This window comes from Amphritea sp. 1_MG-2023 (assembly GCF_030547545.1).
Classification (GTDB): Bacteria; Pseudomonadota; Gammaproteobacteria; order Pseudomonadales; family Balneatricaceae; genus Amphritea.
On record NZ_JAUOQE010000010.1, the window covers coordinates 1 to 56,594 of the forward strand.

Below are 56,594 nucleotides of genomic sequence, written 5' to 3' on the forward strand. Positions count from 1 at the left end.
CTCACGCCGATTGCTTTGGTTTGCCGTTCAATCGCGACGAGGGCGTCGCTCGCTACAGCAGGGTATGAGGTCAAAGGGTTGTTGATGGCATGAACGTGTTTATGTGGGCGACGTAGCATGCCCTTTGGGCACCTCACGCATATTGCTTTGGTTTGCCGTTCAATCGCGACAAGGTTGGGTAGGTATTCTATTCACACCACCGGTGTGATTCACAGCTGTATGGGGGAGCGCCGATCATCCGAAGTATTGTTTATTGATAAAAAAACACACTCAAGGTGCGCTTTTTGTTGACAATGAATGTTTATACGCGTGTGACTTTGTAGACCGCGCTCAGTGCTTTTAGCTTACGCATTACCTTCGCAAGATGTACCCTGTTTTTGACTGTTAGGTCGATATGCACGGTGCTTAATGCATCATCTGTTTCGGTGATATCGATTTTTAAGACATTAGCGCTGATGCCGGCTGCCGTTGTTGCGAGGGTGGCGATGAGTCCACGTTCGGGTTCAACTTTAAGATCAAGGTTGACAATAAATTCATCATCGATGCTATTGGACCATTCTAGATAGATACATTTTTCTGCATCATCTTTCATGAAGGCAATATTGCGACAATCGGTACGGTGGATCACTAGGCCTCGTCCGGTACTAATGTGTCCGGTGATGCTATCTCCCGGAATCGGCCCGCAGCAGCGCGCGTAGTGGAGTACCATGCCTTCTGTACCGCGGATTGCTAGAGGGTGTTTATCTCCCTCTGATAGCTCCTGAGGCTCAGATTCCTGTAGCTCTGCAGGGCGTAGTCGACGTGCAACAACATAAGCCATGCGATTGCCCATACCAATATCTTCAAGCAGCTCGTCGAGTGATTTTAATTCGGCTTCTTTTAAGAGGGTGGCTAGGGCTATGGGATCAATATCTTCAATATTCGATCCGTAATTGGATAGGAATTGGGTCAACAAGCGTCGGCCAAGTTCGATGGATTCGCCACGATGCTGAATTTTAATGAAGTGTCTTATGGCTGAACGGGCTTTTCCTGTGATGACAAAGTTTAACCATGCCATATTTGGCTGCGCGCTGGGCGTGGTTATAATCTCAACTGTTTGACCGCTGTGTAGCGGTTGAGATAACGGTGCTAAGTGGCGGTTTATTCTGCATGATACACAGGAATTACCAATATCTGTATGTACCGCATAGGCGAAGTCGACGGCGGTTGCGCCTTGAGGGAGTTCGAAAATACGGCCTTTAGGTGAAAAGACATAGACTTCGTCAGGGAACAGGTCGGTCTTAACGGTTTCGATGAATTCCATCGAGTTACCCGCCCGTTTTTGCATTTCAAGCAGTCCTTGAACCCACTTACGTGCTCGATTATAGCCATCGATCGCCGAACTTGAATCACCATAAATTTTGTAATGGCTGTGTTCCGCGATGCCTTGACTGGCAACGGCATCCATCTCTTTTGTACGGATCTGTACTTCGATAGTAATATCTCGCGTACCAAATAAATCGCTATGCAGCGATTGATAACCGTTAGCTTTGGGGATGGCGACGTAATCTTTAAAACGCCCAGGAACGGGTTTGTATAAATTGTGTACGATGCCTAGTGCGCGGTAACAATCGTCTACCGACTCTGTCACGATTCTAAAAGCAAAGACATCCATGATTTCAGCAAAGGATTTACCCTTGGTTTTCATCTTGGTGTAAATGCTATACAGATGCTTTTCGCGACCCGAAACCGCTCCCGGAAGCCCTTCCTGTTTTAACCGGTTGCGTATCGCTTCTTCAATGGAGCTAATAACATACTTACGCTGGCCGCGGGCCTGTACGACAGCCCGGCGAATATATTTGGCACGCATGGGATAGTATGACTGAAAAGCGAGATCTTCGAGTTCGAGTTGTAAGTCTCTCATACCCAATCGGGCCGCGACGGGAGCGTAGATATCGAGTGTTTCTCGGGCAATGCGACGTTGTTTTTCTGGCGGCATCGCACCCAGTGTGCGCATGTTATGCAATCGGTCGGCAAGCTTTACCAGAATGACTCTGATATCGACCGCCATGGCCAAGACCATTTTTTGAAAGTTTTCTGCTTGAGCTTCAGCGCGCGTTTCAAATTCTAGATGTGTCAGTTTGCTGACACCATCGACTATATCGGTGACGACTTGACCAAATTGCTTTTCGAGACCATCTCGGGAGACATCGGTATCTTCGATAACATCATGGAGCATGGCGGCCATTAGGCTTTGATGATCCATATGCATGCCCGCGAGAATCGAGGCAACTGCAAGAGGGTGGGTGACGTAGGGTTCGCCACTTTTACGACGCTGCCCATCATGGGCTTGTTCAGCATAAAAATATGCACGCCTCACCAGCTTGATCTGTTGTAGATCAAGGTAGCCGGTCAGGCGGTCAGAAAGCGCATCAACAGTTGGCATCAATTACTCCTATGCCTCTAACGTAGCGGGTGATTGCCAGACTACATAAACAACAGAAACAATAGAGATGATGCCCTATTTAGGCGAATTGAAAAAGGATTAATCTTCTTCGCGTTCATCCAGGATGCTAACGTCGATATGTTGTCCGGCGATTTCGCGAAGAGCAACAACGGTTGGCTTATCGTTTTCCCATTCTACTTTAGGATCTTTTCCACCGGTAGCGATCTGACGAGCACGTTTAGACGCGATCATTACCAATTCAAAACGGTTGTCTACATTTTCCAGACAATCTTCAACAGTTACGCGTGCCATTTACGACCTCGGTTATATGATTCAGTCATTCAGATCAATTATAAGACCTGGTTAGGATAGCCGGTCAGTCTACCTTAGCTTCGCTATTCTGACAAGAGTTCGGCGAGCATGTCGGCATGCTTTTGTTGTTGTTGCTGCAATTTTAAACGCTGAGCGGTTAAAACGGACTGCAGTTCATGCAACGCCGTATCGAAGTTATCGTTGATAACGAGGAACTGATATTCGTGGTAATGGCTCATTTCGCTTATTGCTTCTGACATGCGGTGGTTAATCACCTCTTCAGAATCTGTTCCACGGCCGGTGAGTCGTTGACGTAAGTCAGCAGTTGACGGTGGCAAGATGAATAGGGAAGTGCACTCAGGCATCTGTTTACGTATCTGTTGAGCGCCCTGCCAGTCAATTTCGAGTATGACATCAATACCTTGCTGAAGTTGCTCTTCAACCCAGACGCGTGAGGTGCCATATTTATTGGTGAAAACATTGGCGTATTCGAGAAATTGTCCATTTTCAATCATCTCATCGAACATCGACATGGAGATAAAATTATAGTCATGTCCGTCTGTTTCGCCGGGACGTATTGTGCGAGTCGTATGGGATACCGACACGCGAACCTGTTTGTCTTGTGCCAGTAGTGCTTTAACTAGGCTCGTTTTGCCAGCGCCGGAGGGGGCTGAGATAACATACAGCGTACCTATCTGTGTCATTAGTTGTTTCACTTTTTCGGGCGGTTATATCGCCGTTGAACACGGCATAAATTTGTGGGCATTATAACGCCTTCGACGACGTTATAATAATCTCCGTGCGTTATTATTCGATTCGCAAAGGAGATGAGAGGGAGTTATTCGGTAAGAGAGAAACGGCGCTTAAGAGAGTGTCGCCAATGCGGATGCAGACCATCCACATTGGCTTTTTACTGAGCATGCCAACCGCTTAGTCTACTGCAAACCAGCACTGAGCAAACTCTTGATGCAGACGAGCAAAGCTTAGCTGTAACTCATTTAGATAGTCACTTAATGAGTTATCTAGCGCATGCTGATCTTCAGCGATGAGCTGCTGCAGTTTTTTTAGCTCGTCTATATCACAAGCTGGTAGTAGGCTCGTGGCGGCCATCATCTGTTCTGCGCAGAAACTGATGGAACGTGGAAAGTGTTTATCATGTAACAAAAAGTCACAGACTTTGGTGCCTTCGACAGTAACTCGCATGGTGCGTCGATAGTTCATGCTGCCGTCGCATGAGCGTAACACATTGCCCCAGATTATCTGTGATGGATCAATATCCTGCTCAATATCCGTTGTGTTTAATTGGGCGGTAATACCAGCATCGAGAATCCGACTTGCCATATCGGCGCGTTCTAGGTTGCGACCTAAGCGGATAAACTGCCACGCGGCATCTTTGCTCATATTGTCGGCTAACAAACCGTTGATCTGTTGACAGCCTTTAATCACAGTATCCAAAAAACCATGTCGATTGGTACGATTAATACCGTCACGGATATGCTCTGAGACATACATACACAGTTCGTTGATTAGCTCCCACAGCGGTAGCGGCAAAACATCTCGACTCGTGCGCACATTTTCACGGGCCATTTGTAGGCTGGAAGCCATTGAGTTGGGATTGGTACTGTCGGCGAGCAATAATTTAACGACGTTTTTTTCATCTTGAATGGTATAGCGGGCATTAAACACGTCTTCGGATGAGTTTATGACCACGAGGTTGAACCAGCTAATATTGATCGCACGAGGTAGATCAAACAGTAAATTGTCGTAAACACCGACCATGCGTGCAGTATTTTCGGCTCGTTCAATATAACGAGAGAACCAGTACATCCGTTCAGCAACTTTAGAGAGCATTAGTCTTTCTCCTCTACAATCCAGGTGTCCTTACTGCCACCACCTTGAGACGAGTTAACCACCAGTGAACCCTTTTTCATTGCAACCCGTGTTAGGCCGCCGGTAGTCACATACAGTTTTTTACCCTGCAATATGAAGGGACGCAGGTCGAGGTGGCGCGGTTCGGGTGTCGAGCCTATTAATGAGGGGGCTGTGGATAGGCTTAAGGTTGGTTGAGCAATATAGTTACGCGGTGATTTGGTTATCAACTCGGCAAACTGTTCCTGCTCTTTTTTGGTTGAATGAGGCCCGACGAGCATGCCATAACCGCCTGATTCGTTAGCCGGTTTGACGACTAATTTATCAAGGTTTTCCAATACATACTGACGCTGTTCAGGGTCTGAGCAGAGGAAGGTTTCGACATTAGGCAGTAAGGGTTCTTCTTTTAGATAGTAACGAATAATATCGGGCACATAGGCATAGACAACTTTATCATCGGCGACACCGGCACCGGGAGCATTCGCTAGCGCAACATTGCCTGCTTTCCAGGCGCGCATCAAGCCCGGCACGCCGAGCATGGAGTCTTCCCTGAAGGCTTCAGGGTCGAGAAACTCATCATCAATACGACGATAAATGACATCCACGCGTTCCAAACCGCTAATAGTTTTCATATAAACGCAGTCATCATCTTCGACGATAAGGTCACTGCCTTCTACCAGTTCGGCGCCCATTTGTTGGGCAAGAAACGCATGTTCAAAATAAGCCGAATTAAAGATGCCGGGGGTGAGTACGACAATTTCTGGTTGGGCAACTTCACGAGGGGAGAGGGAGGCAAGCATCTCGAACAGATGCGCGGGATAATTGTTGACCGGCAGAATCGAGTTTTCAGAGAAGAGTTCGGGTAACACTCGCTTGGTAATCTCTCTATTTTCGATCATATAAGAGACACCAGAAGGCACGCGAAGGTTATCTTCTAAAACATAGAACTGGCCATCCAAATCACGCACCAGATCGGTACCACAGATATTTGCCCACACACCATGAGGAGGCGTTACGCCAACGCATTCGGGGCGAAAGTTTTTAGACTTCAAGACGATTTCTGCAGGCACCACGCCGTCATTAATAATGTTTTGATCGTGATATAGATCGTTGATAAACATATTTAATGCTTTTAAGCGTTGTTTTAGACCTTTGGCCGTCTGTTCCCAATGGGAAGCCGAAATGGTGCGTGGGATGATATCAAAAGGCCACGCGCGATCAATATTTCCCTCTTCCGTGTAGACAGTGAAACTGACCCCCATTTCTTGAATGGTCGATTCCGCCATTTTTTTGCGTTTATTGATCTCAGCTGTACTCATTGAGCCAAGGTAGTTTACCAGCCGAGTCGCAGGTTCCCTTGGCGAGCGATCATCTGCGATTAGTTCATCATAAAAGTTGCCGGTGGAATACTCAGTCCAGTCGATACTCATGTAGATACCCTCGGTTCCATGAACCCTATTGCACTTTTCTTGTGCGGCCTAGAACGGCTATGTTAACCATGCCATATATCTGTGCAATATAGCATTAAAAATCATCTGAAATGGTTGAAAATCCTTTCTTTAATAGATTTTGCAATATATAGGCCATAAGTTTTTTTGGGGTTTATTCGCAAATTGAAATTAACATAATGTGTATGTCGACAGTATTAATCATAAGATTAAGGACGGCGGGATTGATAGTGAGGTTGTCAGGTGATCGGTGATGAGCAGCGCTCTGATCAGCGATGTGCATCGAATAGGCTTATTCACCCCGCGGAGGAATTACTCATTGGAGGGGGCGAGAACGGTGACAGATGCCCCCAGCTTTTATGCTGGGCTGTTTAAACTGCTTGATACAGTCAATTGCATCACCGCAATACATGGGGATAAGGACGACGCTTTATACTAACGGCTTGATGCCCACGAGTTGTACGACACTACATTCGCCACGGTGTAGCTCTCCTTCATTGATAGGTCTTAGGCACTCTCGCGAGACTAGCAGCTTCAGCTCAGCCAATTCTTGTTTTAGATGTTGTAGTGACATCAGCATATCGGGATTTTGAGGCCCACCGAAACCACTACAGCTGAGTTGCTGTGGGCTGAAAGCTTCAAGAATAAAGACCCCTCCTGGTTGCAAACCGGAGACCACTTTCTGGTGTATCTCGCGGCGCAAAGCCGAAGGGGTGTGGGCAAAAATTGATACAATTGCATTCCATTTGTTGGGTGCAATCTCAAGATGAGCCAAGTCACCAATATCATAACGAATGTGTGTGCCTGTTTTTAGCGCTAAGCTCATTGCTTTGTCGCGCCCCACAGGGGATAAATCGATGGCATGAACTTGATAACCTTTTTGCGCCAAGTATACGGCGTTGCGTCCCTCTCCTTCTGCTAGACAAAGAACGGAGCCTTGCGGTATTCGGTAGGCCTGCTCTGCTAGGAAGTCGTTGGGGGCAGTGCCATAGACAAAGTTTTCATTCTGGTAACGTTGATCCCACATAAGTGCCTCTTTAGTGTGTTAATAAAAATCCTCGGAGTTACGTCAAAGGCTGTCACAATACAGTCAAAACAAGGGTTATTATTCTGCGAACCGTTGTTATGTAACCTCTGTTTGTTCTCCCACCTGATGAATAAAGATGTCGACTTAACTGCCTGCCATCGACATCAATCAAGCGCCTTTATAGGCTATAAAATGATTTTACATTAGAATTATCTAATATAATATATGTATATAGTCGTGAAGTGGTTACGGTCGCGTTCGGCTACATTGACAGTGTTGATGACTGGGCTAGTTTGGCTCAAGCCAAGGATAAGGAGATGACAGATGTTAAAACGAGACCCTAATCAACCCTGGCATCCCAGCTATTGGTTGGCGGCGTTGGGTGCCGGTGGACTTTCTATTTCATTTTTCATGTATCTGATGTGGTTGGTACCTCATCCGGGTTTTTCGATGCCGACTTGGCAACACTTTGAACGCTTACTCACTGATATGACGCCATTACCCACAGGGGTTCGTCCGGTGGCCATGCTAGCGGCTCTGTTAATGGTGTTGCTGGCCTTAATGCATTTTGTGCTGTTGATCTGGAATATGCGAGAGTATCGCGCGGCCCGTAATACCGAAGCCTATCAGCGTTTACTGGGATCGCCGAGTGAAGTGCAGTTGATGGCTCAGCCGTTGACACTGGCGATGACAGTCAATGTCTGTTTTGCTCTCGGGGCACTCTGTGTGCCCGGTTTATGGTCCATTGTGGAATACCTTTTCCCACTAGCCCTATTAGCGTTTGCCGCTATCGGTGTCTGGTCGCTGAAGCTCTATGGTCACTATCTGAGCCGATTGTTGGTCAAAGGCGGTTATCGTCACGAAGAACATAATCATCTGTCTTCGCTGATGGCGGTGTTTACTTTTTCTATGCTATCTGTCGGCTTTGCCGCACCGGCAGCGATGTCGCATTCAGTATTAGTCGCGGCGTTGGCAGCCACACTTTCGATTCTTTTTCTGGTGATCGCGGTGGTCTCCGGTGTGTTGGTTTTGATATCCGGTCTGCAAGCGATGCTGCAGTATGGTTTACAGGCGCAAGCGACGCCGAGTATTTGGATGTTAATTCCGATTATGACACTGCTTGGTATCGAATGGGTACGGATGCAGCACGGCTTGAGTCATCACTTTGCTAAACCGGTCGAACAGGGGACATTATTTGTGGTTTTAACCGCTATTTACATGTTGCAGTTGAGTGTCATGTTGTTGGGATATCGTATGATGCAATTGAATGGTTATCTAAGCGATCATCTACTCGGCGAGCAGCGCCACCCCATTAGTTTTGGCCTTATCTGCCCCGGTGTAGCGGTGTTTGTGATGGGTATGTTTTGGTGGCACTTGGTGTGGGTACAGGGCGGCATCGTTATCCCATTTAGTCTTGTTTACTGGTTAGGCATTGGTGTTTTAGCGATCGTGCAGTTTTTGACGCTGGTGGCACTGTTACGTCTAAGTCATCGTTTACTTCGCCATAAGCCGGTTGACATTGCGTCAATGGAATAGTGCGCTGTGACTATGACAGCCATAGTTAAATTTAAACAAACAACAGCAGACAAACGTCGCAATTTTCTTTAATATTAGAGAATACTAATATTAAAGAAACAGGAGACCGGCCATGAGTGAAGTAAAAACCTCCCCATGTGTGCCTCAGGTAAAAGCCTTTTTTGATGAGCCAACAAACACCTTCAGTTATGTGGTGCAAGATCCTAGCTCTCAGGCCTGTGCCATTATTGATTCAGTATTAGATTTTGACTATGCCAGCGGCAGTACGGATGTCCGTTCGGCGGATGAAATTATTACCTATGTTCGTGATCATGACCTCACAGTTGAGTGGATTTTAGAAACCCATGTGCATGCTGATCACCTGTCGGCCGCCCCCTATCTGCATCAAGCGCTGGGCGGTAAGACCGGCATTGGGGCGCTCATTACGGTAGTACAGGATACGTTTGGTAAGGCATTTAACGTGGGCAGCGAATTTGCCCGTGACGGTAGTCAGTTTGATCGCCTTTTTGAAGAAGGAGAGCGTTTCAGTATTGGTAATTGTGAAGGCTATATACTGCATACGCCAGGACATACACCGGCCTGCTTGACCTATGTGATCGGTGATGCGGCGTTTGTTGGTGATACCTTGTTTATGCCGGATTACGGTACGGCTCGCTGTGATTTCCCCGGTGGTGATGCACGCACGCTATTTCGTTCGATTAACAAGGTGCTCAGCTTGCCGGCTGAAACTCGCATCTTCCTTTGTCATGATTATAAAGCGCCTAATAGAGAAGTTTATTGCCACGAAACCAGTGTGGCGGAGCAGCGACAGCACAATGTGCATGTTCATGAAGGCATTACTGAGGCTGAATTTGTCCGCATGCGCACAGAACGTGATGCTACGTTAGCCATGCCGACTCTGATTTTACCATCGGTACAGGTCAATATGCGCGCGGGCGAGATGCCGCCAGCTGAAGATAACGCTCAAGTATATCTGAAAATACCCATTAATTTATTTAACTAAACCTGAGGAAACTATGGACATTAAAGTACTGGAACCGGGCTTTTCCATCTGTCATGCAATCTACCCAAGTGATATAACTGAATTGAAAGCACAAGGCTTTCGCTCGCTTATCTGTCATCGTCAGCCGGGCGAAGCCGAAGACCATATCGACACGAATGAACTGCGCCAAGCAGCAGAAGCGGCGGGTATTGAATTGGTAGAGATTCCGGTGACAACGGGTGAATATACAGCGGAAGCGATTGAGGCCTTTGGTGTGGCGATTGAAACGCTGCCGACGCCTATTCTGGGTTTTTGTCGCAGTGGTCGTCGTGCGGTGTCACTCTGGATTCATAATCAACTACAGCAGGAAAGCTGTGATATAGGGTTATTGCTGCAGGCTGCCCATGCTGCCGGGCATGATTTACATGCCGAGAAGGATCGCTTTACTAAACGCTGATTTTGTAAGCTCCCAAGGGGGTTAAGTGAATATTAAAAAATATCTACCGATCCTGAAATGGTTGCCTAATTACCGTTTAGCAACCTTTAATCAGGATCTGTTGGCGGCGATGATTGTGACCGTGATGCTAGTGCCTCAGTCATTAGCCTACGCTATGCTGGCGGGTTTGCCGCCAGAAGTGGGGCTCTATGCCAGCATCGCCCCCTTATTGATCTATACCGTTTTTGGTACGAGCAGTGCGTTATCAGTCGGGCCAGTGGCCGTCATTGCGCTGATGACCATGACCACCGCTGGCAATATTGTGTCTCCCGAGGGGGAGGCCTACCTGACGACAGTTATTCTATTAACCTTTATGTCCGGCATTATGCTGACATTGATGGGCTTATTCAGGCTGGGATTTCTCACCAACTTTCTGAGTCATCCAGTGATTTCTGGTTTCATTACGGCCTCCGCTGTCATCATTGCTGTCAGTCAGTTTAAGCATCTGTTGGGTGTATCGGTGAGTGGTCATAGCCTCCCTGGATTGCTGGTGGCTTTGGCTCAGGCGCTACCTGAAATGAATCTGACGACGCTATTGATGGGTAGCGGGACGCTACTCTTTCTCTATGCAACTCGGCGCTGGTTGGGGCCGCTGTTGACTGGTCTAGGTGTTAGTCGAGCCATTGCCGGTAGCGTTGGACGTCTTGCGCCGATCTTAGCCGTCTTGGTTACGACTTGGTTGACGGCTCAATTTGCTTTGATTGAGCGAGGAGTGGCGATTGTGGGTGAAGTGCCCGCAGGCTTGCCGCCTTTAGCGCTACCATCTACTGATGTCAGTCTTTGGCAGCAGTTGTGGGTTGGGGCATTGTTAATCAGTATTGTTGGCTTTGTCGAGTCGGTGTCCGTAGGGCAGACATTAGCCGCGAAACGTCGCGAACGTATTGATCCGGATCAGGAGCTTATCGGCCTTGGCTGTGCCAACCTGGGGTCGGCAGTGAGTACAGGGATGCCAGTGACGGGTGGCTTTTCTCGTTCTGTGGTGAACTTTGATGCCGGCGCACGTACCCCTGCAGCTGGTGCATTGACCGCCTTAGGCATACTGGTGGTGATTCTCTGGTTAACCCCCCTGTTGCGGACATTGCCGATCGCTACATTGGCGGCTACCATCATTATTGCGGTACTGTCGCTGATCGATGTACATGCGATCAAGCATACGTGGCGTTATTCCAAGGCTGACTTTTCGGCAATGTTATTAACCGTTGTGATCACCCTGCTGCAAGGGGTCGAGGCGGGTATTCTTGCCGGTGTTGGTTTGTCACTCGCATTACATATTTATCGCACTAGCCGGCCACATACCGCCGTCGTGGGACGCGTTGCAGGCAGTGAACACTTTCGAAATATCGAACGGCATACGGTGGAAACGAGTGCTAACCTGTTGATTATGCGAGTCGATGAAAGCCTCTATTTTGCCAACGCCCGTTATCTGGAGGACCAAATACAGACACTGGTCAGTCAACGTCCTAAGCTTGAGCATCTGGTGATCAGCTGTCAGGCGGTTAATCTGATCGATGCATCCGCTTTGGATAGCTTAGAATCGATCAATCTACGCTTGATGGATACAGGCATTAAATTTCATCTAGCTGAAGTTAAAGGGCCGGTGATGGATCGTTTGGATAAGGTTGGATTTCCTCAACGACTTAGTGGTGAAATATTCATCAGTACCTTTGCCGCTTGGCAGCACCTGAAAGCGGCTAGCAAAAATCACCACGATGATTTAGAGGTATCCGAGATATGACGATCATCGTATAAGTTTTACCTATTAAGTGTATTGATAGGTTAAATTTCTTTTAGATATAAGCTTATATTATTATGTAATCAATGAAGAGCAAGTATGCTCATTACAGCAAGACAACAGGAGAAATGAAAGATGGCACTTCGAATCAATGACATTGTCCCCAATCTCGATTTGAAAACAGATCTAGGTGACTTCAAGTTGCATGATTTCATCGGCGATAGTTGGGCTATCCTGTTCAGTCACCCGAAAGACTTCACGCCCGTTTGTACAACAGAATTTGGTGCGGTAGCTCAACTGGCGGCTGAGTGGGAAAAACGCGGCACCAAAGTCATCGGCCTATCGGTTGACGGTGTTGATGAGCATGTTCAGTGGAAAGCCGATATCGAAAAATATTCCGGTGCACCAGCTAAATTCCCGATCATTGCTGATGATGACATGGCGGTTGCTAAGGCGTTGGATATGCTACCTGCCGATGCTTACCTGCCGGATGGCCGTACCGCGGCGGATTCTGCCAGTGTACGTGTGGTCTTTATCTTCAGCCCAGACAAAAAACTGCAACTGTCGATGACTTACCCTATGTCTGTCGGCCGTAATTTTGCCGAAGTATTGCGGGCGCTCGATGCGCTTCAAGCGACAGCTCAAGCGCCGATCGCAACCCCCGCCAACTGGCGTACAGGCGAAGATGTTATCGTTGGTCTGTCGCTCAATGATGACGAAGCCAAGGCTAAGTTCGGTGAGATCGATATAAAACTGCCTTACTTACGTACCACTAAACAACCATAATGATGGCTTGATCATCATGGTCAAATGATACGCCCTGTTCGCCGCTTCGGCTGGTGGACAGGGCGTTTTTTTATATACGTTTTTATATACATAGTCAGCTTGAGTGAATCATGTATATCTTGCAGCGGGTCACTTCATGTTATGAGTATCGGCGTGCATGAATCGAATGCAGTGATGCTGCATCCTTGTTTAAATCGCTAATGAGGTTAACAGACGATTAAATTTCTTATGCACCTCGGCATCCGTCAGTAAATGCCTCAGCAGGTTTTGATCCGACGCGTCTAAGTAGTGTTTTATCAGCAGTGTATCGGGTTCCGATGCGGCTTCGATATTGAAACCGGACAAATCATCTAGGCCAAGATACGCGACACGGTCACCAATACGTCCAGCCAAATAAAGTAACACGCTATCTTTTAGTTCATCATCCTTTAATGCTGATTGCTCGGGCAGTTTGAATAGCGGCAGCATGGCGTTAGTAATGCCGCTCGGTAGTGGGCTTTAATCAATAATCATCCCAATAAGGTGGTTCTCCAAAATAAGAGTCTAAAAAGTCGAGAAAGGCGCGAAGCTTTGGCGCTAGAAGTTTTCGATGAGGATAGACGGCGTATAAGCTCATCGTTTCCAGTTCAATGTTATTAAGCATCGTTTTGAGCTTGCCTTGCTTCAGTGCTTCTCCCACGATAAATGTTGGTTGCAGAATATAACCCTCACCAGCAATAGCGGCTGCCATCAATATCTCACCATTGTTTGCGCTCAAGCCTGATTGATTTGTATGCGAATTAGAACGCAATACCTTCATTAGTGGATTATCGGGGGCCGAGTAATCCATATAGCTGTAATGTAAAAAATGCGAGCGGCTCAATTCCTCTGGGTGGGACGGGGTTCCGTATTTTTCAATGTATGAAGGGGCTGCACAAAGTACGAGTTTTACAGGTGCTATTTTTTTTGCAATCAAAGATGAACTTTTTAAGTGTCCTATTCTCAGTGCGACATCAAACCCTTCTTCGATAACATCTACTTTACGATCACTCAATTCAAGGTTAACGCCGACTTCCGGGTACTCTTGTTTGAAATCCCGGATAAGTGGCGCAAGGTGTAATGTTGAAAAGGAGACTGGTGCACTTATTTGTAGAAGCCCTTTGGCAGTACTTTGAAGTCCACCAAAGTGGCTTTCCATATCATGAACACTCTCCAGAATGTGCATGGCATGCTGTAAGCACTGTTCACCTTCTTGGGTTAAGTGAACACGCCGAGTTGTTCGGTTAAATAGTCTGGCACCTAGTTGCTCTTCTAGCTGAGATACATATTTGCTCACTAGTTGATTCGAGGTCTCTAGTTTCTCAGCGGCTTTGGTAAAGCTACCTAGGTCTGCTACGGTGGCAAATGCTTTCATCATGTCTAAGCGGTCCATGGATAAACCCTATATTGCAAACATTACGTTGATAGTTATTCCATAATATCATTATTTATTAGTCAATATGTTGTTAGTAGTATAGATATCAACCTGATTGAGGCGGCCAGTTTTCACTTATGACTTAGAGAGGAAATTCACGATGAACAAGCAAACTATACACAACATATTGAAATCAGGTGCAGGCCTTGCAGCACTCGCTTTAAGAGTACCTGTTGGGGTTATCCTGGCTGCTCATGGTGCACAGAAATTATTTGGCTGGTTCGGTGGATATGGCCTTGAAGGTACTGGTCAGTGGATGGCAAGTATCGGATTAGAGCCAGGATATTTGATGGCCCTCTTGGCAGGCAGTGCAGAATTTTACGGTGGCCTGGCTTTGGTACTTGGTTTGTTAACCAGACCTGCTGCAGCCGTGAGCGCATTTACTATGTTGGTGGCTATTTTTAGTGTCCACTTTGAGCATGGACTTTTCTTGACAAACAATGGTTATGAATACGCTCTTGCATTGTTTGCTACAACCGTAGCATTAACGATTCAAGGTGCAGGAAGCTTTTCGGTTGATAATAGGCTGGCAAAAAAGTTGGTTGGTAATGCTTCTGTGAATGAGCCATCGCACTTAAAACAAGTGGCTTAATTGTTGAATTAACAATGCCTTCCTGTACTGCAGGAAGGCCATTTTTATGGAGGTATTTGCTGATGTTAGTCAATGGCGTTTGGCAAGAGAACTGGCAACCGGTTCAGAACAAAGACGAAAAAGGTCGCTTTATACGACAAACATCGTCGTTTCGAAATTGGATTACACCTGATGGCTCTCCAGGTATCACTGGTGAAGGTGGTTTTAAAGCGGAAGCAGGTCGGTATCACTTGTACGTTGCTTATATTTGTCCTTGGGCAAGCCGCACGTTAATGGCGAGAGCTTTAAAGGGGTTGGAAGATATTATTTCGGTTTCTGTGGTTAACCCCAAGTTGTCGGAACAAGGGTGGCAGTTTGGTGATTTCCACGGGAGTGATCGTGATGACCTGAATGGGGCGACTTATATGCATGAATTGTATACTCAGATAGCGCCAGATTTCACCGGTCGAGCAACCGTTCCTGTTTTGTGGGATAAAAAAAACAAAACCATTGTTAACAATGAGTCGGCTGATATTGTTCGAATGTTTAATACAGTCTTTGCCGATCTCAAAGATACGGGCCCTGATTTGGTTCCCAGTGAGTTGGCATCAGAGATTGATTCACTAAATGCATATATCTATTCCGATCTCAATAATGGTGTATATCAAGCTGGTTTTGCATCGACACAAGAAGCTTACGAAGAAGCCTTTGAAAAAGTATTCAATGCGCTCGATTCTCTGGAAGAAAGATTAGCAGATGGACGTAAATTTCTATTTGGTGACGCACTTACTGAGTCGGATATTCGTTTGTTTGTCACCTTAATTCGATTTGATGTGGCTTACCATGGGCTGTTCAAGTGTAATAGAAACATGATTAGAGAGATGCCTAAACTCCATGCTTACATGCATCGTATTTTGGCGATTGAAGGTATTCAACGCACAGTGAATATAGAGCACATAAAAGCAGGTTACTATTCTATAAAGGCGCTTAATCCCACTGGCATTGTTCCCGTTGGTCCAGCGCTTTAAAAATAGCTGGAGTTAACATGAAAACGAAACGAAACATTGTCTATATTTCTCATGGTGGTGGCCCCATGCCTTTGTTGGGAGACCCAGATCATTATGAAATGGTCGAGACGCTAAAAGAGATTGCCTCGGAAATAGATAAACCCAGCGCGATACTAGTGATCAGCGCTCATTGGGAGGCGCGTTTGCCCACTGTGACTTCAGGAATAAATCCTGGAATTATTTATGACTACGGCGGTTTTCCACAAGCAGCCTATGAGATTGAGTACCCTGCACCAGGTGAGCCAGTATTAGCAAAAAGTGTGATGAATTCGCTAAAAGAAAGTGGCATCGATGCAGTGCAAGACGAGCAGCGAGGTTTTGATCATGGCTTATTTGTGCCACTTAAACTGATGTATCCGGATGCCGATATTCCTTGTGTGCAGTTATCATTGGTGCACGATCTTGATCCAGACCTGCATATTCAGATAGGTAAGGTTCTGCAGTCACTTGAGTGGCATAATTTGCTGGTCATTGGCTCTGGGTTTTCCTTCCACAATATGCGCGCATTTTTCAGTCCAGAGTCACAGGGATCTCGAGCAATGAACATCGCTTTTGATGAGTGGTTAAGGGAAACAATAAGCGATGAGGTGCTGTTAGAAGAGGCAAGAGAGGAGCGACTAGTGCATTGGTCATCTGCGCCGGGAGCGAGATTTTGCCACCCAAGGGAAGAGCACTTAATCCCTTTGCATGTCTGTTATGGCATGGCTACTAAGCCGAGTGACAAGGCATTCAAAGCAGAGATTATGAAAAAGCAATCGTCAATGTTTCTGTGGAGTGTATGAGGTCTGTTGCTTAAGAAAGAGTTTGTTTGAAGCTGTATAAGTGTCAGTAGGGGCGAACCCGCGCATGGTCTATTGGTTGTAAAAATAGGTTGAGGATATATAGGATGCCGAAATCTGGATATCTTGGTTTTAGTTCTGCCGTACACTCGATCACTGAGTACATCGTTGGATATTACAACCAGTACCGGCCTCACCAGTTCAATAAGGGATTATCGCTACTAGTAGCAGAACAGGAATATCAAAAAACCTCTAAAGCGGTGGCCAGTTTTAGTTGACCACTACAGTGAAGCGAGTCTGCTGCTTTTTAACTAACTTCGGTTCAAAGCTGCCATCTCGGTCCCGTGGAGCATCAATCTCAATCGACCCATCTTCGGTACGTAAGGTCTTGCTGGAATAGCCATTTCGGCTATTATCAGAGGAACTTTTAACATACCTGTCGTAACCCAGATGTTCATCCAGTTCGGCATTAAGGGCCGTTTCAACGGTGATTTTGGTTAGCATCTGCCGGAAGTCATTGAGATCACTTTCGGTTTTAATGCTTTTAGCCGCTTCGCGTGCGAAGGCTTCGAGTTGCTTTTTATCCATGTTGCCTATCCTTAGCCATTACTGGCTCTATGATAGGCAGTTACACAATTCTATGTACAGGGTCAGGCCCTGACCTATTCTCGAGTGACGATGTTTTTATTCACAGCGTAGGTTGGTTTTAGCCCTTTAGAGAGACTCATGACTATCTGCTCAAGCGCAATTCTTCGGCTCTCCATTAGAGATTCTTGCGATAGAAAACCGACATGAGGCGTTACAATGACATTCTCCAACGAGATCAGTTGACTGTTGTGGTTGGCTTCATCCGCGAGCACATCTAATCCCGCTGCCGATATTTTTTTAGATCGAAGGTTCTTGATTAATGCCTCTTCATCAATGAGTCCACCGCGTGCTGTGTTGATTAAAATGGTGCCATCTTTCATCTGTGAGAATGTTTCTTCATTTATCATGTTCTCTGTTTCAGGTAATAGTGGCGTATGAAGAGAAACAATATCAGATATCGCGAGCAGTTCTTCCAAGGAGTTACACTTAGTAATCCCCAGTTTCTCTGCTTCTTTATCTGTTTTAGATGAATGGCAGAAAACCACGTTGATACCAAAGCCCTTTAGCATCGGAATCAATGCCAGAGGAATAGAGCCTAATGAGACAAGACCGCAGGTTTTTCCTTTTAACCGGTGAAGTTCGTTGCCGATAAAGGGAGTCCAGTTCCCAGCTTTGACACTAGTATTGTATGTACTGATACCTCTACTGAGGTCGAGTAACAGTGCCATAACGTGGCTAGCGACTTCATAAGCACAAAAACCGGGTGTATTGGTCACATAGATACCGGCTTTATCCGCAGCCTTGATATCGATCTCATTGGTGCCAATGCTTTGCAGCGCGATGATTTTCAAGTTGGGTAAATGCTTTAAGGTATCGGCATCCACCTCGGTGTATTCCAGTGTTAAAGACTCGGCATCCTTAACATCCTCAATCAGGTTGTTTCCAGTGACTTGGGTTAGCGCTAAATCGCTGATGCCCCACTCGTTTAAGAGTCGGTTTTCATAGTTCAGATCACCCGGCATATTGTAATAAACGACGTTCTTTTTCTGACTCACTAGAGGCCCTCCTGAGCGGTTGAACACTCTATTCACTTTCTGCTATAAAGCTTACATGGGCGAGTTAAACGCTTAAGGTTAAGCGCTCATCCAGCGACGCAGGTTATCAAGCATGAAACGGCAGCGTTCAAGTTGTTCATTGCTCACATACTCATCGGGTTTATGTCCTTGCTCCATACTGCCAGGACCGCAGACTAAAGTGGCTACTCCAGCTTCATCAAACAATCCACCCTCTGTACCAAAAGCTACTGTGCCAAATGTTTGGCTGTGACTCCAACCCGCGAGCCATTGGGCAAATTCAGACTGGGGATCGGTTAACAGTGGGGGATAGGCCGCTAACGATTCGAACTGGATATCTGCGCCCGAGTGGACTGATTGCATAACAGGTTGAAGAGTTTGTTGTGCATAATCCTGCAACTGATTAAAGGTGCTGCTGGCGTTAGCTTTAGGGAGATAACGCATTTCTATGTCGAATTGGCAGTATTCAGGGACAATATTTAAGGCAGCACCGCCTTTGATCGTTCCCGTTTGTAAGGTGCTATAGGGCGGGTCAAACCGATCATCTAAATGCTGTTTCAGTGGTTCTGCAAGCTCGGTTATTTTTGTAATTAACTTTGCCGCATACTCAATCGCATTGACTCCCTCAGGTGCGTAGGCTGAGTGGCAAGCATGACCTAGCACCTTGCAGCGCATGGCTACTTTGCCTTTGTGGCCATAGACCGGTTGCATATTAGTTGGCTCACCAATAATACACATTGCTGGTTTTTCAGGTGATGCCTGTAGATGCTCAATAAGGCTTCGAACACCAAGGCAACCTATCTCTTCATCATATGAAAAAGCTAGATGTAAAGGCATGCGAAGGTTGGTTTGCTGAAAATGTGGAATGGCCTCTAACACACAGGCGATAAACCCTTTCATATCCGCACTGCCTCGGCCGAAACACTTGCCCTCTTGCTCAGTGAGTTGAAAGGGCGGATGTGACCAGTTTTGACCGTCTACGGGAACCACATCTGTATGCCCCGACAGCATGACACCGCCATCACCACTAGGTCCAAGGCGTGCATAGAGATTGGCCTTGGTTTTTTCAGCGTTGAAAATGAGTGTCGACTTGATACCCAATTGGTCAAGATAGTCACTAATCGTGTTAATTAGCTCTAGGTTGGACTCTCGACTCGTGGTGTCAAACTCCAACAGCTTACTGAGCAGCTGTTGGAGTTGTGCAGAAAGCTTTGGTTGAGCGTTACTCATTACCCGGTACACCATAGCTAGGTGCTTGGCGTGGGTCCAACGCACGGGTTACGTAAGCCTGCATCTGTGGTTCGTAATCTTGCCAGAGTTTCGACAATTCACCGAGAGGATCTTCATCGGCCCAATCGACACGCAGGTCAACTAATGGCCAGGTATAATCGTCGACGACTTTAACGGCTGCCGAGTGTACGGGCCCTGCTTCTCCACCTTTTTCTATACCAGCTGCTAACGCGGTGATTAAACGGCTGGTTAGTTCGCCGCGAGATGTTTCAAAACTATGGGTCATCGCCTCAATCACGTTTGTATTGTCCAGCATGTTGCCCGCGGCAACACAATGCTGAGCTTTGACCATGTTGTGTGTCCCTAAGGTTTCAGTACCGCTGAAACACGCGGTTTCGCCACTCGTATTGATAACGGTAACCTGACGGTAGGCGCTGAATTTGTCTTCTGATAGAGCAGACTTTAATGCTTGGTCGGGTGTTAATCCGTCTTGTAGGCGCTCAAGAATCTTTTGGCCCAATGCGGGCAGTGTGATATTTTGGCTTGAGACGGCGCCCACACCTGCCAGTAGCCATGGGCAACGAGCACCGACAGCAATGCTGGATGAGCTGATGGCGATGCCTAACTGGCCACTTTCGGGGCAATATGCCGCAATAGAAATAGTCATGCTTGCTCCTAATTATTGTTGTTCAGGGATCACTGCAATAATATCGATCTCCATCAACCACTCAGGTTGTGCTAATCCAGCAACGACCAGCCCAGTAGAGATAGGGAAAACACCTTTCATCCAGCGGCCTACTTCACGGTAGACCGGTTCACGATAGCGGGGGTCGGTAATATAGGTTGTTGTTTTGACAACGTGCGATAAGTCGCTACCCGCCTCTTCTAGCAGCTGTTTTACGTTTTTCATGGCTTGCTCTGCCTGAGCTTGCGGGTCTCCTAAACCGACGAGTTTACCTTCGAAGTCAGTGCCAACCTGCCCTCGGACGTAGACGGTATTGCCGGCAACAACTGCTTGGCATAGATCATTATCTAGAGACTGATTTGGGTATGTCTCTTTAGTATTGAACATTCTGATACGCGTATGTGTAGGCATGATAACTCCTGGGTTATACCTCGTTGCGGTATTGTTGATACTGGCGCTGGATAACAATTTGGTCGGCAATATATTTTGCATCGTGCCATACACCCCAAATAAAGGTGGAGCCGCGCCGTGAAAGCCATGGGAGGCCGAGAAAATACACCCCAGGTTCGCTGGATACGCCACGGTGATGCTTGGGTTGATTGTTCTCATCAAAGGCATCGACTTTGAGCCAGTTATAGTCTGTCGCGTAGCCTGTTGCCCAGATAATCGATGTAATGCCTTTTTCTGCTAGATTCATTTCCAGTATGGGGTTAGTCATACATTCAGGGTCAGGTAATAGCGTGTGAGCTTCGGGCTCTTCGGGCAAATCTAAGCCGTTATTGGCAATATAGGCATCGGCTCGCGCGAGCAATGATAGGTAGTTATCATCACCAGCTTTAATGTTGGCGGCTAGGTCATTATTAAAACGAACAACGCCGTTGCTGAAGGATTCCGTGCGGCCAACTAAGTTTAAGCCTTGATTAGCGAGTTCTCGGAAATCGATAGTTTTTCCACCATGAGCACCACTCACCGCGATGGTGACATGTTCTTTACCGGGCTCGTTGGCAGCGGCATCCCATAAGCCAAGCACACCGAGCCACCACACAAAATCACGGCCACGATAACTACGAGGTGGGCGGTCGTGTGGACCAACTGAGAGGTAGACTTCTTTGCCGGCACGTTGCAGCTCATCAGCGATTTGTACGCCGGAAGAGCCTGCTCCAATCACCATCACGCCACCCTCTGGTAGCTGCTCTGGGTTGCGGTATTTAGCCGAGTGAATTTGGTAAAGTTCTGGTGTTTTTGGTGCAATAGCGGGAATGACCGGAATTTGAAAGGGACCGGTCGCGGAAACCACACGTTGTGCATTAAAGATGCCGTCTGATGTTTCAACAGTAAAACCACTAGTGCCTTTATTTCTTTCAACACGATGAACTTCCACACCGGTGCGTACCGGTACGTGAAACTTGTCGACGTAGGCTTCAAAGTACTCGGCAACTTTGTCTTTCGGCACAAAGCTATCTGCGTCGGCGTTAGGGAAATTCATACCTGGAAAACGGTCATGCCAAGCGGGGCCGTTAGCGACTAGAGAATCCCAACGCACACTGCGCCAAGCTTCAGCAATACGATTTTTCTCCAATACGAGGTGTGGAACATCCTGGCGAGTCAAGTGCTCGCTCATAGCAATACCCGCCTGACCAGCCCCGATGATAAGTGTATCTATATCTGTAATATCTACTGTCATTTGTAAATGCCTTTATATATCGGGTTCAATTACCCGCGAAGGGATGAGTCCAGCTTATGGCAGTAAATAAAGGCAGTAAATTATTATAAATATACGATCTAAATAGGAAAAATATCATGTCTTAACTATTTTTATGTAAATAGTTAAGGGAGGGGTTATCAATCAACAACGTTTTTTAAATATTATCTAAATCGAAGTTATGACAGTAGTCTATAAATAAGCGTGCGGGTTTAGTTGGCTCATTCGTTTTTAAATATGCCATTATTAATGTGGAGCTTTCCATATCATCAACGATGTCAACATAGGCTAATTCTTGACCATCATAAGTCATATTAGTGCTGGGGCGAGTGACCAGTATGGAAAATCCCTGTCCCTGTCCAACCATACATCGAACCATTTCGATGGATGGTGATGTATAAGCCACTTCAGGGTGTAAACCCTTTTCAGCAAAAAGGCTGAGAAAGTAATTTCGACTAGGAATAACATCGAGCAAAATCATGGGTTCATGACTTAACTCGGCCAGTGATACAGAGTCTTTTAGAGCGAGAGGGTGACCTGCAGGTAGAAGGGCATAGGGTTTGTGAGGCGCGTTCAGCGTCTCTTTACGAATTGAGTTATCCAGTTCGAGATCATACAAGAATGCTAAGTCAAACTGCCCTCTATGTAATCCCGCCATAATCTCGTGCTGTTCGCCATCATGCAGCTGAATTTCAATGTCAGGATAAGTTGCTTTAAAGCCTGCAATCAACTTAGGTAGATACATTGGCGCAACTGAGGCAAAACTGCCAATAGATATCTTGCCCCTGGTTTTTTCGCTGCCCGCTAAGGTGTTTTGCTCAAACTCATAAGATAGGCGCAGTAGTTCAGATGCTTTGTCGTAGAAGCTTCGTCCACTAGGGGTGAGCGAGACGCCTTGAGCATGATGTCGGATTAACAGCTTTTGACCAAAGGTTTCTTCGAGGTTTTTAATGGCAATAGAGATTGAGGGCTGAGCGATATGAAGTTTTCTTGATGCTTCAGCAATACTTTCTGTTTCGACCACGGTGGCAAAATAGTGCAACTGCTTTAAGGTAAAGTGTCTCATAATGGGGCCATTGTAAAAATGTTGTTTATAGCTAATCAGCTATACATTATGGTTAAGCAATGAATATGCCATAGAGAGCAATTTGTTGTGCAATAACCGCTCATACTGCTGTATCAGGCTAATTCACGCTATTCACGCCAACAAACTCTTAGCATTAAATAGTGCTTATCATTGTCATGCCCTACTTTGGACGGCAGTGTTTCTTTTTGGGGCAAATATGGTGGTATTGATAGTAAAAATATATTTTTGGCTTTTTAAAATTGTTAGATAGTTTTTTTAAAACTAGAAGAGAAGAAAATAGTAATTGCTACTAATCCCACTATAACCACATAGTAAGTACAGATTTGAGATCCCAATGTTCTATTTCAGAACAATCTCGCTTAATTATTATAAATGAAGGTGATAATTCTATGATGTTTGATTGGGACTATATGTTCAGTTTGTTTAGTTTGTCTGATTTCTGGTGGGCAAGCTGGACGGTTATTAAGCTGAGTCTAGCGAGCTGGGGCTTGAGTATTATTATCGGCTTTATATTAGCACTAGGTAAACAGTCTCGATTTGCTGTTCTCAGTATCCCGTCCAATATTTATATCTGGTTCTTTCGAAGCTTGCCATTATTGGTACTTCTTATTTTTGTATATAACATGCCGCAGATGTTGCCAAGTACGAGTGCGTTTCTGTCAGAGCCATTTTGGGCCGGTTTGATTGCGATGGTTCTGTGCGAAAGTGCTTATGTTGCAGAGATACATCGAGGCGGATTGTTATCGATTCCTAAAGGTCAGGGTGAAGCTGCTAGAGCACTCGGTATTCGTTTTGTGGGTACTCAATGGTTGGTGGTGATTCCTCAAGCATTGCGTGTGGCGCTGCCCGCACTGGCCAATGAATATATATCGATTGTTAAACTTACTTCGCTAGTCTCGGTCATTTCGTTGACAGAGATTCTGATGGTCGGTCAGCGCCTATATTCTCAAAACTTCCTCGTGTTAGAGACGATGGCGGCTGTTGCCGTGTTCTATGTGTTCATCGTCACTGTATTCGACTTCCTGCTTAAACGTTTAGAAGATTATCTTGATGTGACTAAAAGCAATGTCAGCCGCCAGCCTTCGGAGGAATTTATTGAGGCTGTCCGAAGCGCCCCAGCACCGCAATTAAAACCGACTAGCGAATTTGATGGGCCTGCATTAAAGGCTTCTAAATTACACAAAGCTTATAACAATGTTGAGGTATTAGGCTCGGTCGATCTCAGTATTCAGACCGGAGAGGTTGTGTCAGTGATTGGGCCATCAGGTTCGGGTAAGACAACCTTGATTCGATTATTGAACGGTCTAGAGCAGCTTGATAATGGTGAAGTTGACTTAAACGGACAGCCGTTTCTGAAGCTGCAACGCAATGGCTCCAGTCCCCCTCGCTTTATTGAACATTCAGAACATCGTAACAAAATTGGCATGGTGTTTCAGAGTTTCAATCTATTTCCGCATCTGACTGTGCTTGATAACCTGCTATTGGCACCACGCTATCACCATATGGGTAGTAAGAAAGATCTGGAAATGCAGGCATACCAGCTACTGAATAAGGTTGGAATGTTGGAACATGCGTGGAAGTATCCACACCAATTATCCGGTGGTCAGCAGCAGCGTGTCGCTATTTCACGTGCATTGATGATGCGTCCTCAAATTATGTTATTTGACGAACCAACATCGGCATTAGACCCAGAAAAAGTCAACGAAGTATTGCAGGTGATTGAAGACTTGGCCCGTGAAGGTATCACCATGGTGATTGTCACTCATGAGATGAATTTTGCCTTCAAAGTGTCCGATCGGGTTGTGTTTATGGAACAAGGGCGGGTGGTATGTGATGACGCGCCTCAGTTATTGCGCGGTGGCCATAATCCCCGTGTAGAAGCTTTCCTTAAAGATGTGTCTTTAGCTTGAATAAATAATTTAGGAGTGATCCATGATTGAACAATGGCAAATAGACCAATACCACGAGCAGGGTTTTCTGTTGGTTGAGAATGTATTGAGTGCGGAAGAGGTGGCTGCGTTACAGGCCGATTTTAATCACTGGGTGGAGGACAGTCGGCAACATGAGGAGCCTTGGGGTGAGACCGTAGATGGTCGTGCTCGCTTTGATATTGAAGGTGATCATAGCGCTGATCACCCATCGTTGCGTCGAGTGACATCACCGACTGAAATCTCTGATGCTTACAAACGCACCGCACTGGAATCAAACGTCGCCAAGATCGCTGGGCAATTAATTGGTGGTAGTGGTACGCGCTTACATCACAGCAAAGTGAACTCTAAGTTACCCCGTACGGCGACCGAGGTTAAATGGCATCAAGACTTTCCGTTTACGCCACATAGCAACGATGATCTGGTGACTTGCTTGCTTATGGTGAGTGAAGTGACGCTGGCCAATGGACCGCTACAAGTGATTCCCGGCAGTCACAAAGGGCCATTGTTTTCCCATTGGGATGGTGATCAGTTTACCGGCACTATCAGTGCTGAGGTTGAAGAGCAGTATTGTCAGCAACCGGTGTCTTGTTACGGTTCCCTCGGATCTGTGTGCTTTATGCATACGCGTGTATTGCACGCGTCTCGCCCGAATAATACTGAGGAGCCTCGAACTATCTTCATCAATGTTTATGCCGCTGAAGACGCTTTGCCATTAGGAGACAATCCACTACCGAGTATTCATACCGGTAGCTTGGTGTGGGGCAAGGAGAGTGGTGAAATTCGTTGTACGTCCAATCAACTGCGTTTGCCACAAAAACCGAAGGGAGCATCTTTTTTTGTTCAACAAGCCGGGAAAGACTCGGTTAATGCTTAATTCTATAGAGTAATGAGAGGAAGAATGATGATGTTTTCTGCTTGTACTAAACGATTGACTGCACGTTCTGTTGCCATTGGTGTTGCTGGCGCAGTTTTGTCCCTGAGCTCATTGAGTGCGTTAGCATTTAAAGAGCCAGATAAGATTATTTCCGGTTCTGATATGACCTTCTTTCCATATGAGTATATGGATAACAATCAGCCAGCGGGCTTTGATGTTGAGTTTTTAGCCGGTTTAGCGAAGGTTATGGGGCGAGAGGCTGTCAATGTTGATACGCGCTGGGCCAACTTGATTCCAGGCTTGCGTGGAGGTCGTTTTGATATCATTAACTCCTCTATGTACATTACTGCTGAGCGTATGAAAGTGATCGATATGATTCCCTATTTGAAAAGTGGCGAATCTATTCTATCAGTCAAGGGGAGCGAGTATCAGCCTAAGGTGCCTGAGGACTTTTGTGGTCATACTGTTGGCTCTATGGCAAGCACATCATGGTTAAAACAGTTGCAAAAACTGTCAGTGAATTACTGTGAGGCAAATGGGCTTGATCCGATTGCTATCAGAGAATATCCAACCGATCCTCAAACCACTCAGGCAATGTTGTCTAATGCTGTTGAGGCTCAGATTACTGACGCAGCGGTAGCGCGGGGTGTGATTGATAAAGTTGGTAATCGTGTCGTGATCTCTTCTAATACGCTGATTTATCCTGTGCTGAATGGCTTTGGTATCAAAAAAGGGAATGATGAAGTAAAAGATGCGCTAATCAAAGGGTTGGAGACGTTTAGCAAAACCCCTGAGTATGATGCCTTGTTGAAGAAGTATAACTTCCAAGCCCCAGCTGCGGCCGATATCGAAGCTTTAATGCCTAAATCCTAACAACTTTGCGTGCATAGCGGTCGTCTATGCACGCATTTACCGGAGCAAATTATGTCTCTTTCCCTCGAAGAACAAACGCGTATAGATCTCGCGGTCGCTTTTCGTATCGTTGCCCATTTGGGGATGCATGAGGCGGTAGCAAACCATTTTAGTGCTGCTGTTTCAGCTGATGGTAAGCAGTTTCTTATCAACCCTAAGTGGATGCATTTTTCGCGTATTCGTGCCAGTGATTTACTGTTACTCAATGCCGATGATGCGTCTAATAAAGATAACCCTCAAGTCGATGCGACGGCGTGGTCGATTCATGGACAACTGCACCAACAATTGCCACATGTGCGTGTAGCGATGCATTTGCATCCGGTGTATAGCACGGCTGTTTCCACGATGGAAAATCCGCATATTCCGCCTATCGATCAGAATACTGCTCGCTATTTCAATCGGGTCTCTGTCGATACGATGTTTGGTGGCATGGCAGACACGGTGGCTGAAGGTGAGCGTTTAGTCGGTTTATTAAAAAATAATAGTCGTCTGTTGATGGGGAATCATGGCGTCATGGTTACCGGTACCGATATCGGTATGGCCTTTGATGATATCTGGACATTAGAACGCGCGTGCCAAATTCTGGTGACCGCTTGGTCAACCGGTCGCCCTTTGAATATCCTCTCCGATGAAGTTGCTGAAAAAACCGCTCGAGATTGGGAAAAATTTGCAGACTTCTCGCGGCAGCACTTTGAAGAGATGAAGGCTTTGATGATCAAGCAAGACCCATCCGTACTCGACTAAATCGAGGATACATATAACGAAATTATGGAGAATACGGATGAGTATTATATTAAACACGCCTATTACCGCGCCTTCCGCTTGGAAAGGTTCGGAACTCGCTCAAGATGATACTTGGATTTTCCACCTATCAGATGCCAGTCTGAGTGACATTGCAGATGCTTTGGCGAGATGTCACGCCAGTGGTGTCAAAGCGCCCGATATGGCAAAGGAGCACTTTCCGGTTAAAGGGCAGCTAAAAGAAGATATTGCATTTTTTTGCGAAGAGTTAGAAAACGGTCGAGGCTTTATTCTTATCCGTGGGTTAAACAAAGCGGGTTATGATGAAGAGGATCTATCGACCATCTATTATGGTATTGGTCTGCATATGGGGATACCCGTCAGCCAGAACCCGAAAGGGGATATGCTGGGGGTTGTCGCGAGTATTGCTGATCCAAACCAGCGTGATTCCCGCGTATATGAAACGAATACTTATCTGCCTTACCACACAGATTTATCTGATGTTGTGGGACTGTTATCTATTCGAAAAGCTAAAAGCGGCGGCATGAGTAGCCTCGTTAGCGCAGTTACGGTGTATAACGAAATTTTGAATAAACACCCAGAATATATCGGTTTGCTGTACCGACCATTATATTACAATCATTTAGGCGAAGATCTTCCAAGTTTGACACCATTATTTAGTTTCCATAATGGCAAGCTTGCCTGTCGATATTTGCGGAAATATATTGAAGATGGTCATGCAATTCGCAACATCAAGCTATCAACCGTTGAAATTGAAGCTCTGGATCTGATCGACTCTATTATCCATGATAAGACGATTTCTATGGATATGATGCTAGAAGCTGGAGATATACAGTTTGCTAACAATTATACGGTTATGCACTCTCGTACCCGTTTTGAAGATGATGATGATCCAGAGAAAGCCCGAAGATTGCTACGTCTGTGGTTAAAAATGCCAAATGCTCGTAGCCTAGCACCAGAATTCCCTGGTAGGAATGGCATTCCAAGGGTACTGACAAGTTAACGCGCAACGGGTAACAATCATCTTCTGAATAAACTAACTTGCTACTACAAACGTCACCGTCTTCCGTCAGAAATCATCCAGCATGCGGTTTGGTTATATTATCGCTTTAACCTCAGCTATCGAGATGTAGAAGATCTGTTGGCTGAATGAGCAATCATTGTAAGCTACGAAGCCATTAGGTTGCGGTGTAATAAGTTTTGTCTTCAATATGCTCAGCAATTGAAGCGGAAGAGTCGAGGTTTTGGTGATACGCTCTTTATTGATGAAGTTTTCGTCAAGATCAACGGCAAACAACAATATCTGTGGCGCGCAGTAGACCAGGATGGATATGTGATTGATGTCTTTTTACAGGAGCGTCGTAATAGCATGGCTGCGAAGCGATTCCTGCAACGTCTGATTGCATCTAATCAAGGTAGACCACGGAAGTTTGTTACCGATAAGCTGGGTAGTTATCGCGTAGCTCACCGAGAGCAGATGCTGACGTTATCCACGATACATTTCAGTATACAAACATGAAGGCAGAGTTTTCTCATCAGGCTACTCGGGCAAGAGAACGTGGTATGCGGCTGTTTAAATCAATAGATCAGGCGCAGAGATTTTTAAGTGCTCATGCTGTGGTTCATAACCTTTTCAATCTTGGTAGAGGGATGGTTTCAATATCGAGCTATCGGAATTTCAGGGAAGGTGTGTTTAATGAATGGAGAGAAGCCACTGCTTAAGGCTTCTCGCTTGATTCTGGTTTGGGTGATGACGTTAACTTGTCAGTACCCAGTTGAGGTTTCGTATTTGGTGGGGATTATCAATATGAAAAAGAGCTATGAAAGTAGCTCAGTCTCAGCTAGGTATTAATGGTTATTGAGCTATTTTAAGCGTTGCAGTGGGGCTTGGCAGCTATGTTTTATAAAAAACCATATTGGTGTCGATGCAGAACAGGGTTAACTCACAGTTTAAGCACGGCAGCCGCCAACGTACACGACATCACAGAAACAGAAAATCTTCTTCATGGCGAGGAGACCTTTATCTCGGCGGATTCAGGTTATAGACACCAATGGATAGTAGTTTCTCTTTACCATTGAAGCGGTACTTCAAACGCCAGTATCTACCCCCGTTAGGCTTAACCAGTAAATATAAGCCTTTCTCGTCAGTGAGCTTATAGCTTTTATCTTTTGGTTTTGCTGCTTGAACCTGCTTGTGAGTGATCGCCATAACTAACCCATTCCTTTTGGTTGGGGGTATGCCGTTTGGGGGTACCTGTTTGAAGTACCCCTAATTACCCCCAGAAGTACCCCTTGATACGGGGGTATTTTATGAAGGTTGATCGGAACCCGTAGAAATGAGAATAGGTGCGAAAGTGAGGAAATTCATGGTTTCAGGCATAAAAAAAGACGTCCTAGGACGTCTTCGTTTATCAATTTGGTGGAGGTGGCGGGTTTCGAACCCGCGTCCGCCAATCCTCTGCCTCTAGATCTACATGTTTAGACACTTCTATTCAGTTAACCCAGCACGGCCCGAAGGTCAGGGCGTTTAGGGCGAGCCTCTTTAGTTTTAACCCTTCGTCTTGAGACAAAGCTTCCGGGCGATTCTATCTCGAATGACACTGCAAAATCCTCTAGTTATAGACACCTGAAGGAGCAGCGCAAGCAGACTTAAGCTGCTAGAGCGTAGTTATCGTCGTTTGCAACTATAACTGTGTAGTAATTGATTTACGTGATTCACTACACTCACGACATGCACCAAAGGGTTCGCAATCGGCGTCGAAGCCAAGTCACCCCCATAGTAGTTCCGACCACATGACAAACTGAAAGTTCGCTTTAACGAATAGCGGTTTGTTATGTCAGACGGGCCGGCATTATAGCCGGTTTATAGCAAGAATATAGCTTTATCTTTTAAACGTGATTATTTTGCCGCCAAAACACGTTGTTTTTGACGGTTCCAGTCGCGTTCTTTTTCAGTTTGACGCTTGTCATGTTGCTTCTTACCCTTGGCTAAGGCGATTTCGCATTTGACTCGATCATTCTTCCAATAGAGTGCGAGCGCGATGCAGGTAAAGCCTTTTGCCTGTACGGCACCGATCAGACGATCGATTTCGCGGCGGTGAAGCAGTAGCTTACGTTGCCGGGTTGGTTCAGCTATCACATGGGTCGCTGCTGTTTTAAGTGGTGTAAAATGGGCGCCAACGAGCCACGCTTCGCCGTTATGTAAGACTATATAGGAGTCTACAAGCTGGCCGCGTCCTTCGCGGAGGCTTTTTACTTCCCATCCGGTGAGTGATAATCCAGCCTCGAACTTAGTATCAATTGCATACTCGTGTCGGGCTTTCTTATTCTGACAGATGGTGTTGCCACTGGGTTTTGCTTTCTTCTTTGCCATGGAGCGGGATTATATAGAGCGTTACAGTTCAAGGAAAGAGAATTGAGTGACAAGAGGCGTTGTTCGTTGAACAGCGGTGTTAAAAGGGCTTTTTTAGTTTGTATCTGGCGTGAATCATTGAACTAAGTGGCTAAAATATGGACAATGCCCGGCTGTTTTATGATTTGAAATATTCGTCTACTTTAAGAGAATGACATGAAAGATCGTCAAAATATTCATGGTTCATGGGCCAGTCGTTGGGTTTTTATTATGGCGGCGACAGGTTCGGCTGTTGGCTTAGGGAATATTTGGAAGTTTCCTTATATTGCCGGTGAAAATGGCGGTGGTGCCTTTGTGCTGGTGTATCTGGTCTGTATTTTAGCGGTCGGTGTACCGATTATGATGGCTGAGGTACTGGTGGGAAGGCGTGGGCGGCAGAGCCCGATTAACTCGATGCGTGAAGTGGCCATGGAGGCCGATCATTCTCCGAAGTGGGCGTTAGTTGGTTGGATTGGCGCGTTGGCGGGTTTCTTGATTTTCTCGTTTTATTCCGTCGTTGCTGGCTGGGTATTGGCGTATGTTGCCGCGATGGCCAACGGCGATTTTCTTGAGATCGGCAGTGAGCAGGCCGGTCAGGTCTTTAATCAGTTATTGTCTGATCCGCAAACCTTGTTAATCTGGCATTCTGTATTTGTCGTGTTGGTTATGGCGGTGTTGATGGGCGGGGTTAATAAAGGCCTCGAACGCGCCACCAAAATCATGATGCCGGCGTTATTTGTGCTGTTACTGTTGCTGCTAGGTTATTCAATGTCGTCAGGATCGTTTGGCGAAGGGTTGGATTTCTTATTCCATTTTGATCCATCTGAGCTCTCGTGGAATGCGGTATTGGTGGCCTTAGGGCATTCGTTTTTCACGCTGTCTCTGGGAATGGGGTCGATTATGGCGTATGGCTCTTATATGCCCAAGAGTGCCTCAATCGGCAGTACCGTGTTGACGATAGCGGCGTTGGATACAGTGGTGGCCTTGGTGGCCGGTATGGCGATTTTCCCGATCGTCTTTGCTAACTCGCTGGACCCCGCCGCCGGACCTGGACTGATGTTTATTACCCTGCCGGTCGCTTTTGGACATATGCCTGGTGGGCAGGTCTTTGGCTTTCTGTTTTTTGTGCTGGTGGGATTAGCCGCTTGGACATCGGCCATTTCGCTGATGGAACCGGGTGTCGCATGGATGGTTGAACGGTTTGGCCTGAAACGTGCGCCTGTATGCATTATGCTGGGGATCGTAGTGTGGTTGCTAGGTATTGGCGCGTTGAGTTCATTTAATTTTGGTAGCGATATCGCGCTTTTTGGGCTGAATATTTTCGACTTCCTAGATTTTATTACCGCGAATATTTTCTTGCCGTTGGGTGGATTGTTTGTCGCGCTATTTGCCGGTTGGATTTTGAATCAACGTATCACGCAAAACGAACTGGCTATTGCCGTGCCGAGCGTATACAAAGCGTGGTCTGTTATGATCCGCTACGTTGCGCCACTGGCGGTGGCGGCGATCTTTATTTTCAATCTGATCGACAAATTAGGCTGATAACATGACTCAGGTAGATCGGAGCGCGTTGGTGCTCCATACGGCAGAGCAGATGTTTGATCTGGTCAATGATGTAGAACGTTACCCTGATTTTTTGCCGTGGTGTTCTGGTAGTACGCTGATTGAATCGACGGAAACGACCATGCAGGCGAGTTTGCGGGTGGCTAAAGCGGGCCTTAAGTATAGCTTTACCACGCGTAACGAGATGGAACGCCCCAAGGTTATTCGTCTTGAATTGGTTGAAGGGCCTTTTTCCAGTCTGTCCGGTGAATGGACATTTAAGCCACTGAGTGACGAGGCTTGCAAGGTCAGTTTAAGCCTGAGTTTTGCTTTTGCCGGTAAACTGACAAATCTGGCAATGAGTAAGGTGTTTAATCAGATGGCGGTGACAATGGTCGAAGCCTTTGTTGACCGTGCTGATAAAATTTACGGCTAAGGCTGGAAAGAGAGTAGTTAAGATGACAGATATGATAAATGTTGAGGTGGCTTACGCACTACCGGAGCAGCAGAAAATTATCTCGTTGCAAGTTGAAGAGGGATGTTCTGCTTATGATGCGGTGGTGCAATCTGGGATTGTGAATATCTACCCTCAGATTGATATTGAACATGATCCGATGGGGATTTTTGGTAAGGCGATAGCGGATCCAAAGAAGCATGTGCTTAAAGCGGCTCAACGGGTAGAAATTTATCGTCCCTTAATTGCCGATCCTAAAGAGGTGCGCGCACGTAGGGCTGCTAAAGCAAAAGCAGAACGTGAAGCTCAGCACTAATGGAGAAATGAGCACCACCAAACTTGGATTATTCAGTTTTGGTGGTGCTTAATGGCTGTTACTCAGTATTGCCCGGACGGAAGTCACCGGCAAGGCCAGATAGCTTGCCGCTATCATCGAACAGCACCGTTAGGTTCTGTTGCGTGACGATACCCGTTTCGCCGGATTGATTACGGTAGATGTAATCCCAGCGATTGTCGTTGAAGCTATCGGTGATCAGTGGGGTACCCAGTACGTAACGGACTTGATTTTGAGTCATGCCTGGCCGCAGAGTATCGACCATTTCCTGAGTGACGACATTCCCCTGTGGGACATCAATTTTGTAAACACCGGGAAATTCAGCACAGCCGGATAGTAAAATAGCAGTGATAACGCTAATAAGAATTTTTTGCATTAGTAAATGACTTCCACTTTCGCGCATAAAATCAGATAATTGAGATCGCAAGTCTAACATTCGTTTAGATAAACAGCATAGAGAAAGATTATGGGACTTGAAAATCAGGAATTACGCAACGCAGGATTGAAGGTTACCCTGCCGCGGGTAAAAATTTATCAAATTCTTGAGAAAGCTGGTGAAGGTGATCATTTCAGCGCTGAAGATATTTATAAAATTCTGTTGGAACAGAACGAAGATGTTGGACTCGCGACCGTATATCGCGTGTTAACTCAATTTGAAGGTGCAGGGCTAGTATCCCGCCATCACTTTGAGGGCGGCCATTCCGTATTTGAGCTGACTCAGGACGAGCAGCATGACCATATCGTTTGTGTGAAGTGCGGTAAGGTGCGGGAGTTTAGCGACCCACGGTTGAAAGAGCGTCAGGATCAAGTCGCTCGTGAGCTGGGATTTAAAATTACAGATCGTACACTGTATCTCTACGGTGAGTGTGCCGATGGTTGTGATCCGAAGTAATTAGACTTCTCTAATGTTTTCACAAAAAAACCGGCGATTGCCGGTTTTCTTGGTTTTACACGCTAGGTTAAGAGTGACATCTGTCTATCTCTAGGCCAAGCATCTCGCGGGCATGATCGCGTGAGGTTTCGGTGACATCAATACCCCCTAACATCCGCGCGACTTCGCCGACCCGTTGTTCGATGCTGAGTCGATCGATCTGCGTCAGGGTTTTGTTTTTCATGTTTTGTTTGCTAACAAACAGATGCTGATGTCCTTGAGAAGCCACTTGAGGTTGATGAGTCACCACTAAAATCTGATTGTTTTCACCGAGCTGTCTGAGCAAACGACCAACCACTTCGGCAATAGCGCCGCCGATACCGACATCGACTTCATCAAAGATCAATGTGGGGGTGCTCGACGATTGCGCGGTAATGACCTGTATCGCCAATGAAATGCGAGATAACTCACCCCCCGACGCGATTTTGTTTAATGGTCGTGGAGGTTGGCCGGCGTTAGTGATGATGAGGAATTCGACTTCCTCAAGGCCATGAGCATTCAGTTGATCGTTACCGTAAGGTGTCAGCGAGAGACTCAATTCAGCGGCGCTCATGCCGAGGCTATGCAGCTGTTTATTCACCTCGTTTTTCAGGCTGAGTGCCGCCTTATGGCGAGTTTTACTGAGTTGTTTGGCGCTATTGATGAATGCCTGACGAGCCTGTTCTGTTTCTTGATGCAGTGCTTCCAAGGCTTGATCTGACATGTTTAGACTATCCAGCTCTTGCTCAATAGTAAGCTGTAATTGAGGCAGTTGCTCTGGGGGAATGCGATGTTTGCGTGCCAGATCAAAAATGGTGCTAAGGCGTTCTTCGACTTCGGCCTGACGTGTGGGATTCAGTTCAACCCGATCCATATAATGGCTGATCTCTTGTGATGCTTCCTCTACTTGAATCTGGGCACTATTGAGCATCTCAATGGTTTGAGTGATAGAAGGTGATGTGCCTTTCATTTTGCTCAGCAGGTTTTGACATTGGCTCAGCAGGCTTAGACAACTCACCTCTTCGCCATCGCTGGTGAGTAGCAGTATTTGCTGGCCCGATTGCAGAATATCTTCGGCATTGGCGAGCCGGTTTTGTTCTTCTACCAGTGCCTCGTATTCAGCATTGCCCAGGGCTAACTGCGCAAGTTCTTCCGCTTGATAGCTTAATAGCTGTAAGCGTGCGGTTTGTTCTTCATTCTGCGCCGATAGCTGATGTAAACGATGATTTAGGGTGTGCCAGTGACGAAACAGTTGGCGGGTTTTGCTGGCCAGTTCGCCCTTGCCGGAATAGGCATCTAGTAGATGACGATGATGATCTTTTTTGAGTAATCGTTGATGTTCGTGCTGCCCGTGGATTTCAATCAGGTGTTCGCCTAGCTCTCGTACTTTATTGATCGGGCAGGGGCTGCCGTTGATATAGCTGCGAGAACGGCCTTCGCGGGTAATAATACGACGCAGGATGCATTCGCTGTCATCTAAGTCTTGCTCTCTGAGCCACTGTTTCGCGCTGGGAATATCAGTGATATCGAAGCTGGCGATAACCTCGGCCCGTTCAGCCCCCTTGCGCACGGAACCCATATCGGCACGATCACCGAGGGTTAGCCCCAGTGCATCGAGCATGATCGATTTACCCGCGCCTGTTTCGCCGCTGACAACGGACATGCCGCCCTCCAGTTCTAGATCTAGATGTTCAACGATAGCGTAATTGCGAATATTGAGTTGAGTTAGCATGGCCTCAGACCTGTGTTTTTATACAGTATTTAATATATAAGCTAATAATGAATTTAGCGCAATCAATAACTGAAGTTTTGCTAAAAAATCTAAAAATAACCACTTGAATCTTGATGGCTTAGCCCCATATAAAAGCTCAACAGAAAACTCACATATCAGATGGTTGGAGAAAGTGATGGCAGGCGAAGATAAGACTCAGGTTGAAGAGCAGCAGCCGGACACAGTAACTGAAGCGGTTGATGCCGTGGCCGCTGACGAAACTGTTGAGCCGGTCACTGCAGAGGCTGGGGCTGACGTGGATACCTTGCAACTTCAATTAGCGCAGGCTCAGGATCAGATTGCTGAATTGAAAGAACAAGAGCTGCGGACACAGGCTGAAATGCAAAATGTGCGTCGACGGGCCGAGATGGATGTTGAGAAAGCGCATAAGTTTGCACTCGATAAGTTTGCCAATGAACTGCTGCCAGTGGTGGACAGTTTGGAGCGCGCCATCGAAGCATCCAGTAGTGATGATGAAGCGGTTGTTGCCCTGCGTGAAGGGGTTGAGATGACGCTCAACATGTTTGTTACCGGTCTTGGCAAGTTTAAGGTGGAACAGCATAACCCTGTGGGAGAAGCGTTCAGCCCTGAATTGCATCAGGCGATGTCGATGGTGCCCAACCCTGATGTACCGGCTAATCATGTGATGGCGGTGATGCAAAAGGGTTATAGCCTGAACGGACGTCTCATTCGTCCTGCGATGGTGATTGTTTCTAAAGGCGCTGAATAAGTCAGGCCTTGAAACTGATAAATCTGCACCAATATAGCTAGCAAGTAATAAAGAATTTCGCCCGCCAGCGCGGGCACAGAATGACTGGAGTGATTGAGATGGGAAGAATTATTGGTATTGACCTGGGTACTACAAACTCATGTGTTGCGGTATTGGACGGTGAGAAACCACGGGTAATTGAAAACGCAGAGGGTGATCGTACCACCCCGTCTATCATTGCTTATGCAGAAGATGGTGAAATTCTGGTAGGTCAGCCGGCTAAACGTCAGGCGGTGACTAACCCGAATAATACACTGTACGCGATCAAGCGTTTGATCGGCCGTCGCTTTAAAGACGATGTCGTACAGAAAGATATTAAAATGGTGCCATACAAAATTATCGAAGCCGACAATGGCGATGCTTGGGTTCAAGTAAACGATAAGAAAATGGCTGCACCACAGGTGTCTGCAGAAATTCTGAAGAAAATGAAGAAAACTGCAGAAGATTATCTGGGTGAAGAAGTCACCGAAGCGGTGATTACCGTTCCAGCTTACTTCAATGATTCTCAGCGTCAGGCAACAAAAGATGCCGGTAAGATCGCGGGTCTGAATGTTAAGCGTATCATCAACGAGCCAACTGCAGCGGCGCTGGCTTACGGTATGGATAAATCTAAAGGCGATAAAACCATCGCTGTATACGATTTGGGTGGCGGTACTTTCGATATCTCTATCATTGAAATTGCTGAAGTCGATGGCGAGCATCAGTTTGAAGTGCTGGCGACCAACGGCGACACTTTCTTGGGTGGTGAAGATTTCGACTCCCGTTTGATTGAATATCTGGCGGCTGAGTTTAAGAAAGAGTCTGGTATTGATCTGCACAGCGACCCACTGGCGCTGCAGCGTTTGAAAGAAGGCGCTGAAAAAGCCAAGGTTGAACTGTCATCGGCTCAAAGCACTGATGTTAACCTGCCTTACATTACCGCTGATGCGACCGGTCCTAAGCACCTGAATGTTAAGATTAGCCGTGCGAAAATGGAATCACTGGTTGAAGAACTGGTAGATCGTTCTTTAGAACCTTGCCGGATGGCGCTGAAAGATGCGGACCTGTCTGCTAGCGAGATCGATGAAGTGATTCTGGTGGGTGGTCAAACACGTATGCCACTGGTACAGAAGAAAGTTACTGAATTCTTCGGTAAAGAAGCGCGTAAAGATGTTAACCCAGATGAAGCGGTTGCCATTGGTGCATCGATTCAGGCTGCGGTATTGGCCGGCGATGTTAAAGACGTGCTGTTGCTGGACGTTACACCGTTGAGCTTGGGTATCGAAACCATGGGTGGCGTTGCTACGCCGGTAATTGATAAGAACACCACGATTCCTACTAAGAAGTCTCAGGTGTTCTCGACTGCCGATGATAACCAAACAGCAGTGACCATTCACGTTGTACAGGGTGAGCGTAAACAAGCTGCCGGTAACAAATCACTGGGTCGTTTTGATCTGGCTGATATTCCGCCTGCACCACGTGGTATGCCGCAGATCGAAGTAACCTTCGATATCGATGCCAACGGTATCCTGAACGTATCTGCTAAAGATAAAGCGACCGGTAAAGAGCAGTCTATTATCATTAAAGCTTCTTCAGGTTTGAGCGATGACGAAGTTGAAAACATGATTCGTGATGCTGAAGCCAACGCTGAAGCCGATAAGAAGTTTGAAGAGATGAGTCAAGCCCGTAACCAGGGTGATGCGATGATTCACTCGGCGAAGAAAACCTTGGAAGATGCCGGTGATAAGGCGACTGAAGAGGAAAAAACTGCGATCAACGGTGCCATCGAAGCGCTGGAAGGCGTACTCAAAGACGACGACAAAGACGCTATCGAAAGCAAAACGGCTGCGTTGACTGAAGCGGTCTCTGCACTGGCGCAGAAGATGTACGCCGAAGCGGCGCAACAAGGTGAAGCTCCAGACGCTGAACAGGCTCAGGCTGAGCCAGCAGATGATGCTGTTGACGCCGAGTTTGAAGAAGTGAAAGACGACGATAAAAAATAAGTCGGATTGAGTGAATCAAGCTTAAATTGACAGCGCGGGCCGGTCCCGCGTTGTCCTGTTTTTATACTGAGCTGATTTAAAGAATTAGTTAACCGGATTGTGATATCGATTATGTCGAAGAAAGATTTTTATGATGTGTTAGGCGTCGAGCGTGACGCTTCTGACCGGGATATTAAAAAGGCCTTTCGTCGTATGGCGATGAAATATCATCCGGACCGTAATCCTGATGATAAAGCGGCCGAAGATGCCTTTAAAGAGGTCAACGAGGCCTATGAGGTCTTGTCTGATCAGCAAAAGAAAGCGGCTTATGATCAATACGGCCATGCGGGTATCGATCAGAACGGCATGGGCGGTCAAGGCTTTGGCGGCGGTCAGGGTGGCTTTGGCGATATCTTTGGTGATGTGTTTGGCGATATCTTTGGCCAGCAGGGGCACGGTGGTGGTCGTCGTAGCCATGTGCAACGCGGCGCCGATCTCCGTTATACCATGGATCTCAGCCTAGAAGAGGCGGTACGTGGTTGTGAAAAAACCATTACCGTGCCAACCCTAGTTGCGTGTGAAGTGTGTGATGGCAGTGGTGCGAAGCCGGGTACCAGTGCAAAAACGTGTGGTACCTGTGGCGGTATCGGTCAGGTACGTATGCAGCAGGGTTTCTTTTCAGTCCAGCAAACCTGCCCAACCTGTCATGGCGAAGGCCAAGTCGTTTCGGACCCTTGTACGAGTTGTCATGGACAAGGCCGCAAGCAGCAAACTAAAAAGCTGTCGGTTAAGATTCCAGCGGGTGTGGATACCGGTGATCGTATTCGTCTCTCAGGTGAGGGGGAAGCGGGAGGCCATGGTGGACCATCAGGCGATCTATTTGTTCAGGTCAATGTACGTGATCATGCTATCTTTGAGCGTGATGGTAAGCATCTCTACTGTGAAGTACCCATCAGCTTTATCGATGCGGCTCTAGGTGGTGAGCTTGAAGTGCCGACACTGGAATCGCGTGTTAAGCTGAAAATACCCGCCGAAACTCAGACCGGTAAATTATTCCGTTTACGGGGTAAGGGTATCAAGCCGGTACGTGGTGGCAGTGTAGGTGATCTGCTGGTGCGGGTTATCGTTGAAACACCGGTAAACTTGAGCGGTAAGCAGAAAGAGTTGCTGAAACAGTTTGAGACAGCGATGGATGAACGCCAAAAACATCATGGACCTAAGAAACATGGTTTTTTTGATAGCGTTAAGAAATTTTTTGAGGATATGACCTGATATCCCTAAAGGGCTGCATTGCAGCCCTTTTGCCTTTCTAGGAGTCCTACATGAGTGATTTCCCCACTCAACCGAAAGAGTTGTGGCGATTGATTCAGCAGGAAGCACGCGACGAGATAGCTATTGAGCCCTTCTTGGCGAGCTTTTTCCATAGCACGATTATTCGGCATCATAGTCTCTGTGAGGCGGTGAGTTACCTGTTGGCCAATAAGTTGTCTGATGAGGTGATGGCGCCTATTACTTTGCGCGAGTTGATTGAAGAAGCGTTGAGTGGTGATCCTGAGATCCTCAAGTGTATCTGTCAGGATATTACCGCGGTTCGTATCCGCGATCCGGCGGTGTTTAGCTTTACCACGGTATTGCTTTACCTGAAGGGCTTTCATGCACTGCAAGCCTATCGTATCGCGCACTGGATGTGGAAGCAGGGGCGTCGTTCGATGGCGCTTTATATTCAGAGTCGTGTCAGTCAAGTCTTTCAAGTTGATATTCATCCAGCGGCTCAGATCGGCAGCGGTGTGATGTTTGATCACGCCACCGGTATTGTGGTGGGTGAAACCTGTGTCATTGAAAACGATGTCTCCATTCTTCAGTCAGTCACATTGGGCGGTACTGGCAAAGAGAGTGGCGATCGACACCCTAAAATTCGTGAAGGGGTGATGATTGCTGCCGGCGCGAAGATCTTCGGTAATATCGAAGTGGGTGTTGGCGCAAAAGTCGGGGGTGGCTCAGTGGTACTTGAAGATGTGCCGCCACATACCACCGTGGTGGGTGTTCCCGCTAAGATTGTTGGTCGCCCCGACTGTGAAAAGCCGGCCTTTGATATGGATCAGAGTGTCAGTCAGGCGAAAAGTTAAGACTTACCCGCGAGGTACGCAACCTCGAAATCAGATCAGGAAGTTAGAATGATTAGAATTGCCGTAACCGGCGCCGCTGGGCGCATGGGAAAAACAAATATAGAAGCGATTCAGGCAACCGATGGGTTAACCCTAGGTGCCGCTATTGTCGAGCCGACGAGTAGCCTTATCGGTGCTGATGCCGGTGAAGTGGCGGGTGTTGGTAAGCTAGGCGTACAGATTGTCGGCTCGCTAGAGCAAGTCATCGATGACTTTGATGTGCTGATCGACTTTACGACACCGAAAGCAACACTCGCCAATTTAGCGCTCTGTGCGCTACATGCTAAAGCGATGGTGATTGGCACGACCGGTCTGAATGAAACTGAACGTAATGAGCTGCAAAGCTTTGCTGAATCAATGCCACTGGTGTTTGCGTCCAACATGAGTGTGGGGGTGAATCTCTGCTTTAAGCTGTTGGCCGATGCCGCTAAGGCGCTGGGCGATGACTATGATGTTGAGATTATTGAAGCGCACCATCATCATAAAGTGGATTCACCATCTGGTACGGCGCTGAGTATGGGTGAAGTGGTCGCCGATACATTAGGGCGTGATCTGCGTCAGTGTGCGGTGTACGGTCGAGAAGGGCAGGTCGGTGCGCGTACCAAAGAAGAGATCGGCTTTGTGACGATTCGGGCGGGGGATGTTGTGGGTGATCATACCGTGCTGTTCGCCACCGAAGGTGAGCGAGTCGAGATTACACATAAGGCCAGCTCGCGAATGACCTTCGCTAAAGGGGCTGTGCGTGCCGCTAGCTGGTTAGCTGCTAAAGAGAATGGTTTGTATGATATGCAGGATGTTCTCAACTTGAAAAGCTAAGCAAGCCGTTGAATTACTTTTTAAAAACCAAACCGCCAATAGGCGGTTTTTTATTCTCTAGTTGCGGCTTGTTATAAATCTCCCACGGTGGGATTAATAAAACCTCCCATTTTAGATTTTTTCATCTATATTCAAGGAAGTTTCTGCTAATGGATGATGGAGTAAAGCAATGTCTGCCGATAAGTTTCGGACTTTAAAAGAGATGGGGTTTGATGAGCCCCGTGAAATTGAAAAATTCTCCACGCGTACTGAAAACGATGTTGATGTACTAAAAATTTATCTGCATCGGCATCATGGCGAATGGATGACGAAAAGTAAAAAATTCAAATTCAAGCGTAAGCATACTAACGTTTCTGTTGAGGGTGGTTTGGTGCCTTATCGTGCCAGTACAGAGCCGTCCCCCTACTTTCTGCGGGCGATCGATGAATTGGAAGTGCTGGTCTCGGCCGAACGAAGTGTTAAAGATAAGAAGCAGCAGTTGCTAGACGAGATTGAGCATCTTGAAAAAGTGGTTTCGCGTAAAGTGGAAGATCTGCGCCGTCTAGTGGATGAGTTGTAGGCTTGACGATGGTTTAAGATAAACGGCTAGTGAGCGATCACCGGCCGTTTTTTTTTGCACTTGTTGGCGTGCGCTCGATATCAACAATAACTATTCACAGGGAAAGAGGCATGTATAAGCTGGCGTTTTTTGTGCCCGATGAGGCTTTAGAGGTTGTTAAGCAGGCGGTATTTTTGTCCGGCGCGGGACGCATCGGTGAGTATGAGAGTTGTTGCTGGCAAGTGAAAGGGTTGGGTCAGTTTCGGCCTTTGCCCGGCAGTCATCCTTACATCGGCCGTGAGAATACTTTGGCACAGGTGCCCGAGTGGCGGGTTGAGTTGGTGTGTGAAGATCACTTGATTCGCGCCGCGATCAGCGCCTTAAAGCAGGCACACCCGTATGAAGAAGTGGCCTATGATGTATGGCAGCTGGCTGATTTATGATCATGTTTATAACTGAAATAGTTATAAACATATCCTGTGGGTAAGGTTGTTGATTAAGTATGGGTAACCGTTGCGGTAGTTATATAAGCTATTGTTATAGATGGTTTTATTAATTGTGTGTTAAATTTGCCCAGGTCAATAATTAAGCTGTTAAAAACGCTGAATATTAGTCACAAATTCTGTGGATAAAGTTGTGGATTAAGCTTGAGTATCAGTGGGGTAACGGTCGCAGACCCCGTGACCACTGGGATCTGCGATATTGCTGTAATAACGCTCAGTGACCGATACGCATCATAAAGCCGGTGATACCGGTTAGGACGATCTCGGATGCCATCGCAGCAAGAATGAGGCCGGTGATCTTACTGAGGATATTCAAACCCGTTTTGCCGAGTACGCGCTCTAATCGGTTTGCAATATGCAGTAGTAATAGCAGTGAAATGAGTGCCAGAAACATACCGGAAAGACCATAAAGCATCTCTATACCGTGTAGCTCAGAGCCGTAAACGAGAATGGCACCAATGGTGGCGGGCCCGATAATGGTGGGGATCGCTAATGGCACAACCGATGTGTCTTCGCGAATCGTATCAGGCACTTGCGCATTACTGCGAACCCCTTCTCTGACTAAGCTGATGGCCGACAGAAACAGCAGAATACCCGCGCCAATGCGGAATGAATCGATAGTAATGCCGAGCAGCTCAAACAGCGGTGAGCCAAAGAAAAATAGTACCAGCGCGGCGAGCGTTGCAGCGAAAACAGCTTTATTCGCGGTGCTACGGCGTTCGGCCGGTGTGTCTCCTCGGGTTAGGGAGAGGAACATAGACACCACAAAGAAGGGTGCAAACAGGACAAAGAATTTAATCCAAGTGGTGATTAGCAGCGTCATTGATGATTCTCATTATGTGCACAGGATAGGCAGCGCAAAGTAAAAAACGGCCTTGTGGGCTGTGATTTATCGTGGTTTTCGTTGGCCTGTAATCAATATTATAGGCCAACGACAGGATATCATTATTTTAACCTGAGTCCGATGTTAGTCAGCTTGAGACGTATTGCCTGTTTATTTATACTGTCTACTTAACTGCCTGAGTCAGGCCGGTATGGCTTTACAATCGGTTATTGACTGCCTCAGGCGTGGCTACGGTTTTTCCACATATTGACCCGCTGGAATGGTCAGGTCGACGTGATGTAATGGAAAGTGACCTGTTTTCCTGTCGTGGAAATAAAACGTCAACGCATTTTTGATGGTTTGAAATGCTAGATCGTCCCACGGAATATCCGCTTCGGAAAATAGCTGTACATCGGTGGTTTCATCGCCTGCGGAGAAGTTTAAGTCGTCTAATTGTGCCAGATAGAGCATCTGTACCTGACTGACTGGCACGATAGATGTGAGTGTATACAGTTGTAAGTTACTCACTCGAGCATTGGCTTCTTCAAGGGTTTCGCGGCAGGCCGCATCGCGAGTTGATTCGCTATTTTCCATATAGCCTGCGGGTAAGGTCCAAAAGCCAATACGCGGTTCGATATCTCGCTTGCAGAGCAATACTTTGTCTTCGTATACCGGCAGGCAACCGGCGATAATTTTAGGGTTAGAATAGTGAATTTCGCCGCAGTGATTACAGATATGGCGTGGGCGGTTATCGCCCGAGGGAATTTCAAACCGGACCGTTGATCCGCATAAGTTGCAATACTTCATTGATTATCCTTCAAAATGCTCGATCCAAAAGTGATATGGCGTTGTATCACGTTGCTGTTTTAACTGTAATGCAATTGCGGCTCTGAGCTCAAATATTCTCGATTAAAAAGCTGTTTTTAGCGGCCCTTTAGTGTTTTGGCTGAGTCGAGCTGAGATGATCGACATGGCACGATGGTGATGAGCTAAGTAAAAGCCGAAGTAAGTACGGTTAAGCACTTTATTCAGCGAAGTGAGCGCCGTTTTAGCTATCGACGCTAAACTTTCGTTGTTACCAGCGGTATGATGTTGTGATTATGGTAAATAAGGAGTGATTCAAAATAAAGCTCATGATTGATCAGCTAAAACAAAAAATAACGCGGCATACGCCGAAAACGCTTAAGGGGAATGCTCGACAGGCCAGTGTACTGATTGCACTCACCGATAACGGGGACGACCCAGAGGTTATTCTCACCCGTCGCTGTGATCACCTAAGCACGCATAGTGGTGAGATCGCTTTTCCTGGCGGTAAACGGGATGCTACTGATCCAGATTTACTGTTTACCGCCTTGCGTGAGGCGCAAGAGGAGGTTGGCTTGCAGCCGGGCCATGTTGATATTATGGGGCAACTCGGTGATGTGTTGTCTAAACATCAGCTTCAGGTGAGGCCCTATGTTGGCGTGATTCCCGCAGACACGGAGTTGATTCCTAATTTAGATGAGTTAGATCGGATTCATCGAGTGCCGCTGAGTTTTTTTCTCGATGACCGTCGTCATCATACGGATAAAATCCGCTTTCGAGGGATGACTCATTATGTGCCAGCGTATGAGTATGAGGGAGATATTATTTGGGGGCTGACGGCTTATATGCTGGTCGAGCTTTTAAATGTTGCTTTTGATGCGCAAATTCCGATGAAGGTACGACCCGAACACCGTATTGCTTAAGCCCTAGTGGTTGAGTACGGCAATGACTCAATTGAACAGAAGTAAAATATGACTAACGAAAATACGTCTCGCCCCGTCCACTCTCCCTGTATCGGTGTTTGCGCGCTTGATGAAAAGGATCTGTGTATTGCTTGTCGTCGCAGTGGCATGGAAATCGCCGAGTGGGGCGTCTTAGATGATGAACAAAAAAGAGCGGTGTTGACGTTAATTCGTCAACGGGAAGCGGACGATAAGTGTGTCTAGTAGTGAGGATAGTATGCAAGTAATGATTGATCTGTGTGTTATTCCATTAGGGGTGGGTACATCGGTATCTGTTTATGTCACCGCCTGTCAACGAGTGTTGCAGGCAGCGGGCTTGTCACATCAAATGCACGCTTATGGCACGAATATCGAGGGCGACTGGGATGAGGTCTTTGCGGCGGTAAAGCGCTGTCATGAGGTTGTGCATGAGTTGGGTGCGGTGCGGATCAGCAGTAGTATGCGTATCGGCACTCGCACCGATCGAGAGCAAACGATTGACGATAAGATCAATAGCGTTAAGAGCAAGCTCATCGAGTCATAGAGCGGGTTACTCCTCTTCCTCCTCGTATTCGCTATCATGAGTCATGGCGCGAATCGTTTTTATCTGATTGTCGCAAACCTGTAGTGTTTCGATACGGTAATTACCGATCAACATACAGATATTGGCATCCGGTATGGCTTCCAGAATCTCCATTACCAAGCCGTTGATGGTTTTTGGGCCATCGGTCGGCAGATTCCAGTTGAGTGATTTGTTAACATCTCGAATGTTAGCCGTGCCGTCGATAAAGAAACTACCATCGGACTGCGGGTAGATATCTTGATTGTCTTCTTTGCCATTAAGAGACATTTCACCGACGATCTCTTCCAAGATATCTTCCAGTGTCACAATACCTTGGATATCGCCGTATTCATCGACGACTAACGCGATTCGCCGGTTTTCCTGTTGAAAGTTTAATAGCTGTGTCTGTAGCGGTGTGCTTTCTGGTACAAAGTACGGCTCATGGATAACCTGCAAAATGGCGGCCTTGGTAACCGATTCTTGCCGGAACACCTGAGCCAAGTTACGCATATGTAGAATGCCAACGACCTTGTTTAGCTCGCCTCGATAAACCGGCATCCGAGTGTGAGGGGTTTTGCTAAGCTGATCAATAATCTCATCTAGATCATGATCCATATCGATCCCCCCGACCTCGTTACGCGGGATCATGATATCTTTCACGGTGACATCATCGAGTTCCAATACCCCCAGCAGCATCGACTGATTACGGTGCTGTAGCACCGCACCAGATTCGTTGACTAAGGTGCGTAGCTCTTCTGTGCTGAGGTGATGGTTCTCACCGCTAGTCACCTTTATACCCAATAGCTTGAGCAGGTTATTGGTGATCAGGTTCACCATCCATACTAATGGGTACAGCAGTTTTAACAGTGGATGTAGCACGTAGGCCGCCGGAAAAGCGATTTTTTCAGGGTGCAGTGCTGCCACGGTTTTTGGCGAGACTTCGGCAAAAATTAGAATCACTAATGTGAGCGCCGCCGTGGCGATAAATATACCGCTTTCGCCCCAGATTTTAACCGCGATAATCGTGGCGATAGCCGAGGCAAGGATATTAACGAAATTGTTGCCGATAAGAATGACGCCGATCAGTCGATCGGGGCGTTTCAGCAGTTTATTGGCCTTGATGGCTCCTCTGTGCCGGTTCTTAACCAGGTGTCGTAACCGATAACGGTTGAGTGACATCATGCCTGTTTCAGAGCTTGAGAAAAAAGCTGAACAGAGGATCAGAAAAAAAAGCAGTCCCACAAGGGACTCAATCGATGCGCCTTCCAAGACGGTAAACCTTTGCTTGCTAGTAGGAAAGCCATTGTCTGTTTAACCCCCGAAACTGTCAAGCATAGGGCCGTTTCAAGAGGCTTTTCTGTGAATTAAAACGCGTTATAACAGCTGTTCGACGACAAATTTACTGCCAAAGAATGACAGCATCAGTACGATGAAACCGCCTACTGTCCAGCGTATCGCCTTATGGCTGCGCCACCCCAGTAGATGACGGCCTACTAAGAGGGAGGCGTAAAGCAACCAAGCGAAGATCGAAAGGATGGTTTTGTGAACCAGGTGCTGAGCAAAAAGGTCATCAAAAACAATGGCGCCGGTGATGAGGGATAGGGTCAGCAAGATTAGCCCGGTCCAGATCATCTCAAATAGGAGCGCTTCCATCGTTTGTAGTGGTGGAAGTGAGCGAAGCAAACCTTTGGTTTTGTGGTGTTTTAGCTGATATTCCTGCTTAGCCAGTAAGACTGCTTGAAAGGCGGCCAAAGTGAAGATGCTATAAGCCAAGATGGAAATAAGAATGTGGATAATTAAACCGGCATCATAGTGTCGACCGATCGAGTCATCTAAGCCGAATAATGTGAAGAACAAGGTGATGGCGGCGAGGGGAAAGATACCGATGAATAAATTGTCGATCTTTTGCCGCAGAGAGCTGAGTAACACCAATCCGGCAACCAGCCAGCCGATCAGTGAGCCGGCGCTAAAAAACTCTAGATGTATGCCGCTCGGGCGATGTAAATCAAGATAGGATGCATAGCCGTGAGAGATAACCGCAATCAAGCCAATCAAACGCACAATAAGGTGGTTGATCGTGCGTCCGCTTACGTTCTGCCATTGTAGTACAGTAGCGATCAGGTAACAGGTAATAGCGATAATTGCGGGCAGAGTTTGCATCAGCGGTTAGCTCGTCAGTTCCATAGAGTTTGCAGGCGCTAAGTGTGTCATAAATATGAGTGTGATGAAATATTGATGCGTAGTGATTTAGCCTATCTAATAAAGTCGTTGGTTACTTAATAGTCGATGCTGCGCGATTATCAGGTTCCTAAAGGGCGCGGCTGCTGTATAATGGTTCACTTTATTTTACTGTCACAGAGCAGCACAGAAGCTAGCTCTGGCATAAACAGTAGCGGATTTAACACCTCAAGGCGTAACTATGTTTGAGAATCTGACGGATCGTCTAGCGAAAACGCTGAAGGCGGTGACGGGCCAGGCAAAACTGACCGAAGACAATATTCAAGGCACACTGCGTGAAGTGCGGATGGCATTGCTGGAAGCCGACGTAGCATTGCCGGTTGTTAAAGCATTTATTAACAACGTAAAAGAGCGAGCCGTTGGCACCGAGGTTAGTAAGAGCCTGAGCCCAGGGCAGGTCTTTGTAAAAATAGTTCAGCAGGAACTCGAAAAAGTGATGGGTGAGGCCAATGAAGGCCTCAACCTTGCTGCTCAACCACCGGCAGTCGTGATGATGGCGGGCCTTCAGGGGGCGGGTAAAACCACCTCGGTGGCCAAGTTGTCGCGCTTTCTGCGGGAACGGGAAAAGAAGAAAGTGCTGGTGGTCTCGGCTGACGTTTATCGTCCGGCGGCGATCAAACAGTTGGAAACCTTGGCCGCTGAAGTGGAGGTGGATTTCTTTCCATCGGATATTCAGCAAAAGCCGATTGATATCGTTAATGCGGCAATTCATCATGCCAAAATTAAGCACTTCGATGTTCTGATCGTCGATACCGCGGGGCGTTTACATGTCGATAATGACATGATGGACGAGATCAAAGCGTTGCATGCCGCGGTTAAGCCGGTAGAAACATTGTTTGTCGTTGATGCAATGACCGGTCAGGATGCGGCCAATACGGCGAAGGCATTCAATGATGTCTTGCCGCTGACTGGTGTGATTCTGACCAAAACTGATGGTGATGCTCGCGGTGGTGCGGCGCTCTCTGTCCGTCATATCACCGGTAAGCCGATTAAGTTCCTCGGTGTGGGTGAGAAAGTTGATGCCCTTGAGCCGTTCCACCCTGATCGTATCGCCTCAAGAATCCTCGGCATGGGGGATGTGCTCTCTCTGATCGAGGAAGTCGAACAGAAGGTTGATAAAGATAAAGCTGAGCGCTTAGCGAAAAAAGTTCAGAAAGGTAAAGGTTTCGATCTGGAAGATTTCCGTGATCAGCTACAGCAGATGAACAATATGGGCGGTATGGCCTCGCTGATGGATAAGCTGCCGGGTATGGGACAGATGGGTGGAGCCATGCAGGGCGCTGATCTGTCCGGCGCGGAGAAAGGCTTTAAACAGTTTGAATCAATCATTAATTCGATGACCCCTCATGAACGTAAACGTCCCGATGTTATTTCCGGTTCGCGTAAAAAACGGATAGCGATGGGATCGGGAACGCAGATTCAGGATGTAAACCGTCTACTGAAACAGCATAAGCAGATGGCCAAGATGATGAAGAAGTTCTCATCAAAAGGCGGTATGGCGAAAATGATGCGTGGTATGAAAGGCATGATGCCAGGTGGTATGGGTGGGCCCGGCGGCCCGGGTGGTTTTCCACGGATGTAATTGTTTTAGCCTAGTGCTGTACGCATAAGCCGATGGTCAAGATGATGACCTCTCTATAAGTGCTTTGCTCATCAAAAGGCGGTATGGCGAAAATGATGCGTGGCATGAAAGGTATGATGCCAGGCGGTATGGGTGGGCCCGGCGGCCCGGGTGGTTTTCCACGGATGTAACCCGTCTTCTCTCGGATGTTTATTTTATAATCAAAAAGCTTCACAGGGCCGGCAAATTCACGTAATATGCCGGCCTGTTTTTTAAATGGGTGCAGTCTGCGTCGGTTTTCTGAAAATCGGAATGAGGCTGTTATCTGTAAACTGTGAGCGATATCAAAACTCACTTAATAAAGGGACCTAACGCATGGTAACTATTCGTCTAGCTCGTAGCGGCGCTAAAAAGCGTCCATTCTATCACCTGACTGTGGCTGATTCTCGTAATCCGCGTGACGGTCGTTTTATTGAGCGTGTTGGCTTCTTCAACCCACTGGCTAAAGGTCAGGAAGAGACTCTACGTATCAACCAAGAACGTATCGAGTACTGGGTAGCTAAAGGCGCGCAACTGTCTGATCGTGTAGCCAAGCTCCTAAAAGAAGCTAAGTAAGCATATTGAAGCAATCAGTCGGGTTTGAGTGATGAGTGGCTATACGTCTGAAGATATAACAACCGTCGGGCGCATCACCACACTTTATGGTGTTAAGGGATGGGTTAAGGTTTATTCCCATACCGAGCCGATGGAGAGCATCCTCGATTACTCGCCATGGCTACTGAACATTAATGGTCAGTGGTTACCGTTCAAAATTTCGGATGGTAAAAAGCATGGCAAGGGGCTGGTCGCAAAACTGACGGGTGTCGATGATCGAGATATTGCGAAACAGTATTGTGGCGTCGATATTGCGATAGAGACAAGCCAGCTTCCTGAATTGGAAGAGGGTGATTTCTATTGGAGTCAGTTGGAAAAGCTTAGTGTATTGACTGAGTCCGGTGACAAGCTGGGTAACGTCAGTCATCTGATCGCTACCGGATCTAACGACGTGTTGGTCGTAAAAGGTAACGCAGACAGTATTGATCGCCGCGAGCGATTGATTCCCTATCTGCCTGATCAGGTGATTAAAGAGATAAACCTTGAAGAAGGTACGATTCGGGTCGACTGGGATCCGGAGTTTTAACCGGTGTGGATCGGTGTAATTACTCTCTTTCCTGAGATGTTCGAGGCGGTCACCCGTCATGGCGTCACCGGAAGGGCTGTGCGAAACGGCTTGTTGGATCTGCAGTGTTGGAATCCAAGAGAGTTTACACAGGATAAACACCGTACGGTGGATGACCGTCCTTATGGCGGAGGTCCCGGTATGTTGATGAAGGTGCAGCCGCTGCGAGATGCGATTCAAGCAGCGAAAAAAACTGCCGGTGGTCAGGCTAGAGTGATCTACCTTTCCCCGCAGGGGCGCCGACTGGATCATGCTGGGGTGCAGGAGTTAGCAGCTGAAGAGCGGTTAATTTTGGTTGCGGGACGCTACGAAGGTATTGATGAGCGTCTAGTTGAAACTGAAATCGATGAAGAGTGGTCGTTGGGTGATTTTGTGCTCAGTGGTGGCGAATTACCAGCGATGGTGATGGTCGATGCGGTATCGCGTTTGGTTCCCGGTGTGCTTGGCCATCAGGATTCAGCGACTGAAGACTCCTTTAGTGACGGATTGCTAGACTGTCCGCACTATACCCGACCGGAAAAACTCGACGATATGTCCGTACCTGATGTGTTGCTTAGCGGAAACCATGAATCGATCAGACGCTGGCGTTTGAAGCAGCAGCTGGGGCGAACCTGGAAAAGGCGTCCTGAACTGTTGCAAGATCTTGAGTTAAACAAAGAGCAGCAAACATTGTTAAATGAATTTATCCGTGAGACCGAGGCGTCTCAGGGCTAGTATTTAGGAGCGAGCGATGAGCAGCAAAAACTCTATCATTCAGCAGATCGAAGCTGAACAGATGAATAAAGAAGTGCCAGAATTTGCACCGGGTGATACCGTTGTTGTTCAGGTAAAAGTAGTTGAAGGCACCCGTCAGCGTCTGCAGGCGTTTGAAGGCGTTGTGATCGGTAAGCGTAACCGTGGCGTTAACTCTGCGTTCACTGTACGTAAAATCTCTCACGGTGTTGGTGTTGAGCGTACTTTCCAAACATTTGCATCAACTGTCGATAGCATCGAAGTTAAGCGTCGCGGTGATGTACGTCAGGCTAAACTGTACTACTTGCGTGAGCGTAGCGGTAAGTCTGCACGTATTAAAGAGAAACTGGCTAAGTAATTATTGGTTCAGTTTACCTATAAAAAGGCGGCTTCGGTCGCCTTTTTTGCGTTTCAGGTTCGCGTAGACGCTGAACTCACAGTAATATGAATAACGTATAATGCGTATATTCTCATATTGCTGAGGTTGCAACTATTGCCGAGATGTAAACTAGATTATCGTTTTGGGTTGATGTTTTGAAGAGACTATCGATCGGACTAGGCTCTGTGTTACTGCTGATCGTTGTCGCAGCCTATGCGGGTAACGGTAGCGAGATAAGTCAGGGGCCTGAAGCGGGTCTCTCAGAGGCAGAGTTGCAGCGTAAAGCAACGCGTGAAGCGATCCGTCGTGCCGTGCGTGGTAATGAGGTCGATCCAACGATTTATGAAAAGCGCTACGAGTCGATCAGTCATGAAGAGATTGAGCAGTATGTGGGTAGCTGGATAAAATTAGAAACCTATTTTGGTCGTAAAGTTGAAGGTGTGTTACGTAAGGTGCAAGGTAACATGCTGTATGTTGATGAGCATGTAGGTCAGGGTAGTGCGAGCTATCCCATTAATAAAACCAAGCTGTCTAAGCTGAAAGTATTGCGGTAAACGGTTGCATAAAGGATATCAACTGAGAGATGAGCGAGTTATTGATTAACGCCCCCTCGGTCGATGGAAGGCTGACGGCAGAACACCCCTCCCTTGACGATGCGCAATTGATAGAGTCGTATGTTGATGCACAGTGGCTGGAAAAAGGGCTAAGTAAAAATACACTTAACGCTTATCGTCGCGATTTATCCATCTATGCCTGCTGGTTAAATGGCAATGATGCTGGCCTCTTGAAAGCGGCACGTACTGACTTGTTGAATTACCTGCATTGGCGAGTGAGGCAGCGAATGAAAGCCAGTTCTACGGCTCGGTTACTCTCTTGTTTACGCGGTTTCTATCGTTATCTGTTAAGGGAGGGGATCTTAAGTGAAGACCCGACGCTGCAAATTGATAGCCCGAAGCGAAGTCGGCCACTGCCGAAGAGTTTGAGTGAGGCGGATGTCGAGGCGTTATTACAGGCGCCGGATACGCACGATGCGCTTGGCTTTCGCGATCGAGCGATGCTTGAAATGCTGTATGCATCCGGCTTACGTGTGAGTGAACTGATCGGTTTGCAGTTATCGCAAATTAACGTGCGACAAGGCGTTATTCGTGTGGTGGGTAAGGGTGATAAGGAGCGCTTGGTGCCTTTAGGTGATGAGGCGGCGGATTGGTTGATGCGTTATCTTAAGGAAGCGCGGCTAGTGCTGATTCAAGATGACGAAAATGAGGTGGTCTTTCCTAGTCGTCGAGGTCAGCAGATGACGCGACAAACCTTTTGGCATCGCATCAAGCGTCATGGTTTGACCGCGGGCATCGAACAACTGCCTTCGCCTCATGTATTACGACATGCCTTCGCCACTCATCTATTGAATCATGGTGCCGACTTGCGGGTTGTGCAGTTGCTGTTAGGTCATAGCGATCTATCAACAACACAGATTTATACGCATGTGGCTCGTCATCGGTTGCAATCGCTGCATAAACAGCATCATCCTCGGGGCTGATTTATATTTATTTTCAGGTTGTTTTCAGTTTTTCTGCTTAGGCTGGAAACTAAGCTGCTTTATTAGCGTCTTAGGAGTAGGCTTGATGGGCTCTAAAGGTTATTTGTTGTCTGGCTGGGCTCGGTTGGCCCGTCATCCGCGTTCATGGCTAATCGCCATTAAGACATCGCCGTTATCAATAGTTCAGCAGATTAAGCTGTGAATGCCATCGTGCGATAGGTTAAATGAAAACTTTCTGGCTTCAGTGTCTGAAGCTGTCTCGATCATAGAGGAAACTATGCAAAAAATATTTTTCACCCTGATGACCATCGCTCTATTGAGTGTCAATGTATCGGCAGCCGATGACATCAAAGAGGCGGCTATTCGTGCCTCATTGAGTGCCTTGAACAGTCAGGTACCTATCGTTGCCGTTGCTGATGCATCATTTCCTGGGCTTTATGAGGTGACATTGGCGAGTGGTGAAACCCTTTATGTTAATGAGACGGGTAGTCACTTTATTGTCGGTGAAGTTTATCAGGTGCAGGCCGATGGTCAGTTGCTCAACTTGACCGAAGAGGCAAAGAAAGCCGGCCGACTCAAGCAGCTTGAAACGATTAGCTCTGCAGATATGGTTGTTTATCCCGCTCAAGGCGAAACCAAGGCGCATGTGACTGTATTTACGGATACCGATTGTTTTTATTGCCGCAAGTTACATGGTGAGGTTGAGCAGTTGACGGGTTATGGTATTGAGGTGCGTTATCTGGCTTTTCCGCGTGCCGGAGCTGGCTCTAAGACGCAGCAAGTGATGGATGCCATCTGGTGCGCCGAGACCGCTGATCAACAGAGCTTGATGAATAGCGCTAAGGCCGGCGAGACGATTCCGATGTTGAGTTGTGCTGATAGTCCCGTGATGAGTCAATATCAGTTGGGGCAGCAGATGGGCGTTACGGGCACTCCCGCGCTGGTACTGCAAGACGGCTCTTTGGTGCCGGGTTATGTGCCTGCGAAGCAGTTGGCGACAAGGCTCGGTGTGATTAACTGAGTCTTTGTTTGATTCGCATATTCAGCATTTTGTGAACTTTAAGGGAGCCAAGGGCTCTCTTTTTTATGTTGGGGTTATTGTTTCGGGGATTTTTTCAATCGAGTTGAGTCGCTGCATAGAGCTTAGAGATGGTTTTCGCTATAATGTGGCACTATTTTTAACCGCAGAAAAGTCTGTCGCTCGAATAGCCCAGTAATAGCGTGAGGTAATGGTTTGAAACCTGTAAAAGTTGGTATCTGTGGTCTTGGCACCGTTGGTGGTGGTACGTTTAATGTACTGAAACGTAACGCAGAAGAGATCGCCCGTCGTGCGGGTCGTAACATCGTTGTAGAAGCGATTGGCGCCCGTCGTGAAAATCCTGATTGTGACACTCGGGGTACCCATATTACAGCGGATATTTTTGAGATTGCCCGCAACCCTGAAATCGATATTATTGTTGAGTTGATTGGTGGCTATGAGACGGCTCTTGAGCTGGTGATGACGGCTATCGAAAATGGTAAGCATGTCGTGACGGCGAATAAAGCGCTGATCGCGGTGCATGGTAATGAAATTTTCGAGGCGGCACAGAAAAAAAATGTCATGGTGGCATTTGAAGCATCGGTTGCCGGTGGTATTCCTGTCATCAAGGCGATTCGTGAAGGCCTGTCCGGTAATCAGATCAACTGGTTAGCTGGGATTATCAATGGCACTGGGAACTTTATCTTGACAGAAATGCGAGATAAAGGGCGTGACTTTGCGGATGTGCTAAGCGAAGCGCAGGCCCTCGGTTATGCCGAAGCCGATCCAACCTTTGATGTTGAAGGCATTGATGCGGCACATAAACTGACGATCTTGGCATCGATCGCGTTTGGTGTTCCGTTACAGTTCGATAAAGCGTATACCGAAGGCATCAGCAATATTACCGCTGCCGATGTCGAGTATGCCGAAGAGCTGGGTTACCGTATTAAGCACTTGGGTATCAGCCGACGTACCGAAAACGGTATCGAGCTACGAGTACACCCTACCATGATTCCTGAAAAAGCCTTGCTGGCCAGTGTGCATGGTGTCATGAACGCCGTGCTGGTGGATGGTGATGCAGTCGGGCAGACGATGTATTACGGTGCCGGTGCCGGTGCCGAGCCGACGGCCTCTGCGGTGATCGCTGATATTGTTGATGTGGTTAGAATGCTAACCGCCGATCGTGATAACCGAGTGCCGCATTTGGCTTTCCAACCAGGCAGTCTGTCAGAGATGCCAATCTCGGCGGTTGATGAAATTGTCAGTGGCTATTATTTACGCCTAACGGTTAATGAGCGTCCTGGGGTGCTGGCCAAAATTGCCGCTATCCTGAGTGAATCTGAAATCAGCATTAACGCGATTGTGCAGAAAGAGACGCATCAGCAACAGGTGCCTGTCATTATCCTGACGCAGGATGTGAAGGAAAAATTAATGAACGCAGCGATTGCCAAGATTGAAGCGTTGGCTGACGTGAATGAAGCGATAACGCGTATTCGCGTTGAGCATCTGTAAGGCAACCGCAAACGTAGGAATTTAGATCGTGAAATATATCTCTACCCGGGGTCAGGCCCCTGCGCTGAATTTTGAAGAAGTCTTGTTGGCCGGTTTGGCTAGCGATGGTGGTTTGTATGTGCCGGAAACGCTACCGACCTTTAGTCAAGCAGAGATCGCTTCTTGGGCGGGCCTATCCTATAGTGAATTAGCCTATAAAATCATTCAGCCGTTTGTCGGTGATTGTGTTGCCGATGCCGATCTCAAGCAGATGATCGATGACACTTATGCCGGCTTTAATCATACGGCGGTTGCACCATTGAAAGAGCTAGGCACCAATGAGTGGGTGCTAGAACTGTTTCATGGGCCGACGCTCGCATTTAAAGATTTTGCGTTACAGTTACTCGGGCGGTTAATGGATTATGCCCTGACGAAGCGTCAGGAGCGTCTGGTTATCATGGGCGCGACTTCCGGTGATACCGGTTCGGCGGCGATTGAAGGTTGCCGTCACAGCGAACATCTGGATATCTTTATTCTCCATCCGCATAACCGTGTGTCTGAAGTTCAACGCAAACAGATGACCACTATTATTGAAGATAATGTGTTCAATATTGCCCTCGAAGGTAACTTCGATGACTGTCAGGAGATGGTGAAAGATAGTTTTGCCGATCAGCGTTTTCTGGGTGGTCGTAAGCTGGGCGCCGTTAATTCGATCAACTGGGCGCGTATTATGTCCCAGATCGTGTATTACTTCTCGGCATCGTTGGCTGTCGGTGGTCCGCATCGCGAGGTTGCGTTCTCTGTGCCA

The 56,594-nt window shown here is 47.1% G+C and carries 59 protein-coding genes, 1 other RNA gene and 3 pseudogenes (1 of these 63 running past the window's edge); 39 read left to right on the forward strand and 24 right to left on the reverse strand.

Annotation, left to right across the window (positions count from 1 at the left end; all coding sequences use genetic code 11):
* Positions 1–301: 301 nt before the first annotated feature.
* From Q4488_RS07325 to Q4488_RS07350, 6 genes are all read right to left on the reverse strand, one after another.
* Positions 302–2,425 carry a bifunctional (p)ppGpp synthetase/guanosine-3',5'-bis(diphosphate) 3'-pyrophosphohydrolase gene (locus Q4488_RS07325; RefSeq protein WP_303579826.1) on the reverse strand — a complete coding sequence of 708 codons (2,124 nt, stop codon included), beginning with the start codon at positions 2,423–2,425 and terminating at the stop codon, positions 302–304.
* Between the two features lie 99 nt (positions 2,426–2,524).
* Complete coding sequence (rpoZ, locus tag Q4488_RS07330) at positions 2,525–2,737, reverse strand: DNA-directed RNA polymerase subunit omega (RefSeq protein ID WP_303579827.1); 213 nt, start codon at positions 2,735–2,737, stop codon at positions 2,525–2,527.
* An 83-nt stretch (positions 2,738–2,820) separates the two neighbouring features.
* Complete coding sequence (gene gmk / locus Q4488_RS07335; protein WP_303579828.1) at positions 2,821–3,441, reverse strand: guanylate kinase; 621 nt, start codon at positions 3,439–3,441, stop codon at positions 2,821–2,823.
* A gap of 226 nt (positions 3,442–3,667) precedes the next feature.
* Positions 3,668–4,588: an alpha-E domain-containing protein gene (locus Q4488_RS07340; RefSeq protein WP_303579829.1), complete on the reverse strand. Its 921-nt coding sequence runs from the start codon at positions 4,586–4,588 to the stop codon at positions 3,668–3,670.
* Entirely contained in the window at positions 4,588–6,036 is a 1,449-nt protein-coding gene (locus tag Q4488_RS07345) for a circularly permuted type 2 ATP-grasp protein (RefSeq protein WP_303579830.1), read from the reverse strand. The genes Q4488_RS07340 and Q4488_RS07345 overlap by 1 nt, the downstream gene beginning before the upstream one ends.
* 448 nt (positions 6,037–6,484) lie before the next feature.
* Positions 6,485–7,081, reverse strand: a complete 597-nt coding sequence (locus Q4488_RS07350; protein ID WP_303579831.1) for a bifunctional 2-polyprenyl-6-hydroxyphenol methylase/3-demethylubiquinol 3-O-methyltransferase UbiG — start codon at positions 7,079–7,081, stop codon at positions 6,485–6,487.
* Between the two features lie 324 nt (positions 7,082–7,405).
* Between Q4488_RS07350 and Q4488_RS07355 the strand changes: the two genes are divergently transcribed.
* The 5 genes from Q4488_RS07355 to Q4488_RS07375 all read left to right on the forward strand — a co-directional run bounded on the left by Q4488_RS07355 (position 7,406) and on the right by Q4488_RS07375 (position 12,613).
* Complete coding sequence (locus Q4488_RS07355) at positions 7,406–8,617, forward strand: hypothetical protein (RefSeq protein WP_303579832.1); 1,212 nt, start codon at positions 7,406–7,408, stop codon at positions 8,615–8,617.
* A 112-nt stretch (positions 8,618–8,729) separates the two neighbouring features.
* On the forward strand, positions 8,730–9,620 hold the full coding sequence (locus tag Q4488_RS07360; protein ID WP_303579833.1) for an MBL fold metallo-hydrolase: 891 nt from the start codon (positions 8,730–8,732) through the stop codon (positions 9,618–9,620).
* Positions 9,621–9,633: 13 nt separating this feature from the next.
* The gene (locus Q4488_RS07365; protein ID WP_303579834.1) at positions 9,634–10,056 is read left to right on the forward strand and encodes a TIGR01244 family sulfur transferase; all 423 of its coding nucleotides are present in this window, start codon (positions 9,634–9,636) and stop codon (positions 10,054–10,056) included.
* Between the two features lie 25 nt (positions 10,057–10,081).
* Positions 10,082–11,830 (forward strand): SulP family inorganic anion transporter, encoded by a 1,749-nt coding sequence (locus tag Q4488_RS07370; RefSeq protein WP_303579835.1) that lies wholly within the window; start codon positions 10,082–10,084, stop codon positions 11,828–11,830.
* A 132-nt stretch (positions 11,831–11,962) separates the two neighbouring features.
* Positions 11,963–12,613, forward strand: coding sequence for a peroxiredoxin (locus tag Q4488_RS07375; RefSeq protein WP_303579836.1), 651 nt, complete (start codon positions 11,963–11,965; stop codon positions 12,611–12,613).
* Positions 12,614–12,802: 189 nt separating this feature from the next.
* On the opposite strand, the gene Q4488_RS07380 is transcribed toward Q4488_RS07375, so the two are convergent.
* On the reverse strand, positions 12,803–13,081 hold the full coding sequence (locus Q4488_RS07380; RefSeq protein ID WP_303579837.1) for a hypothetical protein: 279 nt from the start codon (positions 13,079–13,081) through the stop codon (positions 12,803–12,805).
* 34 nt (positions 13,082–13,115) lie between these two features.
* Entirely contained in the window at positions 13,116–14,009 is an 894-nt protein-coding gene (locus Q4488_RS07385; RefSeq protein WP_303579838.1) for a LysR family transcriptional regulator, read from the reverse strand.
* A 157-nt stretch (positions 14,010–14,166) separates the two neighbouring features.
* Here Q4488_RS07385 and Q4488_RS07390 point away from each other — a divergent pair, with 157 nt between their 5' ends.
* From Q4488_RS07390 to Q4488_RS07400, 3 genes are all read left to right on the forward strand, one after another.
* Entirely contained in the window at positions 14,167–14,658 is a 492-nt protein-coding gene (locus tag Q4488_RS07390) for a DoxX family protein (RefSeq protein WP_303579839.1), read from the forward strand.
* Between the two features lie 62 nt (positions 14,659–14,720).
* Positions 14,721–15,665 carry a glutathione S-transferase family protein gene (locus Q4488_RS07395; protein WP_303579840.1) on the forward strand — a complete coding sequence of 315 codons (945 nt, stop codon included), beginning with the start codon at positions 14,721–14,723 and terminating at the stop codon, positions 15,663–15,665.
* A gap of 17 nt (positions 15,666–15,682) precedes the next feature.
* Complete coding sequence (locus Q4488_RS07400; RefSeq protein WP_303579841.1) at positions 15,683–16,486, forward strand: class III extradiol ring-cleavage dioxygenase; 804 nt, start codon at positions 15,683–15,685, stop codon at positions 16,484–16,486.
* Positions 16,487–16,768: 282 nt separating this feature from the next.
* On the opposite strand, the pseudogene Q4488_RS07405 reads toward Q4488_RS07400, so the two are convergent.
* From Q4488_RS07405 to Q4488_RS07435, 7 genes and pseudogenes are all read right to left on the reverse strand, one after another.
* Positions 16,769–17,071 (reverse strand): annotated as a pseudogene (locus Q4488_RS07405) (transposase); the annotation flags it as partial.
* Positions 17,072–17,145: 74 nt separating this feature from the next.
* A complete protein-coding gene (locus Q4488_RS07410; protein WP_303579842.1) occupies positions 17,146–18,126 on the reverse strand; it encodes a C-terminal binding protein in 981 nt (326 codons plus the stop codon).
* A gap of 78 nt (positions 18,127–18,204) precedes the next feature.
* Complete coding sequence (argE, locus tag Q4488_RS07415; protein ID WP_303579843.1) at positions 18,205–19,374, reverse strand: acetylornithine deacetylase; 1,170 nt, start codon at positions 19,372–19,374, stop codon at positions 18,205–18,207.
* Complete coding sequence (locus Q4488_RS07420) at positions 19,367–20,041, reverse strand: DUF1028 domain-containing protein (RefSeq protein ID WP_303579844.1); 675 nt, start codon at positions 20,039–20,041, stop codon at positions 19,367–19,369. The genes argE and Q4488_RS07420 overlap by 8 nt, the downstream gene beginning before the upstream one ends.
* A 12-nt stretch (positions 20,042–20,053) precedes the next feature.
* Positions 20,054–20,470, reverse strand: coding sequence for a RidA family protein (locus Q4488_RS07425; protein WP_215952236.1), 417 nt, complete (start codon positions 20,468–20,470; stop codon positions 20,054–20,056).
* Between the two features lie 13 nt (positions 20,471–20,483).
* Positions 20,484–21,743 carry an NAD(P)/FAD-dependent oxidoreductase gene (locus Q4488_RS07430; RefSeq protein ID WP_303579845.1) on the reverse strand — a complete coding sequence of 420 codons (1,260 nt, stop codon included), beginning with the start codon at positions 21,741–21,743 and terminating at the stop codon, positions 20,484–20,486.
* A gap of 175 nt (positions 21,744–21,918) precedes the next feature.
* The gene (locus Q4488_RS07435) at positions 21,919–22,803 is read right to left on the reverse strand and encodes a LysR family transcriptional regulator (protein WP_303579846.1); all 885 of its coding nucleotides are present in this window, start codon (positions 22,801–22,803) and stop codon (positions 21,919–21,921) included.
* Positions 22,804–23,237: 434 nt separating this feature from the next.
* On the opposite strand from Q4488_RS07435, the gene Q4488_RS07440 reads away from it, so the two are divergent.
* The 7 genes and pseudogenes from Q4488_RS07440 to Q4488_RS07470 form a co-directional block, all read left to right on the forward strand.
* Positions 23,238–24,758 carry an amino acid ABC transporter permease/ATP-binding protein gene (locus Q4488_RS07440; RefSeq protein ID WP_303579847.1) on the forward strand — a complete coding sequence of 507 codons (1,521 nt, stop codon included), beginning with the start codon at positions 23,238–23,240 and terminating at the stop codon, positions 24,756–24,758.
* Positions 24,759–24,780: 22 nt separating this feature from the next.
* Positions 24,781–25,653 (forward strand): phytanoyl-CoA dioxygenase family protein, encoded by an 873-nt coding sequence (locus Q4488_RS07445; protein ID WP_303579848.1) that lies wholly within the window; start codon positions 24,781–24,783, stop codon positions 25,651–25,653.
* Positions 25,654–25,677: 24 nt separating this feature from the next.
* Positions 25,678–26,526 carry a transporter substrate-binding domain-containing protein gene (locus Q4488_RS07450; RefSeq protein ID WP_303579849.1) on the forward strand — a complete coding sequence of 283 codons (849 nt, stop codon included), beginning with the start codon at positions 25,678–25,680 and terminating at the stop codon, positions 26,524–26,526.
* 51 nt (positions 26,527–26,577) lie between these two features.
* On the forward strand, positions 26,578–27,309 hold the full coding sequence (locus tag Q4488_RS07455) for a class II aldolase and adducin N-terminal domain-containing protein (protein ID WP_303579850.1): 732 nt from the start codon (positions 26,578–26,580) through the stop codon (positions 27,307–27,309).
* Between the two features lie 37 nt (positions 27,310–27,346).
* On the forward strand, positions 27,347–28,330 hold the full coding sequence (locus tag Q4488_RS07460; protein ID WP_303579851.1) for a TauD/TfdA family dioxygenase: 984 nt from the start codon (positions 27,347–27,349) through the stop codon (positions 28,328–28,330).
* A 24-nt stretch (positions 28,331–28,354) separates the two neighbouring features.
* Positions 28,355–29,049: pseudogene (locus Q4488_RS07465) on the forward strand (IS6 family transposase).
* Between the two features lie 181 nt (positions 29,050–29,230).
* Positions 29,231–29,370 (forward strand): annotated as a pseudogene (locus tag Q4488_RS07470) (transposase); the annotation flags it as partial.
* On the opposite strand, the gene Q4488_RS07475 reads toward Q4488_RS07470, so the two are convergent.
* From Q4488_RS07475 to smpB, 3 genes are all read right to left on the reverse strand, one after another.
* Positions 29,348–29,536, reverse strand: a complete 189-nt coding sequence (locus Q4488_RS07475; protein ID WP_303579852.1) for an Arm DNA-binding domain-containing protein — start codon at positions 29,534–29,536, stop codon at positions 29,348–29,350. The pseudogene Q4488_RS07470 and the gene Q4488_RS07475 sit on opposite strands and share 23 nt — an antisense overlap.
* A 208-nt stretch (positions 29,537–29,744) precedes the next feature.
* Positions 29,745–30,103: a transfer-messenger RNA gene (gene ssrA, locus Q4488_RS07480) on the reverse strand.
* 123 nt (positions 30,104–30,226) lie between these two features.
* Positions 30,227–30,700 (reverse strand): SsrA-binding protein SmpB, encoded by a 474-nt coding sequence (gene smpB, locus Q4488_RS07485; protein WP_303579853.1) that lies wholly within the window; start codon positions 30,698–30,700, stop codon positions 30,227–30,229.
* 195 nt (positions 30,701–30,895) lie between these two features.
* On the opposite strand from smpB, the gene Q4488_RS07490 reads away from it, so the two are divergent.
* Genes Q4488_RS07490 through Q4488_RS07500 form a run of 3 tightly spaced genes read left to right on the forward strand, consistent with a single transcriptional unit; the run spans position 30,896 to position 33,030 of the window.
* Positions 30,896–32,260, forward strand: a complete 1,365-nt coding sequence (locus tag Q4488_RS07490; RefSeq protein WP_303579854.1) for a sodium-dependent transporter — start codon at positions 30,896–30,898, stop codon at positions 32,258–32,260.
* Positions 32,261–32,264: 4 nt separating this feature from the next.
* On the forward strand, positions 32,265–32,696 hold the full coding sequence (locus Q4488_RS07495) for a type II toxin-antitoxin system RatA family toxin (protein WP_303579855.1): 432 nt from the start codon (positions 32,265–32,267) through the stop codon (positions 32,694–32,696).
* A gap of 31 nt (positions 32,697–32,727) precedes the next feature.
* Complete coding sequence (locus Q4488_RS07500) at positions 32,728–33,030, forward strand: RnfH family protein (RefSeq protein WP_303579927.1); 303 nt, start codon at positions 32,728–32,730, stop codon at positions 33,028–33,030.
* A 58-nt stretch (positions 33,031–33,088) separates the two neighbouring features.
* On the opposite strand, the gene Q4488_RS07505 is transcribed toward Q4488_RS07500, so the two are convergent.
* A complete protein-coding gene (locus Q4488_RS07505) occupies positions 33,089–33,424 on the reverse strand; it encodes an outer membrane protein assembly factor BamE (RefSeq protein WP_303579856.1) in 336 nt (111 codons plus the stop codon).
* Between the two features lie 90 nt (positions 33,425–33,514).
* Here Q4488_RS07505 and fur point away from each other — a divergent pair, with 90 nt between their 5' ends.
* On the forward strand, positions 33,515–33,940 hold the full coding sequence (gene fur, locus Q4488_RS07510; RefSeq protein ID WP_303579857.1) for a ferric iron uptake transcriptional regulator: 426 nt from the start codon (positions 33,515–33,517) through the stop codon (positions 33,938–33,940).
* A gap of 67 nt (positions 33,941–34,007) precedes the next feature.
* On the opposite strand, the gene recN is transcribed toward fur, so the two are convergent.
* Positions 34,008–35,690 (reverse strand): DNA repair protein RecN, encoded by a 1,683-nt coding sequence (recN, locus tag Q4488_RS07515; RefSeq protein WP_303579858.1) that lies wholly within the window; start codon positions 35,688–35,690, stop codon positions 34,008–34,010.
* 175 nt (positions 35,691–35,865) lie between these two features.
* Between recN and grpE the strand changes: the two genes are divergently transcribed.
* The 7 genes from grpE to Q4488_RS07550 all read left to right on the forward strand — a co-directional run bounded on the left by grpE (position 35,866) and on the right by Q4488_RS07550 (position 42,421).
* Positions 35,866–36,459, forward strand: a complete 594-nt coding sequence (grpE, locus tag Q4488_RS07520) for a nucleotide exchange factor GrpE (protein ID WP_303579859.1) — start codon at positions 35,866–35,868, stop codon at positions 36,457–36,459.
* A 98-nt stretch (positions 36,460–36,557) separates the two neighbouring features.
* Positions 36,558–38,480: a molecular chaperone DnaK gene (dnaK, locus tag Q4488_RS07525; RefSeq protein WP_303579860.1), complete on the forward strand. Its 1,923-nt coding sequence runs from the start codon at positions 36,558–36,560 to the stop codon at positions 38,478–38,480.
* Between the two features lie 111 nt (positions 38,481–38,591).
* On the forward strand, positions 38,592–39,731 hold the full coding sequence (gene dnaJ, locus Q4488_RS07530) for a molecular chaperone DnaJ (RefSeq protein ID WP_303579861.1): 1,140 nt from the start codon (positions 38,592–38,594) through the stop codon (positions 39,729–39,731).
* A 50-nt stretch (positions 39,732–39,781) separates the two neighbouring features.
* Positions 39,782–40,585 (forward strand): serine O-acetyltransferase, encoded by an 804-nt coding sequence (gene cysE / locus Q4488_RS07535; protein WP_303579862.1) that lies wholly within the window; start codon positions 39,782–39,784, stop codon positions 40,583–40,585.
* Between the two features lie 48 nt (positions 40,586–40,633).
* A complete protein-coding gene (gene dapB / locus Q4488_RS07540) occupies positions 40,634–41,440 on the forward strand; it encodes a 4-hydroxy-tetrahydrodipicolinate reductase (RefSeq protein ID WP_303579863.1) in 807 nt (268 codons plus the stop codon).
* Positions 41,441–41,609: 169 nt separating this feature from the next.
* Entirely contained in the window at positions 41,610–41,999 is a 390-nt protein-coding gene (locus Q4488_RS07545) for a DUF3461 family protein (protein WP_303579864.1), read from the forward strand.
* Positions 42,000–42,109: 110 nt separating this feature from the next.
* The gene (locus Q4488_RS07550) at positions 42,110–42,421 is read left to right on the forward strand and encodes an NGG1p interacting factor NIF3 (RefSeq protein ID WP_303579865.1); all 312 of its coding nucleotides are present in this window, start codon (positions 42,110–42,112) and stop codon (positions 42,419–42,421) included.
* A gap of 274 nt (positions 42,422–42,695) precedes the next feature.
* Here the strand turns inward: Q4488_RS07550 and Q4488_RS07555 are convergent, their stop codons facing one another.
* Both Q4488_RS07555 and Q4488_RS07560 read right to left on the reverse strand, forming a co-directional pair.
* Positions 42,696–43,304 carry a MarC family protein gene (locus tag Q4488_RS07555; protein ID WP_303579866.1) on the reverse strand — a complete coding sequence of 203 codons (609 nt, stop codon included), beginning with the start codon at positions 43,302–43,304 and terminating at the stop codon, positions 42,696–42,698.
* A gap of 249 nt (positions 43,305–43,553) precedes the next feature.
* Positions 43,554–44,111 carry an NUDIX hydrolase gene (locus Q4488_RS07560; protein ID WP_303579867.1) on the reverse strand — a complete coding sequence of 186 codons (558 nt, stop codon included), beginning with the start codon at positions 44,109–44,111 and terminating at the stop codon, positions 43,554–43,556.
* A 326-nt stretch (positions 44,112–44,437) separates the two neighbouring features.
* Here Q4488_RS07560 and Q4488_RS07565 point away from each other — a divergent pair, with 326 nt between their 5' ends.
* The 3 genes from Q4488_RS07565 to Q4488_RS07575 are packed head-to-tail and all read left to right on the forward strand — an operon-like array spanning position 44,438 to position 45,593.
* Positions 44,438–45,031 (forward strand): CoA pyrophosphatase, encoded by a 594-nt coding sequence (locus Q4488_RS07565; protein WP_303579868.1) that lies wholly within the window; start codon positions 44,438–44,440, stop codon positions 45,029–45,031.
* A 48-nt stretch (positions 45,032–45,079) separates the two neighbouring features.
* The gene (locus tag Q4488_RS07570; protein ID WP_303579869.1) at positions 45,080–45,274 is read left to right on the forward strand and encodes a DUF1289 domain-containing protein; all 195 of its coding nucleotides are present in this window, start codon (positions 45,080–45,082) and stop codon (positions 45,272–45,274) included.
* 13 nt (positions 45,275–45,287) lie between these two features.
* Positions 45,288–45,593 (forward strand): MTH1187 family thiamine-binding protein, encoded by a 306-nt coding sequence (locus Q4488_RS07575; RefSeq protein WP_303579870.1) that lies wholly within the window; start codon positions 45,288–45,290, stop codon positions 45,591–45,593.
* A gap of 6 nt (positions 45,594–45,599) precedes the next feature.
* Here the strand turns inward: Q4488_RS07575 and Q4488_RS07580 are convergent, their stop codons facing one another.
* Together Q4488_RS07580 and ccsA are read right to left on the reverse strand one after the other, a co-directional pair.
* Positions 45,600–46,880, reverse strand: a complete 1,281-nt coding sequence (locus Q4488_RS07580) for an HlyC/CorC family transporter (RefSeq protein ID WP_303579871.1) — start codon at positions 46,878–46,880, stop codon at positions 45,600–45,602.
* Between the two features lie 105 nt (positions 46,881–46,985).
* Entirely contained in the window at positions 46,986–47,771 is a 786-nt protein-coding gene (gene ccsA, locus Q4488_RS07585; RefSeq protein ID WP_303579872.1) for an inner membrane protein YpjD, read from the reverse strand.
* 259 nt (positions 47,772–48,030) lie between these two features.
* On the opposite strand from ccsA, the gene ffh reads away from it, so the two are divergent.
* From ffh to thrC, 10 genes are all read left to right on the forward strand, one after another.
* The gene (ffh, locus tag Q4488_RS07590) at positions 48,031–49,431 is read left to right on the forward strand and encodes a signal recognition particle protein (protein ID WP_303579873.1); all 1,401 of its coding nucleotides are present in this window, start codon (positions 48,031–48,033) and stop codon (positions 49,429–49,431) included.
* 354 nt (positions 49,432–49,785) lie between these two features.
* The gene (gene rpsP / locus Q4488_RS07595) at positions 49,786–50,025 is read left to right on the forward strand and encodes a 30S ribosomal protein S16 (protein ID WP_303579874.1); all 240 of its coding nucleotides are present in this window, start codon (positions 49,786–49,788) and stop codon (positions 50,023–50,025) included.
* A gap of 31 nt (positions 50,026–50,056) precedes the next feature.
* The gene (gene rimM / locus Q4488_RS07600) at positions 50,057–50,590 is read left to right on the forward strand and encodes a ribosome maturation factor RimM (protein WP_303579875.1); all 534 of its coding nucleotides are present in this window, start codon (positions 50,057–50,059) and stop codon (positions 50,588–50,590) included.
* Positions 50,591–50,593: 3 nt separating this feature from the next.
* Positions 50,594–51,343: a tRNA (guanosine(37)-N1)-methyltransferase TrmD gene (gene trmD, locus Q4488_RS07605; protein ID WP_303579876.1), complete on the forward strand. Its 750-nt coding sequence runs from the start codon at positions 50,594–50,596 to the stop codon at positions 51,341–51,343.
* 16 nt (positions 51,344–51,359) lie between these two features.
* Positions 51,360–51,719, forward strand: coding sequence for a 50S ribosomal protein L19 (rplS, locus tag Q4488_RS07610; protein ID WP_215950319.1), 360 nt, complete (start codon positions 51,360–51,362; stop codon positions 51,717–51,719).
* A 176-nt stretch (positions 51,720–51,895) separates the two neighbouring features.
* Entirely contained in the window at positions 51,896–52,294 is a 399-nt protein-coding gene (locus Q4488_RS07615) for a hypothetical protein (protein WP_303579877.1), read from the forward strand.
* Positions 52,295–52,323: 29 nt separating this feature from the next.
* On the forward strand, positions 52,324–53,277 hold the full coding sequence (xerD, locus tag Q4488_RS07620) for a site-specific tyrosine recombinase XerD (RefSeq protein ID WP_303579878.1): 954 nt from the start codon (positions 52,324–52,326) through the stop codon (positions 53,275–53,277).
* Between the two features lie 277 nt (positions 53,278–53,554).
* Positions 53,555–54,298, forward strand: coding sequence for a thioredoxin fold domain-containing protein (locus tag Q4488_RS07625; RefSeq protein WP_303579879.1), 744 nt, complete (start codon positions 53,555–53,557; stop codon positions 54,296–54,298).
* Between the two features lie 213 nt (positions 54,299–54,511).
* Positions 54,512–55,807, forward strand: a complete 1,296-nt coding sequence (locus Q4488_RS07630) for a homoserine dehydrogenase (RefSeq protein ID WP_303579880.1) — start codon at positions 54,512–54,514, stop codon at positions 55,805–55,807.
* Positions 55,808–55,835: 28 nt separating this feature from the next.
* Positions 55,836–56,594, forward strand: partial view of a threonine synthase gene (thrC, locus tag Q4488_RS07635; RefSeq protein ID WP_303579881.1) — the 5' portion only. The gene runs 636 nt beyond the window's last position; the window shows 759 of its 1,395 coding nt (coding positions 1–759); its start codon is at positions 55,836–55,838; its stop codon lies beyond the right edge, outside the window.

Excerpts from the sequence above, each read along its gene's own strand:
- argE (WP_303579843.1), bottom strand. The coding sequence starts at position 19,374 with ATGAGTAACGCTCAACCAAAGCTTTCTGCACAACTCCAACAGCTGCTC.
- Q4488_RS07380 (WP_303579837.1), bottom strand. The coding sequence starts at position 13,081 with ATGCTGCCGCTATTCAAACTGCCCGAGCAATCAGCATTAAAGGATGAT.
- grpE (WP_303579859.1), top strand. The coding sequence starts at position 35,866 with ATGGCAGGCGAAGATAAGACTCAGGTTGAAGAGCAGCAGCCGGACACA.
- rpsP (WP_303579874.1), top strand. The coding sequence starts at position 49,786 with ATGGTAACTATTCGTCTAGCTCGTAGCGGCGCTAAAAAGCGTCCATTC.
- Q4488_RS07505 (WP_303579856.1), bottom strand. The coding sequence starts at position 33,424 with ATGCAAAAAATTCTTATTAGCGTTATCACTGCTATTTTACTATCCGGC.
- Q4488_RS07395 (WP_303579840.1), top strand. The coding sequence starts at position 14,721 with ATGTTAGTCAATGGCGTTTGGCAAGAGAACTGGCAACCGGTTCAGAAC.
- recN (WP_303579858.1), bottom strand. The coding sequence starts at position 35,690 with ATGCTAACTCAACTCAATATTCGCAATTACGCTATCGTTGAACATCTA.
- dapB (WP_303579863.1), top strand. The coding sequence starts at position 40,634 with ATGATTAGAATTGCCGTAACCGGCGCCGCTGGGCGCATGGGAAAAACA.
- Q4488_RS07355 (WP_303579832.1), top strand. The coding sequence starts at position 7,406 with ATGTTAAAACGAGACCCTAATCAACCCTGGCATCCCAGCTATTGGTTG.
- Q4488_RS07430 (WP_303579845.1), bottom strand. The coding sequence starts at position 21,743 with ATGACAGTAGATATTACAGATATAGATACACTTATCATCGGGGCTGGT.
- dnaK (WP_303579860.1), top strand. The coding sequence starts at position 36,558 with ATGGGAAGAATTATTGGTATTGACCTGGGTACTACAAACTCATGTGTT.
- Q4488_RS07475 (WP_303579852.1), bottom strand. The coding sequence starts at position 29,536 with ATGGCGATCACTCACAAGCAGGTTCAAGCAGCAAAACCAAAAGATAAA.
- Q4488_RS07345 (WP_303579830.1), bottom strand. The coding sequence starts at position 6,036 with ATGAGTATCGACTGGACTGAGTATTCCACCGGCAACTTTTATGATGAA.
- Q4488_RS07455 (WP_303579850.1), top strand. The coding sequence starts at position 26,578 with ATGTCTCTTTCCCTCGAAGAACAAACGCGTATAGATCTCGCGGTCGCT.
- xerD (WP_303579878.1), top strand. The coding sequence starts at position 52,324 with ATGAGCGAGTTATTGATTAACGCCCCCTCGGTCGATGGAAGGCTGACG.
- Q4488_RS07490 (WP_303579854.1), top strand. The coding sequence starts at position 30,896 with ATGAAAGATCGTCAAAATATTCATGGTTCATGGGCCAGTCGTTGGGTT.
- Q4488_RS07340 (WP_303579829.1), bottom strand. The coding sequence starts at position 4,588 with ATGCTCTCTAAAGTTGCTGAACGGATGTACTGGTTCTCTCGTTATATT.
- Q4488_RS07350 (WP_303579831.1), bottom strand. The coding sequence starts at position 7,081 with ATGTGGGATCAACGTTACCAGAATGAAAACTTTGTCTATGGCACTGCC.
- Q4488_RS07375 (WP_303579836.1), top strand. The coding sequence starts at position 11,963 with ATGGCACTTCGAATCAATGACATTGTCCCCAATCTCGATTTGAAAACA.
- Q4488_RS07460 (WP_303579851.1), top strand. The coding sequence starts at position 27,347 with ATGAGTATTATATTAAACACGCCTATTACCGCGCCTTCCGCTTGGAAA.
- Q4488_RS07555 (WP_303579866.1), bottom strand. The coding sequence starts at position 43,304 with ATGACGCTGCTAATCACCACTTGGATTAAATTCTTTGTCCTGTTTGCA.
- Q4488_RS07360 (WP_303579833.1), top strand. The coding sequence starts at position 8,730 with ATGAGTGAAGTAAAAACCTCCCCATGTGTGCCTCAGGTAAAAGCCTTT.
- Q4488_RS07390 (WP_303579839.1), top strand. The coding sequence starts at position 14,167 with ATGAACAAGCAAACTATACACAACATATTGAAATCAGGTGCAGGCCTT.
- rpoZ (WP_303579827.1), bottom strand. The coding sequence starts at position 2,737 with ATGGCACGCGTAACTGTTGAAGATTGTCTGGAAAATGTAGACAACCGT.
- Q4488_RS07570 (WP_303579869.1), top strand. The coding sequence starts at position 45,080 with ATGACTAACGAAAATACGTCTCGCCCCGTCCACTCTCCCTGTATCGGT.
- Q4488_RS07400 (WP_303579841.1), top strand. The coding sequence starts at position 15,683 with ATGAAAACGAAACGAAACATTGTCTATATTTCTCATGGTGGTGGCCCC.
- smpB (WP_303579853.1), bottom strand. The coding sequence starts at position 30,700 with ATGGCAAAGAAGAAAGCAAAACCCAGTGGCAACACCATCTGTCAGAAT.
- Q4488_RS07445 (WP_303579848.1), top strand. The coding sequence starts at position 24,781 with ATGATTGAACAATGGCAAATAGACCAATACCACGAGCAGGGTTTTCTG.
- Q4488_RS07560 (WP_303579867.1), bottom strand. The coding sequence starts at position 44,111 with ATGAAGTATTGCAACTTATGCGGATCAACGGTCCGGTTTGAAATTCCC.
- Q4488_RS07500 (WP_303579927.1), top strand. The coding sequence starts at position 32,728 with ATGATAAATGTTGAGGTGGCTTACGCACTACCGGAGCAGCAGAAAATT.
- Q4488_RS07325 (WP_303579826.1), bottom strand. The coding sequence starts at position 2,425 with ATGCCAACTGTTGATGCGCTTTCTGACCGCCTGACCGGCTACCTTGAT.
- Q4488_RS07575 (WP_303579870.1), top strand. The coding sequence starts at position 45,288 with ATGCAAGTAATGATTGATCTGTGTGTTATTCCATTAGGGGTGGGTACA.
- dnaJ (WP_303579861.1), top strand. The coding sequence starts at position 38,592 with ATGTCGAAGAAAGATTTTTATGATGTGTTAGGCGTCGAGCGTGACGCT.
- gmk (WP_303579828.1), bottom strand. The coding sequence starts at position 3,441 with ATGACACAGATAGGTACGCTGTATGTTATCTCAGCCCCCTCCGGCGCT.
- fur (WP_303579857.1), top strand. The coding sequence starts at position 33,515 with ATGGGACTTGAAAATCAGGAATTACGCAACGCAGGATTGAAGGTTACC.
- Q4488_RS07565 (WP_303579868.1), top strand. The coding sequence starts at position 44,438 with ATGATTGATCAGCTAAAACAAAAAATAACGCGGCATACGCCGAAAACG.
- cysE (WP_303579862.1), top strand. The coding sequence starts at position 39,782 with ATGAGTGATTTCCCCACTCAACCGAAAGAGTTGTGGCGATTGATTCAG.
- ccsA (WP_303579872.1), bottom strand. The coding sequence starts at position 47,771 with ATGCAAACTCTGCCCGCAATTATCGCTATTACCTGTTACCTGATCGCT.
- Q4488_RS07450 (WP_303579849.1), top strand. The coding sequence starts at position 25,678 with ATGATGATGTTTTCTGCTTGTACTAAACGATTGACTGCACGTTCTGTT.
- rimM (WP_303579875.1), top strand. The coding sequence starts at position 50,057 with ATGAGTGGCTATACGTCTGAAGATATAACAACCGTCGGGCGCATCACC.
- Q4488_RS07425 (WP_215952236.1), bottom strand. The coding sequence starts at position 20,470 with ATGCCTACACATACGCGTATCAGAATGTTCAATACTAAAGAGACATAC.
- Q4488_RS07385 (WP_303579838.1), bottom strand. The coding sequence starts at position 14,009 with ATGATGAAAGCATTTGCCACCGTAGCAGACCTAGGTAGCTTTACCAAA.
- Q4488_RS07420 (WP_303579844.1), bottom strand. The coding sequence starts at position 20,041 with ATGACTATTTCTATTGCGGCATATTGCCCCGAAAGTGGCCAGTTAGGC.
- Q4488_RS07365 (WP_303579834.1), top strand. The coding sequence starts at position 9,634 with ATGGACATTAAAGTACTGGAACCGGGCTTTTCCATCTGTCATGCAATC.
- Q4488_RS07495 (WP_303579855.1), top strand. The coding sequence starts at position 32,265 with ATGACTCAGGTAGATCGGAGCGCGTTGGTGCTCCATACGGCAGAGCAG.
- Q4488_RS07550 (WP_303579865.1), top strand. The coding sequence starts at position 42,110 with ATGTATAAGCTGGCGTTTTTTGTGCCCGATGAGGCTTTAGAGGTTGTT.
- rplS (WP_215950319.1), top strand. The coding sequence starts at position 51,360 with ATGAGCAGCAAAAACTCTATCATTCAGCAGATCGAAGCTGAACAGATG.
- Q4488_RS07625 (WP_303579879.1), top strand. The coding sequence starts at position 53,555 with ATGCAAAAAATATTTTTCACCCTGATGACCATCGCTCTATTGAGTGTC.
- ffh (WP_303579873.1), top strand. The coding sequence starts at position 48,031 with ATGTTTGAGAATCTGACGGATCGTCTAGCGAAAACGCTGAAGGCGGTG.
- Q4488_RS07440 (WP_303579847.1), top strand. The coding sequence starts at position 23,238 with ATGATGTTTGATTGGGACTATATGTTCAGTTTGTTTAGTTTGTCTGAT.
- Q4488_RS07545 (WP_303579864.1), top strand. The coding sequence starts at position 41,610 with ATGTCTGCCGATAAGTTTCGGACTTTAAAAGAGATGGGGTTTGATGAG.